The organism is Dechloromonas hankyongensis, from assembly GCF_022012295.1.
GTDB classification, from domain to species: Bacteria; Pseudomonadota; Gammaproteobacteria; order Burkholderiales; family Rhodocyclaceae; genus Azonexus; species Azonexus hankyongensis.
In genome coordinates this window covers 732087-789757 of the sequence record NZ_JAKLTN010000001.1, presented here as the reverse complement: position 1 = coordinate 789757, position 57671 = coordinate 732087, and the positions used below count along the sequence as shown (strand labels likewise).

Sequence of the window (57671 nt, the reverse complement as noted above, 5' to 3'; positions counted from 1 at the left end):
TTTCCGCTACAGCGCATCTTCGACCTGACCGATGTCCGCGAGAAGGAAGGCCAGATTGCCGAGGTTTCCGCATTGGCCGTACATCCGCGCTACCGGCGCACCGGCGGGACCATCCTCTTTCCGCTGATGAAGTTCATGTACGAGTACTGCACGACCTTCTTCGACACCCGCCACCTGGTCATCGCCGTCAATCCGCGCCACATCGAGATGTACGAGTCGCTGCTCTTCTTCAAGCGGCTGACCGCCAACGTGGTGGAAAACTACGATTTCGTGAATGGTGCGCCGGCCGTCGGCGCCACACTCGACCTGAAGCACGCTCCGGAAACCATGCGCAAGGCGTATGCCGGCAAGCCGCCCCACCGCGACCTGTACCGCTACTTTGTCGAAACCAAGCTGCCCAACATCCAGATCCCGCATCGCCGCTTCTTCACGACCAACGACCCGGTGATGACGCCGGAGTTGATCGATCATTTCTTCAATCGGCGCACCACGGTCTTTGCCGACCTCAGCGACCGCAAGAAGACCTTGCTGCACCTGATCTACGACCTGCCGGAATACAAGAAGATGCTGCCGGCCATGCCCGGCAGCGGCGTCGCCCGGCAGATCCGCCAGCACCAGCGTTTCTCGGTCAAATGCCCGGCCCGCCTGGCCGACAGCAATCCGTTGGCCAGCGGGCAGATCCAGGTCGAAGTCAACGAAGTGTCGCGCTACGGCTTCCGCGCCCGCGTCGCCCAGCAGATCCCGGCCAACGTCTGGCTCAATGCCACGGTGCAACTCGGCTTCAACGAAGTCTCCCGGCTCACCGTCCAGGCCGTCCAGGAAACCGACATCAACAACCAGCACTACTGCGGCTTCCGCATCGGCGAGCCGGACCTCGTCTGGCGCAAGTTCGTCACGGCCCTCTACGAAGGGCACACCCACAACGATCTCGACCAGGCGACCCGCTTTTTGACCTGACGGCAGGTTCGGGTTAACCCCGATTTTCCGGAACGTTCGCCTTCAGCCAGACTCAAATCTCCAAGCTCCGTGTCGCCACCATCCCCGGCGATGCGGCGACCAAACCTCGCTCACAAGGCGAATAAAACGGAGACAACAATGAGCAATCTCGCTCTGCCAGCCGCGCTCGCCGCGACGCTGGACGATAAATATACCCGTCATACCGGCCGCGTCTTCCTGACCGGCACCCAGGCCTTGATCCGGCTGCCCATGCTGCAACGGGAACGTGATCTGGCCGCCGGCCTCAATACCGCCGGCTTCGTTTCCGGCTACCGCGGCAGCCCGCTCGGCAACCTCGATCTCGGCCTGTGGAAAGCCAAGCAGCACCTCGCCGAGCATCACGTCACTTTCCAGCCGGGGATCAACGAGGACCTGGCAGCGACTGCCGTGTGGGGCAGTCAGCAGGTCGGTCTGTTCCCCGGCGCCCTCTACGACGGCGTCTTCGGCATGTGGTACGGCAAGGGGCCGGGCGTCGACCGCTGCGGCGACGTCTTCCGCCACGCCAATGCCGCCGGCACCGCGAAGCATGGCGGCGTCCTGGTCATTGCCGGCGACGACCATGCCGCCAAGTCGTCGACCCTGCCGCATCAGACCGAGCACGTATTCAAGGCAGTGCTGATGCCGGTGCTCTACCCGGCCAATGTGCAGGAATACCTCGATTTCGGCCTGCACGGCTGGGCGATGAGCCGCTACTCCGGCTGCTGGGTCGCCTTCAAGGCGCTGGCCGACACCGTCGAGACCTCAGCCTCGGTCAATATCGACCCGAGCGCCGTCAATATCGTCTATCCCACCGACTTCACCCTCCCCCCTGACGGCCTCAACATCCGCTGGCCCGATCCGCCGCTGCAGCAGGAAGCCCGCCTGCTCAACCACAAGCTGTACGCCGCCCTGGCCTACTGCCGGGCCAACAAGCTCAACCGGGTGGTCATCGACTCTCCCGCCCCCCGCCTCGGCATCCTGACCGCCGGCAAGAGCTACCTCGACGTGCGCCAGGCGCTCGACGAACTGGGCATCGACGACAAGCTGGCGGCCGAGATCGGCATCCGCCTGTACAAGGTCGGCATGGTCTGGCCGCTGGAGCCGGAAGGCGTCCGCCACTTCGCCGAGGGACTGGAGGAAATCCTCGTCGTCGAGGAAAAGCGCCAGCTGCTCGAATACCAGTTGAAGGAAGAGCTGTACAACTGGCGCGAGGACGTCCGCCCCCGCGTCATCGGCAAGTTCGACGAAATCGGCGAATGGTCGGAAGGCAACTGGCTGCTGCCGGCCACCGGCGAACTGCCGGTCGCCGTCATCGCCCGCGTCATCGCCCAGCGCATCGAGCGCTTCTTCACGTCGCCGACCATCGAGGCCCGGCTGCAACTGATCTCCGCCAAGCAGAAGGCGGCGCTGACGCCGATGGTACTGGCCGAGCGCAAGCCGCACTTCTGTTCCGGCTGTCCGCACAACACCTCGACCAAGGTGCCCGAAGGTTCGCGCGCCGTGGCCGGCATCGGCTGCCACTACATGGTGACCTGGATGGACCGGCAGACCGCCACCTACACCCACATGGGCGGCGAAGGCGTGCCCTGGGTCGGCCAGGCGCCGTTCACCAGCGAAAAGCACATCTTCGCCAACCTCGGCGACGGCACCTACTTCCACTCCGGGCTGCTCGCCATCCGTCAGGCGCTGGCCGCCAAGGTGCCGATCACCTACAAGATCCTCTACAACGACGCCGTGGCGATGACCGGCGGCCAGCCTTTCGACGGCGTGCTCAGCGTCGCCCGCATCACCCGCCAGCTGGAAGCCGAGGGCGTCGAGAAAATGGTCGTCGTCACCAACGACCCGGCCAAGTATGCCGACATCGTCGACCTGGCGCCCAACGTGCCGGTCCGCCACCGCGACGAACTCGACCACGTGCAGCGCGAATTGCGCGAACACCCCGGCGTCTCGGTGCTCATCTACGACCAGGTGTGCGCCACCGAAGCGCGCCGCCGGCGCAAGCGCGGCAAGATGCCGCCGACCACCCGGCGCGTCGTCATCAACGAGGCGGTATGCGAAGGCTGCGGCGACTGTTCGGTGCAGTCCAACTGCCTGTCGGTCATCCCGGTCGACACCGCCTTCGGCACCAAGCGCCAGATCGACCAGTCGGCCTGCAACCAGGACTTTTCCTGCGTCAACGGCTTCTGTCCGAGCTTCGTCTCCATCGAGGGCGGCAAGCCGCGGCGCGGCAGCGCCATCGATAGCGACAACTGGCCCATCCTGCCCGCCCCGCAACTGCCCGCCACGACCCAGCCCTACAACCTGCTGATCACCGGCGTCGGCGGCATGGGCGTCATCACCCTCGGCGCCCTGGTCGGCATGGCCGCCCACCTCGACGGCAAGGGCATCTCGACCCTGGACATGACCGGACTGGCACAGAAATACGGCGCCGTGTTCTCGCACCTGCGCATTGCCGACCGGCCGGAGGACATCCACGCCGCCCGCATCGCCACCGGCGAAGCCCACGCCGTCCTCGGCGGCGACCTGGTGGTCAGCGCCAGCACCGAAGCCCTGTCGAAAATGATCGAAGGGCGCACCCAGGCCGTCGTCAGCTGCACCGACACACCGACGGCCGACTTCACGCGCAATCGCGACTGGCATTTCCCGCTCGCCGGCCTGCAGCGGCAACTGGTCGATACGCTCGGCGCCGACCATGTCGGCTTCGTCGACGCCCAGCATCTGGCCAGCAAGCTGATGGGCGACGCCCTGTACGCCAACATGCTGCTCCTCGGCTACGCCTGGCAGAAAGGCCTGGTTCCGGTATCGGCCGCGGCGCTAGACAAGGCCATCGAACTGAACGGCATGACCGTAGACACCAATCGCCAGGCCTTCGCCTGGGGCCGCCGCGCGGCCGTCTTCCCGGACCAGGTGGCCGCCCTCGCCGGTCCGCTGGGTGGGCAGCCGGCACCGGAAATGTCGCTGGCCGAACTGATCGCCCATCGCGTCAAGCACCTCACCGCCTATCAGGACGCCCGGCTGGCCGAACGCTATCGGCAGCGGGTCGAGGCCGTTCAGGCCCGCGGCGACGAAGCGCTGACCCGGGCCGTCGCCACCCAGTACGCCCGCCTGCTGGCACCCAAGGACGAATACGAAGTCGCCCGCCTATTTACCGAAAGCGATTTCGTCGCCCGCCTCGGCGAGCAGTTCTCCGGCGACTTGCAGCTCAGCTTCCATCTCGCCCCGCCCGTGCTCGCCAAGCCAGGTCCCGACGGACGGCCGAAGAAAATTCGCTTTGGCGCCTGGATGCTGCCGGCCATGAAGCTGCTGGCCAAGGCTCGCGGCGTACGCGGCAGCTGGCTCGATCCCTTCCGCTCCAGCGCGGACCGCGCCGTCGACCACCGCCTGCTCGCCGACTATGAAGCCGACCTCGACCTGATCCTGGCCCAACCGGGAACGCCGGCAGCAGCCGTGGCCCTGGCCCGTTGGCCGGCCGAGGTCCGCGGTTTCGGGCCGGTGCGCGCAACGGCGGCCAAAAAGGCCGTAGCAGTGCGCCAGGCGGCACGTGCCGCGATGGAAAGCTAGCGCGCCAAGGCATCCCGGCCAATTGCGTTCGTAACTCCTCCCATTCCCGCGCCGGCGGGGATGCTCAGACGCCCGGAAAGCGTGCCCGCTGTAATTCCCGCCGGCGCGGGAATGCCCCATCCCTAGGCTTGACCACCCACTCCCGACACGGCCGTTTTCCGGCACCGTCCGGCACATCTTTCCGGGTATCGGGTTTGCATGCCCCTGTCCGGACGGGCAAGCGACTACAGGGGCTTTCCGTCTTTTCCGGCGGAGAGTGCGATGTCCCATGCCCGCGTTCACGAAATCGACCTGCTGCGCTTTGTTGCGGCGCTGGCCGTTGTCTTCTACCACTACGCCTTCCGCGGCGCGGTTGCCGGCAACCTGTCCGCCATGTCCTACCCTGCCCTCGCGCCGCTGGCGCAATACGGCTTTCTCGGCGTGCACCTGTTCTTCATGATCAGCGGCTTCGTGATCCTGATGACGGCCAGCCGCGGCGGCATCGCCGATTTCGCCATCTCCCGCGCGGTGCGCCTGTACCCGGCCCTGTGGGTGTGCTGCACGCTGACCTTCATGGCCACGCTGGCCATCGGCGCCCCCCGCTTTTCGGCGTCAACCGGGCAATACTTCGCCAACCTGACGCTGCTCGGCGGCTTTTTCAACGTCCGCCCCATGGACGGCGTGTACTGGTCGCTGTTCGTCGAACTGCGCTTCTACGCGCTGACCCTGGCCACCCTCGCCCTCGGCCGCATCCACCGCAGCCAGCGCCTGCTGCTGGTCTGGCTGCTCGCCTCGACCATGCTCCAGGCCATGCCGGGCAGCAAGCTGGCCTACCTGCTGATCGCCGATTACTCGGCCTTCTTCATCGGCGGCGCGGCCTGCTACCTGATCTGGGTTGATGGCGCTTCCCGCGGCCGGCTCACCCTGCTCGCCGGCGCCTGGCTGCTCGCGCTGGCCCAGGCCCATCGCGAAGCGGCCGCACTGGGCGTGCGTTTCGCGATGACCTTCGCGCCCCTTGCGATCGGCACCGCGGTAACCGCCTTTTTCGCGGTCCTGCTCGCCATCGCTTTGCGCCGCACCGGCTGGTTCGGCCGCCAGCGCTGGCTGCTGGCCGGCGCCCTGACCTATCCGCTCTATCTGCTGCACCAGAATGTGGGCTACATGCTGTTCAACCGCTACGCCCCCGTCGTCGAACAGCACCTGCTGTTCTGGGGCGTGATAGTGCTGGCGCTGACGGCGGCGTATGCCGTCCATCGGCTGATCGAAAGGCCGCTCGCCGCCCAACTGCGCCGCCTCCTGACCCGCCTTGCCGACGCTACGAGGCAGAGGGCGACCGTCGCAGCCGACCGCGAGCGCAATTGTCCATGATGGCCACGGGACCGCCTGGCCGGGCGGTACAGGATAATTTTCGCGGCCGACCACCGCCGGTCGGGGCGGCCATTCGCATAAAATGCACGCATGTCCTCCCCCCCCATCCGCCAGTTGGCCCTGCAAGGCGCCGCGGCCATTCTCGTTCTGTCCCTGGCCTGGCCGTATTACGGTCTGCACGGCGAGGCCATGCCGTGGCGGGAAACCAGCCTGGCCATCGGCGGCGCCGCCCTGCTCTTCGCCACCCTGTCACGCCAGCCGTGGTGGTGGCGGGTCATCCACGCCGGTTTCATGCCGCTCGTCTGGTACACCCAGTCGCTGGCCATCGACCCGGGTTGGTTCCTGCTCGCCGCCATCCTGCTGTTGCTCGTCTATCGCGGTGCGCTGACCGGCCAGGTGCCGCTCTACCTGTCCAACAAGCAGACCGTGCAGGCGCTTGCCGAGCTGCTTGCCGAACGCGGCGCCAGCCGCTTCCTCGATCTCGGTGCCGGCCTCGGTAGCACCACCGTGCCGCTTGCCGATGCGTTGCCGGACAGCCATTTCACCGGTGTTGAAAACGCCCCATTGACCTGGCTGGTCGGCCGCCTGCTCAGCGTCGGCCGCCCGAACATCCGCTGGCGCTGGGACGACCTGTGGCAGGAAAATCTGAGCGACTACGACGTGGTCTATGCTTTCCTGTCGCCGGCTCCGATGCCGCGCCTGTGGGAAAAGGTGAGGGCCGAAATGAAGCCCGGCAGCCTGTTTATCAGCAACAGTTTTCCGGTCCCCGGCGTGGTGCCGGCGCAGGTCATCGAAGTCGCCTGCACGCCGCCCCGTCCACTCTACTGCTACCCGTTGTAGCCGGGCATGCCCAACCGCCGCAAACCCGAAACGCTGGCCCTGACCATTTCGCTGGCCGGGACGCTGATCGTGCTGTTGGTCTTTCTCACCGACCTCGTCGTCGCCCGCCATCGCGACCTCGAATCGGGCGAACGCCGCCTGCAGCACTTCGGGCTGATGATGGCCGAACACACGGCGCGCACCTTCGAGGCGGTGGATGTACTGCTGCGCGAAACGGCCACCGACCTGTCGCACAGCCGGCGCGACTGGGTGAGCTGGGATGCCAGCAAGGGCTGGGAATACATCGCCCAGCGCCACTCCCGCGCCATGCCGCAATTGCGCGACCTGATCATCTTCGACGGCCAGGGCAACCAGCGTTTCATTTCCACCTATTTCCCGGCGCCGCAGATCAACGTCCATGACCGGCCCTATTTCGCCGCCCTGGAAAGCGGCGCCGAAGGCGCCACCTTCGGCCCCTATATCGGCCGCAATTCCAACCGCTACACCTACGGCATCGCCCGCCGGGTCACCGGCGACAACGGCCAATTCAGCGGTGCCGTGTTCGGCGCCATCGAGCCGGCCTATCTGCAGGACTTCTGCTGGTCGAACCGGCTGTCCGACGATTTCGAATCGGTCCTCATCAACGCCAAGGGCGAAATCGTCGCCTCCTGCCGGCCGGCCGACCTCAGCCGCCAATCGCCCATCCTCGGCGCCAAGGCGGAGGCCGTGCTGTTCGCCGGCAAGCTGCGCGGCCAGGTCGACGAATCCGGCCTCAACAAGCACGACGGCCTGCTCATTTCCGTCTCGGTCGTCCCCGGTTTTTCCGACTTGCGCATCCTGAGCGCGATCCCGGAAAAAACGCTGCTCGCCAACTGGCGCAACCGGCTGTTCGAACTGGGCACCCTCGCCCTGCTCGTCACCATCGTGCTGCTCGTCAGCTCTATCCTCGTCCGTCGCCAGGTCCGGGACATGGCCAACATGACCGTCGAGCTGGCCGCCAGCCACAATCACCTGGAGGAGCGCGTCCACGAGGCAACCCTCGAACTGGCCGGCCAGAAGGACGAAGCCGAGCGCGCCAATACTGCCAAGAGCCGTTTCCTGGCTGCCGCCAGCCACGACTTGCGGCAGCCGCTGCACGCCCTGTCGCTGTTCGCTGCCGACCTCCAGCGCCAGGTGCGCAGCGGCACGCTGCAGGAACTGCCGCGCCTGGCCGAACAGATCGCCGCGTCGACCACCCTGCTCGGCGAATTGCTCGATTCGCTGCTCGACATCTCGCGCCTCGACGTCGCCGGCATCAAACCGGATTCCCGCGCCGCGCCGCTGCAGCCAATCTTCCAGCGGCTAGCCGACTCCTTCCGGCGCGCCGCCACCGACCGCCACATGACCCTGCGTTTCCATCCGAGCAAACAGTGGGTGTTCACCGACCCCATCATGCTCGAACGCATGATCGCCAACCTGGTATCGAACGCCCTGCGCTACACCCCGCCCGGCGGCCATATTCTGGTCGCCGCCCGGCGGCGCGGCGGCCAGCTCGCCATCGAGGTCCGCGACAACGGCATCGGCATCGCCCAGGAACACCAGGCGGCGATCTTTGCCGAGTTCTACCAGGTCGGCAACGCGGCGCGCGAGCAGAACAAGGGGCTGGGACTGGGTCTGTCCATCGTCGACCGCCTGGCCAAGGCGCTCGACATCGAGGTCACGTTGAAATCGCGCACCGGCGAAGGGACCTGTTTCACCCTGCACGTCAGCCGCTGCCTGCCCGTGGCTAGTCGGCCGGCCGAAACGGCGGCCGCGGCAAGCGCTGGCGCCGTCCATTGCATGGGGGATTCGGCCGACCTGCAGGCGTGCGCCGAGCTGGTCCGCCAGTGGAATTACGAAGTGAGCATTCTGCCGGCCGGCGACGCCGGCCTGCGTTCGCGGAACGCCATCGTGATCGCCGATCCGGCGGCAGTCGATACGCTGTGTGCCGGCGGCCAGGCGCCGGACATGCCGCTCATCGTGCTCGGCGACAGCCGCTCCGACCTGCCGGCCGGCGTGCACCGCCTGCCGATGCCGCTACGCCCGGCCAGGCTGCGGGCGCTGCTCAACCAGCTTCAGAAAACACTTTCGAAATCGATCCCGTAGCGGGCCACGGCGACCAGCGCCTGGGTCCGGCTGCTGACGCCGAGCGTCTTGAACACGGCGGTGGCGTGGATCTTGACGGTCCCTTCGGACAGGCCGAGCTGGTCGGCGATATCGCGATTGGTCATGCCGCGCACCATGAGGGCGAGAACCTGCCCCTGGCGGTCGGTCAGCCCCACCTCATCCGGCCGGATTCCGGTCTTGTTGGGCGGCACCGGCGTTTCGGCATCGAGTGTCGCGCCCGACTGGCCGATCGGCCGGAAGATGTTGCCGGCCAGCACCTCGCGTACCGCCGAGAGCAGCGCCTCGCCAGAAAAGGCCTTGGGAATGAAGCCGGAAGCGCCGAGATTGAGCACCCGCGTGATGGTCGGCGTGTCGTCGAAGGCCGAGACCACCGCCACCGGCATGGCCGGATAGCGCCGGCGCAGGATGTCCAGGCCGGCAAAGCCGTCTATGCCGGGCAAGGCCAGGTCCAGGAGCACCAGATCGAACTCGCCCTCGTTGTCGAGGACATTCAGCGCCGACTCGAAATCGGCACTCTCCTGCACCTCCACCCCGCGTTCCATTTGCGCGAGCAGGCGAACCAGGCCTTCGCGAACCAGTGCGTGATCTTCAACCACCAACAGCTTCAGCATACCCACCCCTCTTTCGACAGGCCGCTAATTTATCATTTTGCATAGTTTATGGGTTGATTCAGATCATCCGCCCCCCGTTGCCCGCCATACCCAGCGTCGGAAAAACACCGCCCGGCGGCGCCACGGGGCGCCCCCAAACCCGGCATCCGGGTTTAAGATGGTGACATCCAACAGGAGGGGACCAGGATGAATGACAATCAAATACACGACCCGCTAAATTTCATGCGCAACATGTGGGGCAACATGGGCTTCTCGCTCCCCGGCATGGTGGCGCCCACCTTCGACCTCGACGAACTGGACAAGCGGATCAAGGACATGAAGGCCGTCGAAGGCTGGCTACGCATGAACCTCTCGATGCTGCAGATGACCATCCAGGGCCTGGAGATGCAGCGCACGACGGTCGGCGCCGTGCAGGCCATGGGCAAGATGGCGGCCGATGCAGCCAAATCGATGACATCGGAACCCGCCGAAGAACCGACGGCCAAGCCCCACTTTTTCCAGGGCGTCGCCGATCCGGCTCATGGCGGCGCCTTGTCCGAAGCCGCCATGTGGCCGTGGCAGATGATGCAGCAGATGCGCGAACAGATGCAGCACCACGCCGAAGCGGCGGCCCAGGCGGTCACCACCGAAGCTCCGGCCGCCAAGCCGAAGGCGGCGCGGCCCCGGAAGTAAGCGGCCCCCCTCAGGCGCCCGCTGTTCCGTCCGGCGTCCTCCCCAACCCGGTTTCGCTCCCTTAGCGGGCCAGCCACGCCGCCCAGCCGGGCAGCGTGAGCATGGAGGCGAGCGTCGTCGCCGAAATCAGCCAGGCGACGCTGCGGCCGTCACCCCCCATGCGCATGGCCAGGATGTAGGCCGATGAGGCCGTCGGCAGGGCGGCGAACAGCACGACGATCTGGTAATTGAGACCGGACAGCCCGAGCAGCGAGCCGACGCCGATGGCGATCAGCGGCAAGGCAAGCAGCTTGACGGCAACCAGCCAGCCGGCGAACAGTTTGCTCCCCCCGACCCCGTCCAGCCGCAAGGCGGCGCCGACGGCGATCAGGCCGAGGGCGATCGAGGCGTCGGCCAGGCGGCCGAGAAAGGCCTGCAGCGGGGCCGGCGGCACGAACCCGGCCAGATTGAGGAGGAAGCCGGTCGCCGTCCCCCAGATCAGCGGATTGCGCGCCACCTCGCGCCACAGCCCCGATTCACCATGGCGGGCCAGCATCCACACCGAGACCAGATTGGCCAGCGGCACCGCGGCGCCGACAATCAGGCCCATGGTCGCGATGCCCGGCGCACCGAACAGCATGCCGGCAACGGCCAGCGCGATGTAGGAATTGAAGCGGTAGGCGCACTGGAACATCGACGCATAAGTCAGCGCCGGCATGCGGGTGAACAGCTTGGGGACGATGCCGAGCAGCATGCCGCCGGCCATGGCGGCAAAGGCGGCGGCGAGCAGCGGCAGGGCGGCGCCCAGGTCGAGACGGGTCTTGACGATGGCGTTGACGAGCAGCGCCGGGAACAGGATGAAATAGACCAGTTTCTCGACCCCGTTCCAGAAGTGGTCGCCCAGGTGCATCCAGCGCCGGATCGCGGCGCCGAGCAGAATCAGGGAGAAGTCGGGCAAGAGCAGCAGGGCGGTATTCATCGCCGCATTCTAAATCCAGCCGGAATCATCCGACATCCGTACCTTCCGCAAGCCGGCTTGACCCACTGCCGCAAACCCGAAATACTGATTGTGACAAGGAGAATGACATGCAACTTGAGTGGTGGGCGTGGATCGTCATTGGCATAGTGCTCATCGTGGCCGAGCTGGCCATCCCATCGTTTTTCACCATCTGGTTCGGCCTAGGCGCCCTGCTCGTCGGCCTGCTCATGCTGGCCTTGCCCGACCTGTCGGTGACCGCCCAGCTGGCCATCTGGACGGCGGCCTCGCTGGCCATGGTGGCGCTCTGGTTCCGTGTCTTCAAACCGGGTTTCCACAAGACGCGGGTCGGCACGGCGGCCGGTGAGGCCATCGGCGAAATCGGCCTGCTGGTCAGCGCCGTCGCCCCCTTCCAGCGCGGCAAGGTGCGTTTCCAGCGCCCAGTGCTCGGTTCCGATGAGTGGGTTTGCGTCGCCGATGGCGCTATCGCCGCCGGCGAGCGGGTCAAGGTGGTCAGCGTCGAAGGCAGTTTCCTGACCGTCAGCAAAATTTGAGGAGCACGCCATGGAAGTCAGCCCCGGATTCGTCGTCGTTGTCGCCATCCTGGCCTTTGCCGCAGTCACCATCGCCAAGGGCGTGCGCATCGTGCCGCAGGGCATGGAATGGATCGTCGAGCGCCTCGGCAAGTATCACGGCACCTTGAAGCCCGGCCTCAACATCGTCATTCCCTACCTCGACAAGATCGCCTACCAACTGGTGACCAAGGACATCATCCTCGACGTCCAGGAACAGGAAGTCATCACCCGCGACAACGCGGTGATCCTGACCAATGCCATCGCCTTCATCAAGGTCACCGACCCGGTCAAGGCGGTGTATGGGGTGACCGATTTTTCGGAAGCGATCCGCAACCTGATCATGACCACGCTGCGCTCCATCGTCGGCGAAATGGAACTCGACGAAGCGCTGTCGTCGCGTGACAAGATCAAGGCCCGGCTGCGCGAGAGCATCGCCGACGAAGCGGTGGACTGGGGCCTGACCGTCAAGTCGGTCGAAATCCAGGACATCAAGCCGTCGCAATCGATGCAGAAGGCGATGGAAATGCAGGCGGCGGCCGAGCGCGAGCGCAAGGCCGTGGTCACCCGGGCGGAGGGCGCCAAGCAGTCGGCCATCCTGGAAGCCGAGGCCCGCCTCGAATCGTCCAAGCGCGATGCCAACGCCCAAGTCATGCTGGCCGAAGCCTCGGCCGAGGCCATCCGCCGCATCGCCGCCGCCATCGGCGACCAGAGCGGTCCGATGTCCTACATGCTGGGCGAGAAATACATCAAGGCCCTGGAGCGCATGGGTGAAGCGAGCAACGCCAAGCTCGTCGTGCTGCCCGCCGACCTGCAGGACGCCGTACGCGGCCTGTTCGGCCGCAAGAGCTGAGCCCGCCCCCCGGCGCCGCACCGGGCGCAGGGGGGATCGTCGGGTGGACCGGAAATACTGCACATTCGGGGCGAAATTCCGCACGGCGGCCGCCGGCAATCCTGCTACAGTCAATGCCGATGTCCTTGCTTTTTCAGGATCAACCGCTAGCGCAGACCTAACCCCACCATGCCGGAACCTTCGACCCCGACCATCGCCGTTGAACAGCCCCTGTCCGGTGCCGACAGTTCCTATCTGGTACACGGCGCCGTACATGAAATTTCCGGTCAGGCAGCGCGCATCGACGGCGAGCTGCTCGACAAGCTGATCCAGCGCCGGCTTAAGCGCCTGGAGCGGGTCCTGGAGGCGCATGGCGGCACGCTGCTCAAACCTTTCCCGCAGGGCCTGCTGGCCGCTTTCCATTCGGCGGAAGCAGCGCTCATCGGTGCCTGCGAAATGCAGCGGCGGTGCGCCGTCATTCCCCAGCTGGCCGATACCCAACTGGCCCTGAAGATCGGAATTCACGTGACACTGGGCCGCCGCCTGAGCGAGCAGGCTCCCGACCCGGCGGAAGCGACCGCCGCCAAGCTATCGGAATTGCTCGGCGAATCGGGCATCGTTATCTCGGAAACGGTCGGTGCGGGGCTGCCGTCAGCCCTGAAGGACCAATGCGCGCCCATTGCCAACGACGGTTCGGCGATTGCTGCCTTTTCCGTCGACTGGAACGCCGTTCCGATGCAGCGGCCACCCCTGCCGGCCGCCAACGAACCCTTGGCCACCGAGAAGCCTGCGCCGCCCCGGAACGCGCGCATCGTGCTGCACCAAGGCACGCACAGCTACAGTTTCGACAGCCGGCAACACGTCATCACCTTCGGCCGCGACCCGGCCAGTGACGTCGTCGTCAGCAGCCCGCAGGCCTCGCGCCAGCATTGCCGGATCATCTATCGCCTCGGGCAGTACGTGCTGGTCGACCTGAGCACCAACGGGACCTACGTCTATCTCGGCGACGGACAGGAAACACGGGTCCAGAAGAGCATGCTGCAACTGTCCGGCAAGGGCCGGGTCAGCTTCGGCCAGAGCTGGCAGAGCGCTGCCGCGCAATCTTTTGCCTTCGAGGTCGTCACCACCGGCTGAACTGCCATCGGCGACCTGCCGCTGGCGACCGCTACGGCCTATTTGTCGGCATCTTCATACTGCCGGCGCAGGCGGGCGAGCCCCTGGCGGAAGGCTTCGGCATCGCCGTAGTCGAAGAAATCGTGATAGCGCTCGTGCGCCGCCTTGAGCCGGCGGGCATGTTTGATCGGGCACCAGTACTGCTCGGTGCGCGCCGCCACTTCGCGGAAATAGGCGGCGACGCCGTTGCCGTAGGAGCAATAGAAGCAGTTGAATTTCTCGATGATGTTCAGGTAGGGCAAGTCCTCTCGGTCGAAGACCAGATAATCGGCGCGCCGTACCTTGGGAATCCGGTAGATCGGAAAGCAGATCGCCTGATAGACCGTCACGAACAGATCGAGCAACAGGAAGGGAATCCAGCCGGCGTGGATCACCGGGGCGGTCAGTGCCACCAGCAGGCGGCTGCGCAGCAGGAAGCGGAACAGCCCTATCTTGTAGCGCCGCTGCTGGCGCAGGAATTCCTCGGCCAGCCCTTGCCTTTTCTGGGCCCAGGCCTCCCGGGCCTTGCGGTACTCGTCCTCGACCTGATCTTCCAGTTCGTGAATACGCGCCAGCAGTTCGTCGATATGCGTGGTCATGTTCCATGCTCCGATGGCCGAATGAGCCGGCAATGCAGGGAGTTTGCCTGATCGCGGAACGAGCGTCACGCCGCGGAACCCGCGAAACGGTCGGCTCGCGCCTTAGATTAATTAGCCTGCTCTCAGCCGAGGGCGCCGCTCTGCTGCAAGCGGACCACGTCGGCCTCGGAATAACCGGCGGCGCGCAGAATCGCCGCGTTGTGCTCGCCGGCCCGCGGCGCCGGCTGGCGGATGGCGAATTCGTGTTCGGACAGTTTCAGGGGCGGGGCGAACTGGGTCAGGCCGTCGCGGCGCATGATCATGCCGCGGGCAGCCAGTTGTTCGTTGTGCAGGGCCTCTTCCGGCGCGAGGACGGGCGTCACGCAGCAGTCGCTGGCGGCAAAGCGCGCCGCCCAGTCGTCGCGGTCGCGGGTGGCGAACAATGCGGACATTTCTGCGCGCAGGCCGGCATCCCATTGGCGTGCGATCCACTTGGGACGCTCCAGCACGCTGCAGCAGATCTGCCAGAACTTCCCTTCCAGCGCCCCGACCGCCATGTACTTGCCGTCGGCACAACGGTAGGTCGCATAGCAGGGCAGGCCGCCGGTCAGCAGATCGGTGCCGCGCGGCGCCGAAGCGCCGGCGTCGTTCAGGCGCAGCATGGCGAAATAGGTGTGGGCCAGCACGCTGTCGGTCATCGAAACGTCGACATAACGCCCCTGCCCGCTGCGCTGCGCCTCGACGACGCTGGCCAGGATGCCCATGGCGGCGGTCAGCGCTCCGCCGAGCAGGTCGGCGATCTGGAAATTGGGAATCGCCGGCTGGCTGCCCTCGATCCCGATCTGGTCGAGCACGCCGGCGTAGCCGAGGTAGTTGATGTCGTGGCCGGCCAGATGCTTGTAGGGGCCGTCCTGGCCGTAGCCGCTGATCGAGCAGTAGGTGATTTTTGGATTGAGGGCACGCACCGTTTCGTAGCCGATGCCCAGCTTGTCGACGACGCCCGGCCGGAAACTCTCGACCACGACATCGGCGCTGGCGGCCAGGCGCAGGAAGACCTCGACCCCTTCCGGCTTCTTCAGGTCGAGAACCAGGCCCTGCTTGTTGCGGTTGATCATCCGGAAATAAGCGCTGTCTTCGCCCTGCCCGGTGCCCAGCGTGCGGGCGTAATCACCGAGCTGCGGGTCCTCGATCTTGATCACATCGGCCCCCAGGTCGGCCAGGTGCAAAGTCGCGACCGGCCCGGGCAGCAGCCGGGTCAGGTCGAGGATACGGATGCCGGCCAGGGGCGCTGGACGGCTCATGACGGACAGACGCCGAGCAGGTCGGCTTCGAGTTCGAGTTCCATGCCTTTTTGCAGCTTGCGGTCGATGAACATGCCGCGATACAGGCGCCCGGCATTTTCGGCCTTGCGGGCATACGGCGTTTCCCAGTCGCTGACGCGGATGCGGACGATACCGATCTGCTCGTCACGCTCGGCAACGTTCTGGCTGACGCACGGGTAAGCCAGGGCATGGCGATTGAATTCGGCGCGGCTGTATTGTTCGAGACTCTTGCCCGGCACGCGCGGGCACTTGCCCAGGTGGCGGGTCCGTACCTCGCTGGCCACGACCTCGCCCTTCAGATAGAACACCGGCTCGGTCACTACCCAGCCGGTACCGCCCTCCTCATAGCGCACGCATTGCCCGGCGTGCAGCATTTCCGGCTGCTTGAACAACAGGCGGGCCGACGGACGCAGTTGCGCTTCGTCGGCCTGCGCAGAGGCCGCCAGACAAAGCAATGCCGCAAGAAAAATACGCATGACAGATACCCGGGTCAGTAGACCCGGCTATCTTCGATCACCTTCCCGTCGTTGGGCAAGCCCCCGGGCGCGGCAAATGCCACTTCGCCGCGCAATTTGGTGACTTCGCGCAGGCTGTTGACCAGCGCTTGGTCGAGTGCCTCATGGCCGGCCTCGATTTCGCAATGCAGCACCATGCGGTCCATACCGCCCGGATTGTCGACTACCAGGCGCATGCGATGGATTTCCGGATGGCGGCCGGCAATCTCGGCGACCTGCTCGGGATGCACGAACATGCCCTTGACCTTGGTGGTCTGGTCGGCGCGTCCCATCCAGCCCTTGAGGCGGGCATTGCTGCGGCCGCAGGACGAGCGGCCGGGCAGCATGGCCGACAGATCGCCGGTGGCGAAACGGATCAAGGGGTAATCCGGGTTGAAGGTGGTCACCACCACCTCGCCGACCTCGCCGGCCGCGACCGGGTCGCCGGTCCCTGGACGGACGATTTCGACCAGCAGTTCCTCTTCGAGGATCAGGCCTTCCTCGGCATCGGTCTCGTAGGCGATGGCGCCAATGTCGGCCGTGGCATAGCACTGGCGGACCGTGATGCCGCGCTCGTTCAGCCAGTCGCGGGTGACGCCTGGCAAGGCTTCGCCGGAAACCAGCGCCTTCTTCAGCGACGAGATGTCGGCGCCCAGTTCCTCCGCCTTCTCGACGATGATGCGCAGGAAGGACGGGGTGCCGACATAGCCGTCCGGACGCAGGTCGACCATGGCCTGCACCTGCTGCTCGGTCTGCCCAACGCCGCCGGGGAAAACGGCGCAGCCCAATTTGCGCGCGCCGCCTTCGAAGATGAAGGCGCCGGGCGTGAAGTGATAGGAAAAGCAGTTGTGGATCAGGTCGCCGTCGCGGAAACCGGCGGCGTACAGCACCCGCGCCATGCGCCAGTGATCCATCTCCAAACCCTGCAATTCGTAAATCGGTCCAGGCGACGCGAAAACCCGCTTGGCCTTGCTACGGGCCAGCGCATTCAGCCCGCCGAAGGGCGGATGCCGCTTCTGCAATTCGATCAGGTCGCGCTTGCGGGTCAGCGGCAGCTTGGCCAGCGCGGCACGCGTCGTGCAGTCGAAGGGATTGACCCCAGCCAGCGCCTGGAAATAGTAATGCGTCGTTTCCTTGGCATGCGCCACCTGGCGGGCCAGCTTGTCCATCAGATCGGCCTCGCGCTCATCCGGATCGCGGGTTTCGAGCGGATCGTAATAGCTCATTTCAATGTTCTCCGTTTGTTCCGATAGGCCAGGCATTCAGTTTTCAGCGAAATGTCCGCACAACAGCCCAAGGGTTGCAAAGTAGCCGCGCAGGGCAAGGCGGAGGCAGGCGCCGTTGGCTCCTGCCAACAAGCCGGCCGACAACGCCGCCATGTGCGGCGCACTGCAACCCGCTACGACAGCCAGCGTTTGCGGCGTCTGTAGTGCTTGACGTCTTTGAAGGACTTTCTGCCGGCCGAACTGAGACCAAGGTAAAACTCCTTCACATCCTCATTGGTCCGCAGATCTTCCGCATCGCCTTCCATCACCACCCGACCATTTTCCAGGATGTAGCCGAAGTCGGCGTACTTCAGCGCCACCATGGTGTTCTGCTCGGCGAGCAGGAAGCTGATGTTTTCGCGGCTGTTCAGGTCCTTGACGATCTCGAACACCTCTTCGACGATCTGCGGCGCCAGGCCCATCGACGGTTCATCGAGCAGGATCATCTCGGGGCGGGCCATCAGGGCGCGGCCAATGGCGCACATCTGCTGCTCGCCGCCGGAGGTGTAGCCGGCCTGCGAGGTGCGCCGCGTCTTCAGGCGCGGGAAGTAGTGATAGACCTTCTCGAGGTTTTCCTTCAGGGCGGCCCGCGACAGCGACTGGGTGTAGGCGCCAGTCAGCAGGTTTTCCTCTATGGTCAGGTGGCCGAAGCAGTGCCGCCCTTCCATGACCTGGATGACGCCGCGCTTGACCAGTTCGTTCGGGGTCAGCTGATCGACGCGGGCGCCCTTGTATTCGACCGAACCCTTGGTCACATCGCCGCGCTCGGCGTGCAGCAGGTTGGAAATGGCCTTCAGGGTCGTCGACTTGCCGGCCCCGTTGGCACCGAGCAGGGCGACGATCTTGCCCTTGGGAACATTCAGCGAAACCCCCTTGAGCACCAGGATCACGTGGTCGTAGATGACCTCGATGTTGTTGATGCTCAGGTAGTTTTCGGCGTTGATGGGAGTGATTTGTGCAGTCATGGAAATCCTTTTAGTCACTAGTTGCTAGTCACTAGTCGCTAGCAAGTGCCCCGGCTAGCGACCAACAACTAACGACTAATTACTTTTCTTTGCTGCAATCGCGCGGCGTGATGCCCTTTTCCTTGGCGTACTGCTTGGCGGAGGCCTGGAACAGCGGGTGGATCAGCGCCTTGTTGCCTTCGATCCAGCCGGACACCGGCACCCACTTGGCGCCGTCCCACTGCTGGATCTTCACCTTGCCGGAACCTTCGTGGTTGTCGCAGGAAGTCTTGATTTCCGGCAGCAGGTCGGTGGCGCCGATGGCCTTCAGGCGGGCGTCGGTGATGTTCAGGTTTTCCAGCGCCCAGCGGGTCTGTTCGCCGGTCAGCGCCTTGCCCTTGCCGAACTTTTCCTGGCCCTTGCGGATGGCCTCGACCGACAGCACGGCGGCCGATACGCCGCGGTTGTACAGGATGGTGCCGATCTTGGACTTGTCCTGCAGGTTGCCCTTGCCGGCGCCGTAGACCACCTTGTCGATGTCGGCAATCAGCGGCACGGCGGTGCCGGCGACGTTCCAGGTGGCGGCCATGTAGCCCTTGGCGGCTTCGCCGGCCGGGATGACGTCTTCCTCGGAGCCGGTCCACCACGAGCCGATCATCTTGTCGCGCGGGTAGCCGACCTTCTGGGCGGCCTTCAGCGCGGTCTGGTTCATCACGCCCCAGCCCCAGAACACGACGTAATCCGGCTTTTCCTGGCGAATCTTCAGCCACTGGGCACCCTGTTCGTTGCCCGGGTGGGCGACCGGAATCTGCACCAGCTGGAACTTGTTCAGCGAGGCCTCGGCTTCCATCGCGATGATGGCTTCCTTGCCGTAGGCCGAGTCGTGGTACAGATAAACGATCTTCTTGCCGGCCAGATTGCCACCGTTCTTGTCCTTGATGAACTTGACGATCGCCGAGGCCTGCATCTGGTAGGTGGTGACCAGCGGGAAGGCGTACGGGAAGACCGAACCGTCGACCGCGTCGGTGCGGCCGTAGCCCATCATGGCCAGCGGCAGCTTGTCCTGTGCCGACTTGTCGATCAGGGCGTAGGAAATGCCGGTGGACATGGTGTGGATCGGGCCGGCCGACTTGGCGGCCTTGCCCTTCAGGCGCTCGTAGCACTCGACGCCCTTGGCGTTGTTGTATTCGGTCTCGCACTCTTCGTGCGTCAGCGCGACGCCGTTGACACCCTTCTCCTTGAGATTGACGTAGGTCAGGTAATCGATGAAGCCGCCGTAGAAGGACTGGCCGTTGGCGCCGTAGGGGCCGACGCGGTAGCCGGGAATCGGGAAGAACTGCTCTTCGGCAGCGACTGCGCCTTGAGACAGGATTGCCAGGGAAAGCGCAACGGCACTCAGGGTGGGTTTGAAGCTTTTAATCATGGTTAGTCTCCTTGGTTTTATAAAGATGGCAATACCCGGTTTAATGCGGGAACGGCCACAGGCGCAGCTTTTCCTTGGCGATCTGCCACAGACGGGCCAACCCGTGCGGCTCGACGATCAGGAAGAACATGATCAGCGCACCGAACACCAGAATCTGGATGTGCGACACGGTGGCGCTGGAAAACGGCAGGCCGAACAGGCCGGCCGCAGCCGGCAGGGCCACGTCGAGGAAGATCGGCAGCAGCAAGATGAAGGCGGCACCGAGGAAGGCGCCCATGATCGAGCCGACGCCGCCGATGATGATCATGAACAGGATCTTGAACGACATTTCGAGCGAGAAGCCGTCCGGCTCGACCGAACCGAGGTAGCAGAAGGCGTACAGCGCGCCGGCCACGCCGCAGTAGAAGGAACTGACGGCGAAGGCGAGCAGCTTGGTCGGCATCAGCTTGATGCCGATCACCGAAGCCGCCACGTCCATGTCGCGCACCGCCATCCAGGCCCGGCCGGTAGATGAACGCACCATGTTCTTGGCGGCCAGCGCCAGGAAAACGACGATGGACAGCACCAGCAGGTATTTCTCGACCGGGGTGTTCAGTTCGTGGCCGAAGATGATCAGCTTCTGGGTCGAGATCACCCCCGACGACGAATTGTTCGACAGCCAGGGAAACTTGGTCAGGCACCAGACGATGAAGAATTGCGCCGCCAGCGTCGCCACCGCCAAGTAGAAACCCTTGATGCGCAGCGACGGCAGGCCGAACAGTACGCCGACGCCGGCCGCGGTCAGGCCGCCGCAGATGAAGGAAACGAGGATGGGGATGCCCTCGACCCGCAGCTGGAAGTTGTAGGCGGCGTAGGCGCCGACCGCCATGAAGGCTGCCGAGCCGAGCGACAGCTGGCCGGCGTAACCGGTCAGGATGTTCAGGCCGAGCGCCGCCAGGGCGAAGATCAGGAAGGGAATCAGGATGGCCGAGAACCAGTATTCGCTGGCCAACAGCGGCACACCGAGGAAGGCGACGGCGAGCAGGACGAGCACGCCGATGCGGTCCTGGCGGATCGGAAACAGCTGCTGGTCGGCGGCGTAGGTGGTCTTGAATTGACCGGCTTCACGATAGAGCATTATTTTTCTCCTTAGACTCGATCGATGTGCTTTTCGCCGAACAGACCTTCGGGCCTGACGAGGAGGAAGAGCAGCGCCAGCACATAGGGGAACCAACCTTCGATGCCGCCGAAGTTGCCGCCGAACAGATCCTGCATGACCGGCGGGATGTAGATCTCGGCCAGCTTTTCCGAGGCGCCGATGATCAGGCCGCCGACGATGGCGCCCGGCACCGAGGTGAAGCCGCCGAGGATCAATACCGGCAGCGCCTTGAGCGCAGTGAAAGTAAGCGCAAACTGCACGCCGTTGCGGGCACCCCACATCATGCCGGCGACCAGGGCGACGAAACCGGCAACGCCCCAGACGATGGCCCAGATGTTCTGCAGCGGAATGCCGATCGACAAGGCCGCCTGGTGGTCGTCGGCCACCGCCCGCAGGGCGCGGCCGACCCGGGTATATTGGAAGAACAGGGCCAGCGTGGCGACCAGTACCGAGGCGACGCCGGCGGCGACCAGGTCGAACTTGGAAATGACCATGTTGAAGTTGTCGAGGATCGACTCGATCGGCTCGTCGACGATGCCCAGATCCAGGGCGCGCGGCTCGGAACCGAAAATCATCGGCGCCAGGCCCTCGATGAAGAAGGCGAGGCCGATGGTGGCCATGAACAGCGCGATGGGAGGCTGATTGACCAGCTTGCGCAGCACGAACTTCTCGGTGGCGATGCCGAACAGGGTCATGATGACGAAGGCGAGGATGATGGCCAGCCACAGCGGCGCGCCCTTCTCCATGCAGCCGACCACCGACAGCGCGGCGAGGTAAACCATGGCGCCCTGGGCGAAGTTGAACACCCCGGAGGCCTTGTAGATCATCACGAAACCGAGGGCCACCAGCGCATACATGACGCCGGACAACAGGCCGCCGATCAGGACTTCAAAAAAGAAATTCATGTCCCCGTCTCCTAGTGTCCGGCGCCGAGATAGGCGCGGATCACGTCTTCGTTGTTCTTGACCTCGTCCGGCACACCGTCGCCGATCTTCTTGCCGTAGTCGAGCACCACGACGCGGTCGGAGATGTCCATCACGACGCCCATGTCGTGCTCGATGAGCACGATGGTGGTGCCGAACTGATCATTCACATCGAGGATGAAGCGGCACATGTCCTGCTTTTCCTCGACGTTCATGCCGGCCATCGGCTCGTCGAGGAGCAGCATGGACGGCTCGGCGGCCAAGGCGCGGCCTAGTTCGACGCGCTTCTGCAAGCCATAGGGCAGGCGGCCGACAGGGGTCTTGCGGATGTGCTGGATTTCGAGGAAGTCGATCACCTCCTCGACCTTTTGGCGATGCTCCAGCTCTTCCTTCTTGGCCCTGCCGAACCACAGCGCATGCTCGATGAAATTGGATTTCATCTTGGTGATGCGCCCGGTCATGATGTTGTCGAGCACGCTCATGCCCTTGAACAGCGCGATGTTCTGGAAGGTGCGGGCGATGTTCTGCTGGGCCGCCATGTGCGGCTCCATGCGCTTGCGCTCGTTGCCGTGCCAGAAAATCTTGCCTTCCTGCGGGTGATAGACGCCGTTGATGACGTTGAGCATCGAACTCTTGCCGGCGCCGTTGGGGCCGATGATGGCGCGGATTTCGTGCTCCCGGACGTTGAAGGAGATGTCGGTCAGCGCCTTGACGCCGCCGAAGCGCAGGGAAATGTTCTGCAGGTCGAGAATGACTTCGCCGATTTTCTTGCTGCTCATCGTGGATTGCTCGTTCAATCCGCTCACGGCGGAGATGGATGAAAGGGGGGCGTTCATCTCAAGCCGCCTTGCGCGCGATCGGGAAGGTCTTGCAGTCGACGATCTTCAGGTCGGCCGCCACCTTGCCCCGCCGGCCGTCCTCGAACTTGACCTCGGTTTCGATGAACTGGTTGGCCTTGCCGGCGTACAGCGCATCGATCAGCACCTTGTACTTCTCGGCGACGAAATTGCGGCGCACCTTGCGGGTCCGGGTCAGCTCGTCGTCGTCGGGGTCGAGTTCCTTGTGCAGGATCAGGAAGCGATGGATCTGCGAGTCGGCGACCATGCTGTCGCCGGCCAGTCCGGCATTCACTTCCTCGACGCACTTCTGGATCAATTCATACACCTGCGGCTTGCCGGCCAGGTCGGTGTAGCCCGAGTAGGCGATGCCGCGGCGCTCGGCCCAGTTGCCGACGGCGCCCATGTCGATATTGATGAAGGCGGTAACCATGTCGCGGTCGTGGCCGAAGCAGACCACTTCCTTGATGTGCTGGAAGAACTTGAGCTTGTTCTCGATGTAGTTGGGCGCGAACATCGCGCCGTTCGACAGCTTGCCGACGTCCTTGGCGCGGTCGATGATCTTCAGGTGGCCGTCCTCGTCGAGGAAGCCGGCGTCGCCGGTCATGAACCAGCCCTCGGCATTGATCGTCTCGGCCGTGGCGTCCGGGCGCTTGTAGTACTCCTTGAGCAGCATCGGCCCCTTGACCAGCACCTCGCCGTTGTCAGCGATCTTGATCTCGACGCCCGGGGCCGGCTGGCCGACCGAGTCGAACTTGATCTGGCCGTCCGGCTGCAGGCAGACGTAGGCGCAGGTTTCGGTCTGGCCGTAGAACTGCTTCAGGTTGATGCCGATCGAGCGGTAGAACTTGAACAGGTCGGGGCCGATGGCAGCGCCGGCGGTGTAGGCCACCTTGATGCGGCTCATGCCCAGCACGTTGCGCAGCGGCCCATAGACCAGCAGGTTGCCCAGCCAGTATTGCAGCCGGTCGCCGAAGCCGACCGCCTTGCCGTCGAGGATGTCGGCACCGCAGCGCTTGGCCACCGCCATGTAGTGATGGAACATCTTCTGTTTGAGCGGGCCGGCGTCTTCCATACGGATCATCACCGAGGTGAGCAGGCTCTCGAAAACGCGCGGCGGGGCGAAATAGCAGGTCGGGCCGATTTCGCGCAGGTCGGACATCACCGTATCGCCGGATTCCGGACAGTTGATGGTGAAGCCGGCGACCAGCGCCTGGGCGTAGGAAAACAGGTGGTCGCCGACCCAGGCCATGGGCAGGTAGGACAGGATGTCGCCGTCGGCGCCCAGGTTGTCCACCTGCACCCCGCCCTGCGCGGCGGCGATGAAGGCGGCGTGCGTCTGGCAGACGCCCTTCGGCTTGCCGGTGGTGCCCGAAGTGTAGAGCATGACGCCGGTGTCGTCGAAATGGCCTTTTTCCACTTCCGCGTTCAGGAAAGCGGTGTGGTTGCGGTCGTGAATCCGGCCCATCTCCATGAGTTCATGGATGTCATGCAGGAAAGACTGGTTGTAATGGCGCATGCCGCGCGGATCGTCGTAAATGATGTGCTCGAGCGTCGCCACCTGATCCTTGACCTCGAGCATCTTGTCGACCTGCTCCTGGTCCTCGACGACGACGAAGCGGATGCCGGCATCCTGCAGCACGAACAGCATCTCGTTGGCCACCGCATCCTGGTAGAGCGGCACCGGCACGCCGCCCAGGCATTGGGCGGCGGTCATCATCATGTACAGGTGCGGCCGGTTGTCGCCGATGATGGCCAGGTTGTCGCCGCGCTTGAAGCCGAGGGCGGCCAGGCCGCAGGCCAGCGCCCGGACGCGCTCGGCGACGTCGGACCAGGTCCACGTCTGCCAGATACCGAGGTATTTCTCGCGCATGGCGGGCGCGTTGGGGCGCACCGTCGCATGATGGAACAGCAAGCGGGGAAAGGTGTGCAACCCGTCCACCGCGGCGTATTTCGCCTGCGTGGCCATTTCTTTGTCTCCTCCGCCGCGACTCATGGTTCGCGGTCTAACGTTCGTTTGATTCATTGTGGATTCTGCTGGCTTACACAGACCTTGCAGCATGCCACGACAATCGCTGAGTCTGCTGCGCAGTGTATGCACTTCAGCGCCTTATAATTGTCGTTCGGCAGACAATCCGGAAAATATTTTGAAAAACGCTGAGGAACTGCTGCGAACCTCCTTGTGGGGACAATCGCTGACCGCCGAGGAAATGGAGAAAGCCCTCGCCGGAACCACCGAACGCAGCTATGCGGCGGGCGCCTTCATCTGCATGAAGGGTGAGCCGGTCGAATACTGGATGGGCCTCATCGACGGCCTGGGCAAGATGGCCAGCCACTGGACCACCGGCAAGACCACCTCGCTGACCGGCATCAGCCCCGGCGCCTGGATAGGCGAAGGCTCCCTGCTCAAGAACGAGCCCCGCCGCTACGACGTGATGGCCCTGCGCGAAAGCCGCGTCGCCTTCATGAACCGGCAGACCTTTAACTGGCTGCTCGACCACAGCATCGCCTTCAACCGCTACATGATCACCCAGTTGAACGAACGCCTCGGCCAGTTCATCGGCATGATCGAAAACGAGCGCATGCTCGACACCGACGCCCGCATCGCCCGCGGCCTGGCCGCCTTGTTCAACCCGGTGCTCTACCCCGGCACCAACCGGTTGCTGCAGATTTCGCAGGAAGAACTCGGCTACCTGGCCGGGGTTTCCCGCCAGCGTGCCAATCAGGCGCTGAAAGTGCTGGAGGACGCCGGGCTGGTACGCAGCGAATACGGCGGCATCCTGATTGTCGATCTCGAAGGGTTGCGCCGCTTCGGCGCCTGAACGGCGAACCGGCGGATCGGTGCCTCAGGCCTGATCCAGCCAGTGCAGCAGGTTGGCGTACAACACCTCGGGATCGACCGGCTTGCCGATATGGCCGTTCATGCCGGCGTCGATGCAGGCCTGCCGGTCCTCGGCAAAGGCATTGGCGGTCATGGCCAGGATGGGCAGGCGGGCCCTGCCGGGAATCTGGCGTATCAAGCGGGTCGCCTCCAGGCCGCCCATCACCGGCATTTGCATATCCATCAGAATCAGATCGAATGGCTCCTGGCGCACCCGCGCCACCGCCTCTTCGCCGTTGCCGGCCAGCTCGACCTGGAGTCCGGCCAGGCGCAGCAGTTCGCCGCCGACTTCCTGGTTGATCGGCTCGTCCTCGACCAGCAGCACGCGGCGGCCGCCATGGCGGGCGGCGATGGCGCTCTCCAGCGCCTGCGGCAGCGGCTCCGCCGCGGGAGCGACATCGACCGGCTGCGCCTGACATTTGTCGAGCAGCACGGTCATCCAGAAACGGCTGCCCACGCCCTCCTGGCTGTCGACGCCGACATCGCCGCCCATCAGGCGGGCGAGATGGCGGTTGATGGCCAGGCCGAGGCCGGTACCGCCGTAGCGGCGGGTAATCGAATCATCGGCCTGCGAAAAGGCCTGGAACAGCTGGCTCTGCTGCTCCGCGCTCATCCCTATGCCCTGATCCTGCACCTCGAAACGTAGCACCACCTGCTCGCCGTCGTCGCGATCGATGCCGGCGCTCAACGTAACTTCGCCATGCTCGGAGAACTTGATGGCATTGCCGACGAAATTGAGCAGAGCCTGGCCGATGCGCACCGCATCGCCGCGCAGCCAGTCCGGCACCGCCGGATCGATCCGGCTGCTCAGGCGTAGCCCCTTGCTCGCCGCTCGCTCGTCGAGCATGGCGATGGTCTGGCCGACCACCTGGGTCGGCGAGAACTCCTGGATTTCGATGGTCAGGCGGCCGGCCTCGATTTTCGACAGGTCGAGGATGTTATTGATGACGTTGAGCAGATGGGTGGCCGAGTCGCCGATCTTGCCCAGGCGCTCGAGCGCCTTGGGGTCGGCGATGTCCTTCTGCAGCAGGTGGGCCAGGCCGATGATGGCGTTCATCGGGGTACGGATTTCGTGGCTCATGTTGGCCAGGAAAGCGCTCTTCGCGCGGCTGGCCGATTCGGCCGCATCCTTGGCCTCGGCCAGTTCGGCGGTGCGCGAGTGGACCAGGGTTTCGAGGTGGTGGCGGTAGTGCTCGAGTTCGGCCTCGATCTGCCGGCGCACGGTGATGTCGGTGGAAATGCCGCACAGCGCGCTGATGCTGCCGTCCGGCTCGCGCAGCGGCACCTTGACCGACAGGTAGGCGGTGGTGATCCGGCCGTCGGCGCTGGTATTGACCTCCTCCTCGACGACGCGCTCGCCTTTTTCCAGCACGCGCCGATCATTGCGCCGCAGGTTTTCCGCCGTCGCCCGGTCGAAGAAACATTCATCCGGCTCGCCGACGATTTGCTCCAGCGGCCGACCGAACAGTTCGCACACCGCACGATTGGCGTACTGGTAGCGATAATCCGGCCCCTTGATATAGATGTAGGCCTGAACGCTATCGAGGATCACCCCTAGCCGGTATTCGTTTTCACGCAGCGCATCCTCGGCCTGCTTGCGTTCGGTGATGTCTTCCTTGACCGCCAGGTATTCGAGCAGCTTTCCATCCTCGTCGAGAATAGGCGAAATCGAAGCCTGTTCCCAGAACAGCCGGCCATCCTTGCGCCGGTTATGGAACACGCCATGCCAGGTCTGGCCGCTTTCTATCGTCGCCCACAGTTCGCGGTACTCGTCGGCCGTCGTTTCGCCGGAACTGAGGATGTTCGGATTCTGGCCGATCACTTCCGCGCTGCTGTAGCCGGTCAGTTGCTCGAATTTCGGATTGACGTACTTGATCATGCCCGCCGTATCCGCAATGACGATGGAAGCCGGACTCTGCTCGATGGCCCGCGACAGGACCAGCAGTTCGTCGGCCTGGCGGCGCAGGGCGGCTTCCTGTTGCCGATTCCGCTGGTGATAGCTGCGGAACAGCTGATTCGACCAGCGCGAAAAGAGCAGCGAGCCGACGACGCCGATGACCGTGGCGCCGAGCGTGACGAGCAGCACCCAGAGCAGGCGCTCGCCGCCCCAGTTGCCGTGGCGCTGGCTTTCCTGAGCGACGATGGCCTGCAGTTCGTCGTCGAACATGGTGACGACCATGACCCAGCCCCACGGCTCGACGGTACGGACCAGCGCCGTCTTGCGCGCCGGCTGTCCGGTTTCCGGATGGGGCCACTCGTAACTGACGAAGCCGCCGCCCTGGCCGGCCTGGCGGACCACCAGCTCAAGCGCCGCGCGCTCGAAGCGCGGCATTTCGCTGTAGTGCCTGCCCTCCAGCGCCTGGTTGCCGGGCAATAACAGGCTGCGCCCGTCACGGTCGAGCAGGCCGATGTAGCCGCTGTCGCCAAAGCGCAGCGAGCGCAGGCGGGCGACCGCTTCGCGCTGCTGCCGCAGATCCCACTGGTAGGTGTAGTCGCCGGTGCCGATCAGCCAGTCGAACGGTTCGAAATAGCGCACGTAGGCCAGTTTCTCGGCCATCTGCTTCGGATTGTCGGGGCGGTACCAGCGGTAGCGCGAGAAACCCTCGCCGCGCGGCTTGCGCGCCGCTTCGATCAGGCCGCGCATGATGTAGTGCCCGGTGTCGTCCTTGTTGTCGAGGACGGTCTTGCCTTCCAGCTGCGGCGCCGTCGGCAGCAGGACGAACTGCCCGTTCATGTCGTCGATGAAGTAATAGCCGCGCCCGTTGTAGAAGCGCACCGGACGCAGGGCCTCGACGATCAGGCGCTTGACCTCGGCGGGCGGATGGAGCTTCGATTCCCGGGCATAGATCGCCTCGACAATCTGCATCGCGGTATCGACCTGTTCGGTGATGCTCCGGCGCAGCACGTCCTCGGTGCGCGAACGGGTGAATTCGATGAACCCGAGGGCATTGGCCATCTCGGCGCTCAGCCGGGCGCGGACCTGGTCGCGGGCGATCTGCTCGATGCGGCCGAACGACGCCTGGCGTTCCTTGAGATGCTGCCACGAGAAGAAGGCGCCGAGGCCCAGCGTCAGGATCAGGACGATGGCCAGGGTTCCGAGCAGATGGATGCGCGGAATGGTTTTCTCGTCGGCAATCAACGGCAAGACAGGCAACCCTTACTTTAGCAATAGGCCGCCATTGTAAGCCGATTCGGCAGTCACCACGCCGCCTGTAGGGGCAAACCCTAACCCCCTGCCGCCATTCCTTACTTGCTGTAACCCCAAGCCTGCAAGCGGCTGTAGGCGTATTCCGCCGCCTGGCCTTTCTGCGTCCGCTTCAGGTAGGTCGCATAGTGGCTGGCAGCCTCCTGCTGGCGGCCCATGCCCTCCAGCGACACGCCCTTGAGGAAGGTGACGCCGGCTTCGCCCGGCATCAGGCGATCGTAGCGCTCGAGATGCTCGTAGGCGGTGGCCGGCTCCTTGCGGGCCAGCGCCAGGACGCCGACCATTTTCTGGGCCTGCGCCTCCTGCGGGTAGATTCCGGCGGCGGTCCGGGCATAGTCCAGCGCCGCGGCATCCTTGTCCTGCGCCGACAGGCACTTGGCCAGCAGCAGGTTGGCAGCGTAGTCGCGTGGCGTCGCCTTGACTGCCGCGCGGAAGCTGTCCTCGGCCTTGGCGTAGTCCTTGCGCGCCATCGCCACTTCGCCTTTCTGGCAGGCTTCGATGGTCGGTTTCAGCTTGCGCAGCGAGGTCGTACTATCCATGAAGCGCTCGCGCCCCTTGTCGCGGCCATTGCTCGCCGTGTATTTGCTCTCGGCCATCTGGCGCGCCGTGTCGCGTCGTTCGCTGCTCATCGGATGGGTCGCGAACATGGTTTTCAACATGCCCGGCGATTCCTTTTCCTGATCGACCAGCAACTGCTGCAGGCCGACCATGCCGCTCGCCGGATAGCCGGCGCGCACCATGTATTCCTGCCCCAGGGCATCGGCCTCGCGCTCGTTGTCGCGGGAATAGCTGGAGAGCAGGACGCTGGCGCCCAATTGGGTGCCGATATCGGTCAGGCCGCCGACGCCGGCCACGCTGCCGATGATATTGACCCCGGTCATCGCCACCTGGGTGACCATCGCCTGCCCCTGGCGGCGCGCCGCATGGCGGGCATTGACGTGGCCCAGTTCGTGGCCGAGGAGGGCCGCCAGCTCGGCCTCGTTGTCGAGATCGACCAGGATGCCGCGCGTCACGCCGACCGCCCCGCCGGGGAAGGTGTAGGCATTGACGTAATTGGCGTTCAGCACGCGGTACGAATAAGGCATCTGCGGCCGATGCGACTTCGCATCGAGCCGGCGCCCGACCTCGCTCAGGTACTGGTTGATCCGCTCGTCCTGCACGGCGCCGAGGTCCTGCGAAAACTGCTGGGGAGCGACCTTCTGATCGACCGCTTTTTCCTCGTCCTCGCTCATCCCGACCAGGATGGGACTGCCGCCGACCGGCGAGGTCGCGCACCCGGCGGCGGCGGAAACGGCGCCCGCGCCGAGCAGCCAGAGCACCTGGCGGCGACTGAGGCGTTGGTGGAGAAGATTGCTGGCGAAGGCCTGATGGTCCATGCGACACCCCGGAAGGCAAGACGAAGCGATGCAAACATTGTCTGCCAAGGCTCCGCCAAACAAAAGGGCAGTAACGCTTACAAATGGATACAAAAGGACACAATTGCGTGTCGCCCGGCCGCGATAGGCCTGCGTTATTTGCTTATGTGCAACCGTTTTGGAGCATGCCATGAAAAAACTGATCACCGCCCTGCTGCTGGCCGCGACCGTTGCCAGCCTGAGCGGCTGCTTCCCGGTTTTCGTGCCGGTCCATGACCATCATTACGGCCACCACGGCTATTACCGCCGCTAAGCCGGTCGGCCAACGGCAAGGTCGCTGATCTTGCCGGGCCCTCGCCCGGTCATCGCATAACGGAGCATCGGGAGCCCCGGCAGGAAAAAATGCCCGGCCACCGGTAATTTGTACCGAAGGATGCCCCCCGGCGCCGGCCTGCCCGGCACGGCAAGCCACATCGGCGCCGGGTACGCCGCTTGCTGTCTGCGTAGCTCACCAACCCTTGTTTGGAAGGAGCACCGCCATGGCTGCGAGTATGTTGTTGAATCAGGTATCCGACGAATTTGGCGGCGATGCGCTTAACCGTATCGCCTCGACCATCGGGGAAAGTCCCGGGAAGATCAAGACGGCGCTGACCGACATGCTGCCGGCCCTGCTCGGCGGGCTGGCCAGCAAGGCGCAAACCCGCGAAGGGGCGCACGAACTGCTCGACGTGATCCATCGCGACCACCTCGACACCGCGCAGTACGAGCACGTCGCCGACGCCCTCCAGGCGCCCAACGCCCTCGGCAACCTGATGAGCACCGGCGGGCCGCTGCTCGACACCGTGCTGCCCGGCAAGAGCGGCGCCGTCAGCAACTGGGTCGCGTCGCACGCCGGGATCGCTCCCGCCGCCTCGAAGTCGCTGATGAGCATGGTCCTGCCGCTGGTCCTCGGCCTGATCGGGCGGCGCGTCGGCGGCAGCGGCGAATCGGGCCTGATGAACCTGCTCGGCAAGCCGCAGACCTTCCTGCAGGATGCGCCGGGCGGCCTGAGCGGCGTACTGGGCCTGGGCGGAGCCGCCGCCAGCGCCGCCGGCGCTGCCCGGACGGCAGCGAGCGGCATCGGGCAGCAAGGTCAGCGCTACGCCGCGTCGTGGCGCCGCTGGCTGCTGCCGCTGGTGATCGCGCTCGCCGTAATCGCCGCGCTGCTCGGCTATTTTTCGAAGCGCCAGGCCACGGCGCCCTCCGCCCCCGGCTCCGTGGCCACCGTGCCGGCGCCGGGCGCCGCCGGCAATCCCGGCGACTTCATCGAACGCGAATTGCCCAACGGCGTGAAGTTGCGCCTGCCGGTCAACGGTGTCGAGGACCAGTTGTTAGCCTTTATCGAGGACGCCAACCGGCCAATCAGCCCGACGATATGGTTCAGCTTCGATCGGATCGAGTTCGACACCGGCGCCGCCACGCTGAAGCCCTCGTCGCAGGAACAGCTGCGCAATATTGCCGAAATCCTGAAGGCCTACCCGCAGGTGACGCTCAAGCTGGGCGGCTACACGGACAATACCGGCAACCCGCAGCAGAACCAGCAGCTGTCGGGTGAACGCGCCACCAGCGCGATGAATCAGATCGTGGCTTTCGGCATCGATCCGGCGCGGCTAAGCGCCGAAGGCTACGGCGACCAGCACCCTGTCGCCGACAATGCCACCGCCGAAGGGCGCCAGCGCAATCGGCGGATCGACATCAATGTCACCGCGAAATAAGGCGTAGGCTGCGGCCAATGGATAACGGCGAGGTACATAGCCTCGCCGTCGTTTTGTTGACTCCTCCGCCCTTACGGGTCGCTGTTCTCCTGCGGAAGTCCTTACATCGAGCGCCGGTACTGGCCGCCGACTTCGTACAGCGCGCTGCTGATCTGGCCCAGCGAGCAGACCTTGACCGCATCGACCAGCACGGCGAAGACGTTGCCGTCGGCGATGACCGTCTGCTTCAGCTTGTCCAGCATGGCCGGGGCGGTGGCCGCATTGCGGGCATGGAAGGCGCGCAGGCGGCTGATCTGCGACTGCTTTTCATCGTCGGTAGAGCGGGCCAGTTCGATTTCCTGTTGCGCCATGCCCTTCGGATTGAGGAAGGTGTTCACGCCGATGATCGGGTAGGAGCCGTCGTGCTTCTTGTGCTCGTAGTACATCGACTCTTCCTGGATCTTGCCGCGCTGGTAGCCGGTTTCCATGGCGCCGAGCACGCCGCCGCGCGAGGCGATGGCTTCGAATTCCTTCAACACCGCTTCCTCGACCAGATCGGTCAGTTCGTCGATGACGAAAGCACCCTGGTTCGGGTTCTCGTTCTTGGCGACGCCCCACTCGCGGTTGATGATGAGCTGGATGGCCATCGCCCGGCGCACGGATTCCTCGGTCGGCGTGGTGATCGCTTCGTCGTAGGCGTTGGTGTGCAGCGAGTTGCAGTTGTCGTAGATGGCGATCAGCGCCTGCAGCGTGGTGCGGATGTCGTTGAAATCCATTTCCTGGGCGTGCAGCGAACGGCCGGAAGTCTGGATGTGGTACTTCAGCTTCTGACTGCGCTCGTTGGCGCCGTACTTGTTCTTCATCGCGACGGCCCAGATGCGGCGGGCGACGCGGCCGATCACCGAGTATTCCGGGTCCATGCCGTTGGAGAAGAAGAAGCTCAGGTTGGGCGCGAAATCGTCGATGTGCATGCCGCGCGCCAGGTAGGACTCGACGTAGGTGAAGCCGTTGGACAGCGTGAAGGCGAGCTGGCTGATCGGGTTGGCGCCGGCTTCGGCGATGTGGTAGCCGGAAATCGACACCGAGTAGAAGTTCTGCACCTGGTTATGGACGAAGAATTCCTGGATGTCGCCCATCATCTTCAGTGCGAACTCGGTCGAGAAGATGCAGGTGTTCTGGCCCTGGTCTTCCTTCAGGATGTCGGCCTGCACCGTGCCGCGCACGGTCTTCAGCGTCCATTCGCGAATCTTTTCGGCTTCGTCCTCGGTCGGCTGGCGACCGTTGTCGGCTGCGAACTTGGCCATCTGCTGATCGATGGCGGTATTGAAGAAGCAGGCCAGGATGATCGGTGCCGGGCCGTTGATGGTCATCGACACCGAGGTGGTCGGATTGACCAGGTCGAAGCCGTCGTACAACACCTTCATGTCGTCGAGCGTGGCGATCGACACGCCGGAATTACCGATCTTGCCGTAGATGTCCGGGCGCTCGTCGGGGTCGCAGCCGTACAGCGTCACCGAGTCGAAGGCGGTGGACAGCCGGTGCGCCGGCATGCCTTCGGAGACGCGCTTGAAGCGGCGGTTGGTGCGGAAGGCGTCACCTTCGCCGGCGAACATGCGGGTCGGGTCCTCGCCTTCGCGCTTGAAGGCGAAAACGCCGGCGGTGTAGGGGAAGGAGCCGGGAACGTTCTCGCGCATCAGAAAGCGCAGGGTTTCGCCGTCATCGGTGAACTTGGGCAGGATGACCTTGCGGATCTTGGTGCCGGACAGCGACTGGCTGGTCAGCTGGGTGCGGATTTCCTTGTCGCGGATCTTCACCACGTATTCGTCGCCGCTGTAGGCCTCGACCGTCTGCGGCCACATGTCGAGCAGCTTCCTGGCCTTCGGGTCCTGCTGGCTATCCTTGAACGTCTGCATTTCATCGAAGTCGGCCACGTTCTTGTCGCAGCCGGCAAAAATCTGCTTGGCGATGCGCAGCGATTGGCGTTCGCGGGCAATTTTCACCTGCTCGTCGGTATGCGCATGGTAGCCGCGCACGCTGTCGGCGATCTCGGCCAGGTAACGGACCCGCTGGGCCGGCACGATGGCGCGCTGGCTGGACGACTGCTTGACGGTGACCAGCGGCAGCTTGCCCTGGCCGAGTTTGAGGCCCTTCTCAGTGAGGGCCGGGATCAGCGCCTGGTACAGCGCGGTAACGCCATCGTCGTTGAAACGGGCTGCCTGGGTGCCGAATACCGGCATGTCTTCGGTCGGCGTCATGAAGGCTTCGCGGTTGCGCTGGTACTGCTTGCGCACGTCGCGCAATGCATCCTCGGCGCCCTTGCGGTCGAACTTGTTGATGGCGACGAAATCGGCGAAGTCGAGCATGTCGATCTTCTCCAGCTGCGACGCGGCGCCGAACTCCGGCGTCATGACGTACAGCGACAGATCGACGTAGGGCACGATGGCGGCGTTGCCCTGGCCGATGCCGGAAGTTTCGACGACGACCAGGTCGAAGCCGGCCAGCTTGCAGGCGGCGATGACTTCCGGCAGCGCAGTCGAGATTTCGCTGCCGGTATCACGGGTGGCCAGCGAGCGCATGAAGATGTTCGGGTGCTCGATGGCGTTCATGCGGATGCGGTCGCCGAGCAGCGCGCCGCCAGTCCGCTTGCGCGACGGATCGATGGACACGATGCCGATCTTGACGCTGTCGCCCTGGTCGAGGCGGAAGCGGCGGACCAGTTCGTCGGTCAGCGACGACTTGCCGGCGCCGCCGGTGCCGGTGATGCCGAGGACCGGCGTTTCGAGCGCCGCGGCGGCGCGCAGCAGCGGCTCCTTGAGAGCCGGGGCCTCGCCGTTTTCGAGCAAGGTGATGAGGCGCGACAGCAGGCGCTTGTCGCCGGCCTGCAGACCGGCCAGCGCCTGCTCGGCACTCGGCACGCCCTGGTCAGCCACGTCGTAGTCGGCGTGCTGGACGACCTCGTTGATCATGCCCTGCAGCCCCATGTGCACGCCGTCTTCCGGCGCGTAGATGCGGGTCACGCCGTAGGCGTGGAGCTCCTTGATTTCCGACGGCACGATGACGCCGCCACCGCCGCCGAACACCTTGATGTGCTCGCCGCCATTGGCCTTGAGCAGATCGATCATGTACTTGAAGAATTCGACGTGGCCGCCCTGGTAGGAGGTGATGCAGATGCCCTGCACGTCTTCCTGCAGCGCGGCATTGACGATTTCCTGCACCGAGCGGTTGTGGCCGAGGTGGATGACTTCGGAGCCGGTCGACTGCAGGATGCGGCGCATGATGTTGATCGAGGCGTCGTGGCCGTCGAACAGCGAAGCGGCAGTGACGAAACGCACCTTGTTCTTGGGCTTGTACGGGGACAACTTCTTGGCAACGGACAAATCGGTCATGGCGCCGGCCTTATCGGAATAGATGGAAAGGCATTCATGGTAGGCCGCTTTGCGCACCGTGCCATTGCCGCGAATGACGACAATCGTGCAAATTCCGCCAAGGTGCTACAGTGGAGATGTTGGCGATACGCCGAACCGAAAAATGGTGCACCGCAGGATGGAAAATTCACCAAGCAGAACGCAAGCTACTGTCGCAATGGGATTTGTTACCGGCATGCTGGCCGGCATGGCCCGCCGCCAGATCGATCCGGCGCCCGTACTGGCAGCGCTGGGCATCGATATTGCAGACACGGCCAGCCGCATCCCGATCGACCGCTACGCTGCGCTGTACAACCGCCTGAACCGGCAATTGGACGACGAAGGCTTCGCCCTCTTCGCCCAGCCGATGCGCGTCGGCAGTTTCGAATTCCTGTGTCGCGGCTGCCTGTCCGCCCCGACGCTGGCCGAAGCCCTGGCCCGCGCCAGCCGCTTCCTGCATGTCGTGCTGCCCGACCTGGCGGTCAGCGTGCGCCGCTCGCACGGCCACGCCGAACTGGTCATCGCCGAAACCCGGCGGCTGAGCGACGACCCGGACGACCCCGGCCGCATCTTCGCCTTCGAATGGCTGCTCCGCCTGCTGCACGGCCTGTCGTGCTGGCTGGCCGGGCGCGGCATCGGCCTCGACAACGTGGTCTTCCCCTACCGCAAGCCGGCCCACTTCGCCGACTATGCGCTGATCTTCACCGAGGATTCGCGCTTCGCGCCAACCCTGCCCGGCGGCATGGGCACGCTGGTCGCCAGCTTCAACGCCAACCTGCTCGACCTGCCCATCCGTCGTGACGAGGCGGCGCTGAGCACCTTCCTCGACGGCGCACCGGGCAAGATCACCATGCTCTACCGGCGCGACCGGGAAATGGTCACCCGCGTCCGCGACCTGCTGCGCGCCACCCTGCCCGACACGCTGAGCCTGGACGATATCGCCGACCGCCTGCACCTGTCGCCGCGCACCGTGCACCGCCGGCTGGAGGAAGAAGGCTCCAGCTTCCGCGGCATCAAGGACGCCCTGCGCCGCGACATGGCGCTGGCCCGCCTGACCAAGAGCAAGGACTCCATCGCCAAGGTCGCCGCCGATCTCGGCTACGCCGACACCTCTGCCTTCTACCGCGCCTTCGTCGAATGGACCGGCATGGCCCCGGTGCACTACCGGCGCCAATGGGTGGGAAAATACGCCGAAACGAATCGAGGTCACTGATGAAACTCAAATCCCTACTCGCCGCCTTCGCCCTGCTCGTCAGCGCCACCGCCGGCAGCGCCGGCCTGCTCGACAAGGAAATCTATTTTTCCGAAGCCGACCTCCAGGCTCAGGTCGACAAGAACGGTACCCTGCAGAAAAGCTACGGCAACGGCATGCTGGTCGTGTCGCTGATCGAACCGCCCAAGATCCACCTCGGCGAACCCGAAGGCAAAGCCGCCGTCGCCGCCCGACTGAAGATTTCGGTACTCGGCCAGCCGCCGGTGCCGGTCGACGTGCTGGGCACCTCGGGCCTGCGCTACGACGACAACGCCAAGGCCTTCTTCCTGGAAAACCCGGTCGCCGAATCGGTCCAAACCGTCGGCCTGCGCCCCGAAGCCGAACCGATGGCCCGCCAGGCGATCACCCAGATGATGACCGCCTACTTCCGCAGCAAGCCGGTCTATGTCCTGCGCGAAGACGGTTCGCTGCAGGAAAGGGCCGCCCGCTGGCTGTTGCGCTCGATCCGCATCGAACCGGGGCGGGTCACCGCCGTGCTGTCGCCAGCTTAAGTACGCTCCGTGTCATTCCCGCACAGCGGGAATGACGGATCACCGCCTCAATCCGCCTCGAACTCGCGGGCATACGGCTCGCGCAGGTCGACCGGCTTCTCGGCCCGCTTGCGCATGCGGATGTTGAGCATCTCGACGCACACCGAGAAAGCCATGGCGAAGTAGATGTAACCCTTCGGCACGTGGGTGCCAAAACCGTCGGCGATCAGCACCACGCCGACGACGACCAGGAAGGACAGGGCGAGCATCTTGATGGTCGGGTGATCGGACACGAACTCGCCGATCGGCCGGGCGAACAGCATCATCAGGCCGACCGAGGCGACGACGGCGGCGATCATCACGCCGACCTGGCTGACCATGCCGACCGCGGTGATGATCGAGTCGAGCGAAAAGACCAGGTCGATGACCATGATCTGGGCGATCACCCCGGCGAAGCTCGACGCCACGCGGGCCGACTCGCTGCCCTCCTCGCCTTCCAGCAACTGGTGCACCTCGCCGGTGCTTTTCCAGATCAGGAACAGGCCGCCGGCGATCAGGATGATGTCGCGTCCGGAAATGCCGTAGCCGAACAGGGTCAGTACCGGCTCGGTCAGGCCGACGATCCACGACAGCACGAGCAGCAGCGCGATGCGCATGAACATGGCCAGGAACAGGCCGATGCGGCGGGCCAGTTCCTGCTTCTCCTTGGGCAGCTTGTCGACCAGGATGCTGATGAAAATGATGTTGTCGATACCGAGCACCAGTTCCAGCGCGGTCAGCGTGAAAAAAGCGATCCAGATTTCGGGGGAAAGCAGAAATTCGAGCATGGCGGTCAGCCCCGGTGAATAAGCAAAGCCTCATTTTAGGAATCGTGCCCAACGCCAACCACCACCGCCAGCATCACTGACCCTTCGAAAAACCCGAACAGTCCTTCAAATACATTGTCATTTAGAATGCGGCTTTCTGCTTTGGTCGCTGCATTCCATGAACGAAACCCTCCCGGCCCAAGACTTCCACGCCTCCAGTACCAGCTATCACGCTAAATCCAGGCGCTGGCTGTGGTGGAGCGCCCCACTGTCGATCCCCTACCTCGCCTACACCAGCAAAGGCAGCCCTGCTTCGCAGCTGGTCACTGCAGCAATCGTCCTCGGCGTGTTTGCCTTGATAGACTTCTTCCTGCGCCGCAGCCTGGGCAACGGCAAGGCGCTGGTCATTTTGGACGACCAGGGAATTCGCTCGCCGCTGCTGCCCGGCCGGGAAAAACAAATCGCCTGGCCGGATATCGTTGGGATGTCGTTAACGAAAGACCCAAGCGCCAAGCAGATCCAGTTCGAATTGGCTGAAACTCCGGAGCGGAAAGACCGGCGCAAGTTCTGGAATGGCGTCAACGAGGCCCGCCCGGCCCTGCCCTTGGCATCGTTCGATGCAGCCACCCAGGCTGCGCTGCTCCAGGCCATCCAGCGCCGGCTGGCCGAACGGGCCTCGCCGCTGGCCGGGCAGGCCAGCGAAATCAGCCGCGAACTGAGCCAGGAAAACGAATTCCAGGAAACGCTCAAGGCCCTCGCCCCGACGCCATGGCTGACCTGGCTGCTGGTCGCCGGCAATGTCGCCATCTGGCTCGTCACCCTCGGCCTCGGCGGCGGCCTGGCCCACAGTGCGCCGGACAAGCTGCTGACCTGGGGCGGCAATGCCGCATCGGCCGTCCAGCAGGGCGAGTGGTGGCGCCTGCTGTCGGCCACTTTCCTGCACAGCGGCCTGATGCACGTCGCGATGAACATGATCGGCCTTGTCGCCGCCGGTGTCAGCGTCGAACGCATCTACGGCCAGCGTCTGTACGCCATCATCTATCTTGGCGCCGGCTTGATGGGCAGCGCGCTCAGTCTGCACTTCTCGGCCCAGAAGGCTGTTTCGGTCGGCGCTTCGGGCGCCGTTTTCGGGGTAACCGGGGCCTTATTGGTGGCCGTGCTGCAACACCGAGACAAATTACCCAAGGCTTTCAGCAAGCAGACTTCCAGCAGTCTCGGTATTTTCATTATCTATGCGCTGCTTCAGGGTTTCTCCAAGCCGGGCATCGACAATGCGGCCCATATCGGCGGCCTGCTCGGCGGCTGCCTGCTCGCCTGGGTGCTGCCGGAAAAATTCGACCTCGCCCATTTCACCCTCACCTACCGCCGGCGCGCCATGCTCGCCATCGTGCTGGCCCTGGGCGGCACGGCCACCGTCGCGGCCTTTGCCCCGCACGCCCCGATCGACCTGAAGAAAGCCATGGCCAGCCGGGAGAATTTCGCGCAGGCCATGGACAGCTTCAACCGTATCGTCCAGACCATCCAGCATGAGCAGAAAAAGTTCAGCGAAAAGGAACTGGACGAACGCGCCAAGACCATTTACGTCCCCGCCTTCCGGCAGACCATGGTGCAATTCGACCAGGTCGTCCTCTTCGCCGACGACCCGCGCCAGCCGCTGCTCAAGGACATGCGCCGGACCAGCGAACTGATGCTCGAATTGCTGGAAATGCCGGAGATCGCCCAGCCGGGTTCGGACAAGCTGCAGCCCGCCGATCCAGCCCGCGTGGCAGCCATCGAAGCGGAACTGCAGGAAATTTCCGCGCGGGTCGTCAAATTGACGGCAACCCTGAAAAAATCGGCGGCACCCCGTTAAACGGGCGGCCTGGATCAGCCGTTCGTACGCGGGGCGCGCAGCAGGCGCTCGAACTCGCTGGCACTGACCGGCCGCGAGTAGAAATAGCCCTGGTATTCGTGGCAGCCGTGCTCGGCCAGAAAGCCGAGTTCGCCGCTCGTTTCGACACCTTCGGCAATGATGCCGAGATTGAAGGCCAGGGCGAGATGGATGATCTCCTTGATCATCGTCTTCTTCTGCGGATCGGACTCCATGTCATGCACGAAGGACTGGTCGATTTTCAGCCGGTCGACCGGCAGGCGGCGCAGATACGCCAGCGATGAATAACCGGTGCCGAAATCGTCGAGCGAGATGCTGGCGCCCAACGCGCGCAAGTCGTTGAGGATGCCGATCGACTCCTCCATGTCGTCCATCATGCTGCTTTCGGTGACTTCCAACTCCAGCGAGCCGGGGTCCAATTCACCGGCGGCGAGCAGCGCCTGCAGCGAGTGCAGGATGCCGCCGTCGCGGAATTGGCGGGTCGACACATTGATGGCCATGCGTAGTTCGGGAAAGCCCTGGCTCCGCCACACCCGGTTCTGCGCATTGGCGGTGACCAGCGCCCATTCGCCGATCGGGCGGATGAGGCCGGTCTCCTCGGCCAGGCCGATGAAGCGGGCCGGATAGACCATGCCGAATTCGGGATGCTGCCAGCGGATCAGCGCTTCGGCGCCGACGATGGCATTGTCCCTGACGCGCACCTGCGGCTGGTAGAAAAGACTGAACTCGCTGCGCTCCAGGCCGCTCCACAGCGCGCTCTCCAGCTTGACGCGCTCGGCGGCGAAGACGCTCAGGTCGCGCGTGTAGAAGCGCACCGTGCCGCCGCCGGCCGCCTTGGCGCGATGCATGGCGGCGTCGGCATTGGCCAGCAGGTTTTCGGCATCCTTGCCGTCGTTCGGATAGAGGCTGACCCCGATGCTGCAGAACTGGTGTATCGCATGCCCTTCCGTCGTGAACGGTTGCATGAAGGCCGCCAGCACCTTGCTCGCGCCTTGCAGCGCCTCTTCGGCCCCGTTCTTCAGGCGGTCCATCACGATGACGAACTGGTCGCTGCCATGGCGGGCCAGCGTGTCTCCGTCGTGGACCACCTGCCGCAGACGAATGGCGATTTCCCGGATCAGCGCATCGCCGAAGGAATGGCCCATGCTGTCGTTGATGAACTTGAAGCGCTCGACGCCGACGAACAGCACCGCCAGCGCATTGTCCTGATCGCGCGCCAGATGGGCGATGGCATTTTCCAGGCGATCCTTGAGCAGGTTGCGGTTGACCAGGTCGGTCAAGGCATCGTGCGTCGCCAGATATTCGATTTTTGCCTCGTAGGCCTTGCGTTCGCTGAGGTCGCGGACGAAGGCCGCAAAGAAGGGGAAGGGATTGACGTCTACCAGGGTGACGGCCATTTCGACCGGGAACTCGCTGCTGTCGGCGCGCAGCGCCGTCATTTCCTCGCGCTGCCCGGCCGCCGCTCCGTCGCACTTGCCGCGGCAGAAGGCAAGCATCAGGCGGAAGGCTTCGCGCCGTGCCGGCGGCACGATCAGGTCGACCAGGTCGCGGCCGACGGCGTCAGCCCGGCTGTGTCCGAACATCTGCTCGGCCGCCGGGTTGAACTCGATGATACGGCCGGCGATATCGAAAGTGACGATGCTGTCGAAGGCGCTGCCCAGTATGGCCGCCTTGCGCCGCTCGCTGTCGTGCAGCGACCGGTTCAGATCCAGTGTCTGCCGATGCGTCATTTCGAACAAGGCCAGGACCTGGGTCAAGAAAGCTTCGCTGCGCGGCAGCGTCCGGCTGGCGGAAGGCTCCGCCTCGACGGTTTGCAGCAGGCGGTGATGAATGTCGATAAGGCCGAGGATGCTCTGCTCGCCGGCAATCGCCCGGCGGCCCAGTTCATAGGCGCGCTGCAAGGCAGTCTCTTCGTCCCCCCCTTCCAGGTATTCGACGAAGGCCATTTCGTAATCCACCGCGAAGTTCCGGGCTGCGAGATTCATGGTGTGCCTCCGCACGCCGTGCCCAGCCAGCGCAGAACCAGCACCAGGGCATCGTCGCTCTCCTTGCCATGGCGTTCAAGAATGGCCCGCGCCATCTGCTCGGGTGCGCCGGCCGGCATGTCGTTCTCGGCAAAACGCTCGTCAACACCGTCGCTGGCCAAAATCAGCACGTCGCCCGGCTGCATCGACACCGTGCGGGCGCGCACCGCCGGCATGCGATAGCCGACCACCCCGCCCTGGTTGATCAGGTACTCCTTGCGGCGCGGCGGACCGTAGCGGGCCGGGATCAGCACGCCCTCGACATTGCCGACCCCGCTCCAGGTCAGTGTGGCGCCGGAGGCCTGCAGCGTGGCCAGCGCGACGGCGGCGCCGCGCGTCGGGCGCAAGGCTTCGTGGCAGTGCTGGAGCAGGCTGGACACCGAGCGGCCGGCCGGGGTGCGCAAAGCCTTGATCGCCACATCTGCCGCGTGGGCCGCCTCCTCGCCATGGCCCAGGCCGTCGACCACGGCAACCAGGATATTGTCGGCATCGGCATCGACCAGCGCCGCATCGCCCGACTGGCGTTCGCCGGGGAAAGGCCGGCTGGCAACCGCGTATTCGCAGGCGGCAGAGTGGGTATTAGCAATCCCTACATTTTCCATTTGGTCATCGTCACCGTCGTTCCCTTGCCCACCTCGGAGGCCACGTCGAACTCGTCCATCAGCCGTTTCGAACCGGGCAGCCCCAGGCCCAGACCGCCCGAGGTGCTGAAGCCGTCCTGCATAGCGGCGAACAGATCGGCGATGCCCGGCCCCCGGTCGCGGGCGATGATCGCCACGCCTTCCAGCTGGCCGCGCCGGACGTGGCGCAAATCCAGTTCGCCGCTGCCGGCATAGCTCAGGATGTTGCGGGTCACCTCGGAAATGGCGGTGGCGATCAGGGTCAGTTCGCTCGAGGAAAAATGCAGTGCCGCCGCCAACTCGCGGCCGCGCAGCCGGGCGGTCACCAGATCGGCTTCGGAACGGATCGGTACATTCAGTTCTTCGGGCACGACGCTCTCACCCCACCTTGACATTGAGCAGGGACAAGGCGTCTTCCAGATCGAGCGCGGTATCCGTGCCCTCAAGGGTCAGACCCAGTTGCACCATGGCGAAGGCCACATCCGGCTGAATGCCGACGATGACGGTGCGCGCCCCGAGCAGTTGCGTCATCTGGGCGATATGGCGCAGGGTGCGGGCGGCGAAGGAATCGAGCACGTCGAGCACCGTCACGTCGATGACGACGCAGGCCGCCCGGTACTTCTTGACGTCGGCGACCAATTCGTCGCGCAGCCCGGTCAGGTCGGCGTCCATCAGGGCTTCCTGGACCGACACGATCAGCGTTTGCCCCAGCTTCAGGATAGACGCGCGGCTGTGGTTCATGCCGCCCCCTTGTTGGCCTCACCGGCGGCCTTGCCATCTATCCCGACCACCGTATAGCCGAGCAGGCGTTCGGCCTCCTCGATGCCGCTCTGCAGATCGCCCACCGTCCTGATGCGGCGCAGATCGATGGCGAGCCGGACCATGGTCTGGGCGATTTCGGGGGCGATCCCGCTGACGATGGACGTCGTCCCCATCAGGCGGGCCGCCTCGACGGTCTGGACCAGATGGTTGGCGACCTTGGTATCGACCGACGGCACGCCGGTGACGTCGATGACCACCACCCGCGCCCGGTTGTCGCGGATCGAGCGCAGCAACTGCTCGGTCAGTTGGCGGGCGCGCAGCGAATCGATCACGCCGATGATCGGCAGCAGCAGCAAACCGGGGCGCAACAGCAGCACCGGTGTAGACAGCTCGCGAATCGCCTCCTGTTGATCCTGGATGGTTTGCTCGCGCGACGCGATGTAGGTATCGATGGCCAGACCCATGTCGAAAAAGGTCAGCTTCATCAGGGAATTGAAAACGCTGAACGCCTGCTCCGGTGATTCCGCGAACTCCGTGCGCAGGCGCTCGAGTACGGCACGCAAATAGAAGCAGTACATACCGAAATAGGATTTGACCGGCAAACCCACACGCTCATGGACGCGCCCAATGCGAATCCGATTGGCGACGTACTCCTGGTCGTAATGTCCCTGCGTCAAACGCATGAAATACAGCTTTTGCATGTTCTTCACATGCTTGAGCAATTCGGGATCGGTAAAAAAGGCGCGCGTTTCGTCGAAACTCAGCAGATGACGGTAGAAATCCTCGATCATCGAATCGGCGTAGTGCGTGGCGATGTCGTTGACCCCCTCGAGCACCCTCACGTCGTCATCGGTAAAGCCCAGAAAGGCCTTGCGCCGTTCAACTTCGTCCGCGGACATGGACGATTCCGACTGCAACGCTTCACGATCTGCCATGATGCCTCCTACAAGCGGAGTAGGTTAGTCGGCAATTACTGCGCTAGGTTCCAAAACTTAGAACCGTTGCGGCAGCATAGGTTGCAGCGATTCCGGCGCGGTGACACCCGGGGCGCCGCAGTTCTGACAGGCAAGGGGAAACGGGGGGCTGCCGCACGGCTGCGCCCTCGTTCCAGCCAGCGTGGCGATTAGGCGTGCAGTTTTTTCAGCTGTTCGTACTCGGCGATCACCTGCGCGCCGAGCAGCAGCAATGTCGCGGCCAGTTCCATCGAAAACAGCGCCACCACCGCCGTCGTCAGCGAACCATAGACGACGCTGACCTTCGACAGGTGGGCGAGGTACCAGACCAGCAGGTGGCGCAGGATTTCCCACAGCACGGCGGCGCTGAAGCCGCCGATCAGGGCGTGGTTCAGGCGCGTGCGGCCGACCGGAACGACCAGGTAGAGGCCGGCCAGGACTACCGTTTCGATCAGTACGCCCAAGCCGTAGAACAGGCCGCCGGACAGGCGACCCAAGCTCCATTGGTGGCCGAAAACGACCAGGCTCTCCTGCGCCATGGCCTGTAGCAGCGCCGAGGCGAAGGTCACGGCGAGCAGCGTGACGCCGAGCAGCAGCACGAAACAGTAGGGCAGGATGGCCGAGACCAGCGCATGTCGCGGCCGTTCGCGGCCGCGATGGGCGAAGATGATGCACATCGCCTTTTGCAGCCCGGAAAAAGCCAGCGAACTGAAGAAAATCATCGTGCCTATCAACAGTACGCCGACCCCCACGCCGTTGTTCAGGAAGGCCGACACATCGGCCAGCACCGCCTGCGACTGGCTGGGCACCAGCCATTCCAGATAGCGCCCGAGAACCTGGAACAGATCGGCTTCGCTGACCAGGTGCGACAAGGCGAAGACGGTCAGGATGAGCAGCGGAACAATGGAGAGCAGGGCGTAATACGCCACCGCTCCGGCCAGCAACAGGCCCTGGTTGGCCATGAAGGCCTTAAGCACCCGCAGCCCGAAGGCCACGGGATGCAGCGCCACTTGCACCGCCTTGTCGTGCTCGGAAGCCTCGTTCATCGCCTCTCCTGCCAGCGGGTCTGCGCTGGCGTGGGGGCGCCTCGGCGAGACGCCCCTGCCTTGGGGGTTTGCTTACTTGATGACCAGCACGCTGTCGTCCCACTGGCCGTGCTTCTCGTAGCCGAGCAGGTTGGCGATGGTCGCCGCGATATTCGACAAGCCGCAGGTTTCAGTCTGCTGCAGGCCCAGCTTGCCGCCCGACACGTTGTCGTAGAGGACCAGCGGCACGGGATTCAGCGTGTGCGCCGTCTTGGCCTTGAACGAACCGTCCTTGTTCATGGCCGGCTGCTTGGTTTTCTTGTCCAGTTCGAACATTTCGTCGGCGTTGCCGTGGTCGGCGGTGATCAGCGCCACGCCGCCGGCCGCATCGATGGCCTTGAGCACGCGGGCCAGCGACAGGTCGACCGCCTCGACGGCGATACGTGCCGCCTCGAAATTGCCGGTGTGGCCGACCATGTCACCATTGGCGAAATTGCAGCGCAGGGTCTTGTATTTACCGGACTGGATGGCGGCGATCATCGCGTCGGCGATTTCGGCGGCCTTCATCCATGGCCGCTGCTCGAAGGGCACCACGTCGCTCGGTACTTCCTGCCAGGTTTCACCGTCGAACTTGCCGGAACGGTTGCCGTTCCAGAAATACGTCACGTGGCCGAACTTCTGCGTTTCCGAGCAGGCGAACTGGGCGATGCCCAGTTTGCTGAACCATTCGCCCGAGGTGTCCTTGATCGCCGGCGGGGCGACCAGGAAGCGCTTCGGCAATTGCAGGTCGCCGTCGTATTGCAGCATGCCGGCAAAGGTCACTTGCGGGTAGCGCACGCGGTCGAACTTGTCGAAACTGGCCTCGACGAAGGCACGAGTGATTTCGATGGCACGGTCGCCGCGGAAGTTGAAGAAGACGACCGAGTCGCCGTCCTCGACGGTGCCGATCGGCTGGCCGTTTTCAGCAATGACGAATTCCGGCAGGTCCTGGTCGATGGTGCCCGGATGGCGTTCGCGCAGGCCGTTCACCGCGTCGGTGGCATTGGCGAACTGCGGACCTTGACCCAGCACGTGGGTTTTCCAGCCCTTGTCGACCATGGCCCAGTTGGCGTCGTAGCGATCCATGGTGATGTACTGGCGACCACCGCCGGAAGCGATGCGGGCATCGAAGCCGCCGCCGCTGATCTCGCCCAGGAAGGCTTCGAAGGGCACCACATAGTCCAGCGCGCTGGTTTCCGGCACGTCGCGGCCGTCGAGCAGGGCGTGGATGCGCACGGTCTTGACGCCTTCCGCCTTGGCCCGCTCGACCATGGCCTTCAGGTGGTCGATATGGCTATGCACGTTGCCGTCGGAGAACAGGCCGATGAAGTGGATCACGCCACGGCCGGCCTTGGCGCCGGCGACGATTTCCTGCCAGGCCGAACCCTGCCAGATATCGCCGCTGCCGATAGCGTTCGACACCAGCGCCGCGCCTTGCGCATAGACCTGGCCGGCACCGATGGCGTTGTGGCCGACTTCCGAATTGCCCATGTCGTCGTCGGACGGCATGCCGACGGCGGTGCCGTGGGCGCGCAGGCGGATGTTCGGATATTCCGCGAACAGGCGGTCGAGGGTCGGTTTCCTGGCAGCGGCGATGGCGCTGCCGACATCGGTCTTGGGCAGGCCGTATCCGTCCATCACGATGGTGACGACCGGGCCCGGGATGCCGGCGAAGGTGGAAAGCTTCTGCAACATGGCGTGTTTCCTGCAAAAAAGCCGGCCGGACATGACGGCGGCGTGTTGGGAAAACGACTATTTTACCTCGACGCACCGCAGCGCACCGTGAATCAGGCGGCGCCGGCCGATTCCGACAACAGGGTTCCGAACTTGTAACAACGCTGGAAACAACTCGGTCACGCAGCGATACACAGTCTTACATTCGCACTGACATCCGGACGGCAACGGGACGCGTTATTCGGCACATGGCGCTGCAATATCGCAGCACCTGAAAACGAAACAACCAACCTGTTTAGGAGATTCAAAATGATCAAGACCGTTATCGCTCTGGCTGTTGCTGCTGGCTTCGCTTCCGCTTCCTTCGCTCAGGGCGCTGCCGCTCCCGCCCCTGCCGCCACCCCGGCCGCCAAGGTCACCGCCCCGGCGCCGGCTGCTGCCGAAAAGAAGGTCGAAGCGCCGAAGGCCGCCGAGCCGGTGAAGGCCGAGGCCGCCAAGACCGAAAAGCCTGCTGCCGCCGAAAAGCACGAGAAGCACGAAAAGCATGCCAAGAAGGGGGCCAAGACCGAAACGGCTCCTGCTGCTACCCCGGCTGCTGCCGCTCCGGCCCCGGCCACCAAGTAACACGGCTCACCCTATAAAGCCCCGGACTTCGGTCCGGGGCTTTTGTCTTTGTGGGGCAGCGAAAAGTGGCTCGCCGCGAACTGCTAAACTGCGCCCTGCCTCCAGCGCCACGCGGGCCGGGCGTGCTTCGGGAGCGGCCTGGCCGACCGGGCGCCACCTCCAGGTCCGACCGCATTTTCGCCAAACCCGACCCGAGCCCCGCCATGACCGATGTTCTCTTCCCCTACCCCGCCGACGACCGCAAACCCGTCCTAGCGGCGACCCGGTTGTGGCTGGAACGCGCCGTCATCGGCCTCAACCTGTGCCCCTTCGCCAAGAGCGTTTTCGTCAAGAAGCAGGTGCGCTATGCGCTGACCGCTGCCACCACGGCCGACGAACTGCTGGCCGAGCTGGACAAGGAACTGGCCTTGCTCGCCGCCACCGAACCGGCGCAACTCGACACCACGCTGCTCATTCATCCGCAGGTGATGACCGATTTCCTCGACTATCACTTCTTCCTGGCCGAGGCCGAGGCGCTGTTGCGCAATAACGGCTACGACGGCGTGTTCCAGATCGCCAGCCTGCACCCGCAGTACGAATTCGCCGGCAGCGAGCCTGACGACGTTGCCAATTACACCAATCGCGCCCCCTACCCGATGCTGCACCTGCTCCGCGAAAGCAGCATCGACCGCGCCGTGGCGGCCTTTCCCGACGCCGCCGATATTTTTGAGCGCAATATCGAAACGATGGAGAAGCTCGGCCACGGCGGCTGGCGCAAGCTCTGGCTGGGGTAAATTCCCCATGGCCGGCGGCGTGGGCAGGGACTATGGTGAAGTATGCCGATCACCGCGAGGAGTCCCGCCATGCGCCACTACCCAACCGCCAGCGACACTGCTCACCCCGGGGCAACCCGCTCTGAGCGCGACAGTTTCGGCACCATAGAAGTCCCCGCTGACCACCTGTGGGGAGCGCAGACCCAGCGCTCGCTCGAACACTTCGCCATTTCCACCGAGCGCATGCCGCGCGACCTGATCCATGCCCTGGCCCTGGTCAAGCGCGCCTGCGCCCGGGTCAATAGCAAACTGGGCCTGCTGCCGGCGGACAAGGCGGCGGCACTCGCCACGGCGGCCGACGAAATCCTCGCCGGCCGGCACGACGGGGAATTTCCGCTCGCCGTCTGGCAGACCGGTTCCGGCACCCAGACCAACATGAATCTCAACGAGGTGCTGGCCAACCGCGCCTCCGAGCTGCTCGGCGGCGAACGCGGCCTGCAGCGCCGGCTCGAGCCCAACGACGAAGTTAACAAAGGGCAATCGTCGAACGACGTCTTCCCCACCGCCATGCACGTCGCCGCCGCCCTCGACATCAATCGCCAGTTGCTGCCGGCGCTGGCCGACCTGCGCACGACGCTGGCCGGCAAGGCGGCGGCTTTCGCCGGCATCGTCAAGCTCGGCCGCACCCATTTGCAGGACGCCACCCCGCTCACCCTCGGCGACGAGTTTTCCGGCTACGCCGCCCAGCTCGAGCAGGCCCATGCCCTGATCACCAGCACCCTGCCCGCCCTTTATCCGCTGGCCATCGGCGGCACGGCGGTCGGCACCGGGCTCAATACGCCGGCCGATTTCGGCGACCAGGTGGCGGCCGTCCTCGCCGGCGACTGCGCCCTACCCTTCACCAGCGCCGCCAACAAATTCGCCGCGCTGGCCGCCAACGATGCGCTGGTCGCCGTGCATGGCACGCTGAAAACCCTGGCCGTCGCCCTGATGAAGATCGCCAACGACGTGCGCTGGCTGGCTTCCGGCCCGCGTTCCGGGCTGGGCGAACTGAGCATCCCGGAAAACGAGCCGGGCAGCTCGATCATGCCGGGCAAGGTCAATCCGACCCAGTGCGAGGCGCTGACCATGCTCTGCTGCCAGGTCATCGGCAACGACGTGCCCATCGGCCTGGGCGGCGCCTCCGGCAATTTCGAGCTGAATGTCTTCAAGCCGCTGATCGCCCACAACGTGCTGCAAAGCATCCGCCTGCTCGCTGACGGCATGCGCAGCTTCGACCGCCATTGCGCCCGCGGCATCGAGGCGCAGCCGGGGCGCATCGCCGAAAATCTCGAACGCTCGCTGATGCTGGTCACCGCGCTGGTGCCGCATATCGGCTACCAGCGGGCGGCCGAGGTGGCCAAACGGGCGCACAGCGAAAACGGCACACTGCGCGAGGCCGCCCTCGCCCTCGGCTACGCGACGGAAGAAGAACTGGGCCGCTGGCTGGACCCGACGGCCATGCTCGGCGAGCGCCGGCCCGGTGCGTGAAGATCTGCGCAGATGCACTGAACCACTCGACACGACCGGACTCTGATTGCATGGATACCGACGCCTGACGCCAAGGAGACCGCCATGAACCGCTCGCCCCTCGACATGCCCAGCCTGTTTGCCCAACTCGGCCAGGCCGACGATGCGCAGGCCATCGACCGCTTCATCGCCACCCACAGCCCGCTGCCGGGCGCCACCCAGCTGCACGAAGCCGCTTTCTGGAGCGCCGCGCAGGCCACTTTCCTACGCGATGCGATCCTCGACGACGCGGAATGGGCGGAGGTCGTCGATGCCCTGAATGTCGAGCTGCACCTGCACCATTAGCCGCCGCGCCAGGCCTGGCGCCGAAAGAACATCTGCCCCCACGCCTGTGGGATAATCGGAGTCCTTTCGCAGCACAAGCGCAGCAGGCATGGCCAAAGATTCACCGATTCAATTCAAGGGCACCGCGCTCAAGATCATCCAGGCGCAGGTGCGCTCCACCGAAGTCGCCGTTTTGCATGCCGCGCTGGCCGAACTGACCGGCAATAGCCCGGACTTTTTCGAAAACGACCTCGCCGTACTGGACTTCAGCGGCGCCGAAAACCTGCCGGCAACTGCCGACTGGGCCGCCATCCGGCAACTATTACGCGCTTCCGGCCTGCACGCCGCCGCCACGCTGGGCCTGCCGCCCGAACTGGCTGCCGCCGCCGAACAGGCCGGGCTGCCGGAGATCAGCGCCGACGCCCTGAGCCGCCCGACGCGCGCCAAGGCGGCCGAACCCGCCCCCGAACCAGCTCCGGCCCCGCAGCCCGTCGCCGCCCCGGTGCAGCAGGTCGCGCCCCCGCCCGCGCCGCAGCCCGCCCCGCGCACCGTCACCCTCGACAAGCCGCTGCGTTCCGGGCAGCGCTTCTACGCCAAGGACAGCGACCTGATCGTCACCGCCATGGTCAGCGCCGGCGCCGAAGTGATCGCCGACGGCCACATCCACGTTTATGCCCCGCTGCGCGGCCGTGCTCTGGCCGGGGCCAGCGGCGACCGTAACGCCCGCATCTTCACGACCAGCCTGGAGGCCGAACTGGTTTCCGTGGCCGGCCTGTACCGTACTTTCGAGGCCGGCGTGCCGGCCGAGCTGGCCCGCCAGCCGGCCACCATCAGTCTGGTCGATGACGGCGGCGAAGGGCGCCTGACCGTCGCGCCCCTGGCACTCAGGTAAAATTATCCCAATCCAATAACCTCCGAGCGAGAACCCAACGTGACCCGAATCATCGTCGTGACTTCCGGCAAGGGCGGGGTCGGCAAGACCACCACCAGCGCCAGCTTTTCCACCGGCCTCGCGCAGCGCGGCTTCAAGACCGCCGTCATCGACTTCGACGTCGGCCTGCGCAACCTCGACCTGATCATGGGCTGCGAACGCCGCGTGGTCTATGACCTGATCAACGTCATCAACGGCGAAGCGACGCTGACCCAGGCCCTGATCAAGGACAAGCACTGCGACAACCTGTTCGTGCTGCCCGCCTCGCAGACGCGCGACAAGGATGCGCTGACCGAGGAAGGCGTCGAGAACGTGATCAAGGAGCTGACCCACCAGGGCTTCGAATACATCGTCTGCGACTCGCCGGCCGGTATCGAATCGGGCGCCGTGATGGCGCTGACCTTCGCCGACGAGGCGCTGGTCGTGACCAATCCGGAAGTCTCCTCGGTGCGCGACTCCGACCGCATCCTCGGCATCCTGCAGGCCAAGTCGCGGCGCGCCATCGAAGGCCGCGAACCGGTCAAGGAGCACCTGCTCATCACCCGCTACAACCCGACCCGCGTCGAGGCCGGCGAAATGCTGTCGTACAAGGACATCCAGGAAATCCTGCGGGTGCCCATCATCGGCGTCATCCCGGAATCCGAGGAAGTGCTGCAGGCCTCGAACCAGGGCTCGCCGGTCATCCACCAGAAGGAAACCGACGCCGCCGAGGCCTACCACGACGTGATCAGCCGCTTCCTCGGCGAGGACAAGCCGCTGCGCTTCGTCGATTACGTCAAGCCGGGCCTGCTCAAGCGCCTGTTCGGAGGCAAGTGACATGTCCTGGCTCCAGAAACTGTTCGGCAACCAGCCGAAAACGGCCCAAGTGGCCAAGGAGCGCCTGCAGCTGATCATCGCCCACGAACGCGACGGCGGCGGCAGCGCCCCCAACTTCCTGCCCGACCTGCAGCGCGAGCTGATCGCCGTGATCTCCAAGTACGTCAAGGTCAATCCGGACGACATCCGCGTCTCGCTGGAAAAGCAGGATCGCTACGAAGTGCTCGAAGTGAAGATCGAGCTGCCGGAAAAGGCGTGATGTAAAAACGCGGCAAGCGTCTTTACCCGCCGGCCTGAACCGGCATAGCATCGGGGCATTACCGTCAAGGAATGCCCCGATGTCCATTGCGCTCAAACCCAGCGAAATCGTCGCCCGCCTCAACGAGCACGTGGTCGGCCAGGATACCGCCAAGAAAACGCTCGCCGTCGCCATCTACGGGCATTTCCGGCGCATGGCCAGCCGCGCGGCGGACAGCGTCGAGCTGACCAAGAGCAACATCCTGCTCATCGGGCCGACCGGCACCGGCAAGACCCTGCTCTGCGAAACGCTGGCCCGCATCCTCGAGCTGCCCTTCGTCACCGCCGACGCCACGTCGCTGGCCCAGACGCAGTTCGTCGGCGACGAGATCGAGGCCATCCTGCACCGCCTGCTCGACCGGGCCGGTGGTGACATCGGGAAGGCCCAGCGCGGCATCGTTTTCATCGACGAAGTGGACAAGCTGAAGGCGCCCGACGGCCAGAGCCGCGCCACGTCCGGCGAAAGCGTCCAGCACGCCCTGCTCAAGATCATGGAAGGCGCCCCGGTCAAGCTCAAGGACGGCCGGCACATCGACACCACGCACATCCTCTTCATCTGCGGCGGCGCCTTCGTCGGGCTCGACCACATCCTGACCCAGACGCACACCTTCGGCTTCATCGCCACGCAGAGCAACGACGACCAGAAGATCCTCGAACGCCTGAACGCCCGCATCAAGCCGACCGACCTGCTCGAATTTGGCCTGATCCCCGAATTCGCCGGCCGCCTGCCCATCGTCACCCGCCTGCACGAGCTAACCCAGGACATGCTGGTGCGCATCCTGACCGAGCCGAAGAACGCCATCTACCGGCAGTTCCAGGCCATGCTGGCGGCCGATGGCGTGACGCTCGACGTCGCCGCCCCGGTCTTCACGCAGATCGCCGAACTGGCCATTGAATACAAGGCCGGGGCGCGCAGCCTGCGTGGCATTTTCGAGGAAATGATGGTCGATGTGATGTACGCGGTGCCGGATCACCCAGCGATCAAGCGGGTCACCATCAACTCGCTGTTCGAGCCGCCCAAACTGTCCGGCTAAAGCTTCAGTCGAACGGGCCAAAAAAAGGAGCCGAAGGCTCCCGAAAGGATCGCGGCGACGGCGCTGCTCTCCGAAGCCTCACCCGCAAAGTCGCTTAGTGCGCGTGCGCACCGGCATCGCTCGCATCGCGGTCAGCTGACGCCGACGTTGTAGGTCATGTCTTCCAGGTAAGCCTGCAGCGTTTCCATATCGATCGGCTTGTGCAGCACGACGATTCCCCGGTCCGCCATGCTGCGCATGAGCCTTGGGTCGGTATCGCCGGTAATGATGATGGCCGGCATATCCGCACCAAATCGTGCCCGGAGGAAAGCGACCGACTCGTATCCCGTCTCCCCGTCACTCAGACGGTAGTCCGAGACGATGACATCCGGCGCGAACCCTGCCAGCCTCGGGTGGGAACGCAGTTCACTGCCGGAGGCGACAGGCAGGACCTGATGTCCGGAAGCGCGCAGCGCCTGCGACAGGGCCAGGCGGACCATTTCGTTGTCTTCCAGCAGGACGATGCGCAGGGTTCGGTACTCGACGCTCTTCGGCGCCCCGACCGGAAGCAGCACTTCTTGGCTGATCGGCAGTTCGATGGCAAAAACGGATCCGCGCCCCGGGCGGGAGCGGACTTCGACACGCAGGCCCAGCAGACTGGCCGCCCGGGCGACGATCGCCAGCCCCAGGCCACTGCCGCGATTTCGCGCGCCATCGCCCAGTTGCCGGAATTCCTCGAAAATCACCGATGTCTGATCCATCGGAATGCCGATGCCGGTATCCCAGACCTCGACCCAGTGCCGCCCCTGCCGGTGACGACAGGCGACCAGGACACCACCACGGTTGCTATAGCGGATGGCGTTGCTGATCAGGTTGCCGACAATCCGCCGGAACAGGACCAGATCGGTCCTCGCCACCAGTGATGTCCGCCGATGCCGATAGCGCAGCCCCTTGAGGCTGGCTTCGGGAGCATGCGTCGTTTCCAGGCTGGCAAACAGTTCGGCCACCGAAAAACTGGAGACATTCACCACCACGACGCCGGCATCGAGCTTGCTGAGATCGAGCAGATCGGTGAGCAATTCGCTCAGGCTGCCGAGGCAATCGACCATGCTCGACAGCATGCTGGCACCGCCCGGCGAAACTTCACTCTTCAGCATGTTGACGTAAATGCCCAGCGCCGACAGCGGTTGCCGAAGGTCATGGCTGGCCGCCGCCAGAAAGCGGGATTTGGCATTGTTGGAATGTTCGGCCTCGGCCTTGGCCATCTGCAACTCCAGTTCGAACTGGCGCCGCGCTGTGATGTCAAGGAAAGCGGCAACCGCACCGCACGGCTTGCCATGCTTGTCGAACAGGGGAATGGCATTGCCCAGGATGTGGCGCACCGAACCGTCGGCATAGCGCAGTTCCAACTGCTGATCCCCGACCCGCTCGCCTTGGGCGGCACGCTGCAGGGGCAACTGCTCGGCAGGCAATTCCATCCCGTCCCGGAATACCTTGCAATTCCAGCTCTCTCCGGTAGCTAAGTCAACCGGCGAAACATTTCCCTTTTCCGAAACGCCGAGCCACTCGTACGCCAGGCGGTTGCCCGTGATGGTGCTCGACTCTGCATCATGGGCGATCCACACAGCTACCGGGGCAAGGTCGAGGGCACTGTCCCTGGCTTGGATCTGCTGAAGCATCTGGTTGAAGCTGGCGCCGAGCAGACCCAGTTCATCCCGATGCACCTGCGTCACCCGTGACGACAGATCTCCGTAGCGGGAAACCTGTTTCATCAGTGCAGTCAGCTCGGTGAGCGGATCCGTGATGACCCGGCGCAGGCGGCGTACGACCAGCGCGCCGAGTAGTCCAGACAGCAGCGCCCCGGCAACTGCACCGCCGGTATAGAGCAGCATCTTCCGCTTGACGTGCTGTGTCCCTCGCTGCACAACCACGGTGGCAACGGGCACCCTACCGTCGCGCACGACGGCTCTGACCTCGACAATCTCGCCACCGTGATCCGCCGCGACCGCCAGGGAATGCGGGGCAAACACCGCAGCAACGCGGCCTTGGGTATCCAGCAATTGGGCCTTGAGCACGTCGCTGTCGCGCCCCAGGCCCACCAGGATTTCGTTGGCCTCCGCCCAATCCTGGAACAGCACGGCCGGCTTGATGTTTTCCGCGATAATTTCGGCTTGCGCCGTTGCAGTCCGCAAATTTTCACTGTTCTCGAGGTGCCACAGGACGACGATCATCATGCCGGCGCCGGCGACGACCGAAGTCACCACGCTGGCCAGGTTCAGAAACCAGAGTTTGCGGCCGATCGAGAGATCCCTCAGCCAATCATGGAACATTGTGCTTTCTCACCAAACGTGACGGGCAAACCTGAGCAGGCGTGAGCTTAAACTCAGCCCGTGCTCCAAGGCTTTTGAATTATTGACCGAGAAGCGCAGGCGGCCATCTTCCACGTCCATGCCAATCAGGATGCCGCTGGCGTTATCAATTGGAAAATCGGCCACCGTCAGCACGTGCTGACGGCCGACCAGGGCAGCGATCCGCGCGGCACGTGCCTGCTCGGAAGCCGCGATAAACACCAGATGACATCCCCCGAGATGGTCGGAAAAACCGATGCTTCGCACCTGTAGCGGGTGTCCTGCCACCTCTCGGGAGACCAGGCTCTCCAGTTCGTTGTCCAGGCCGTGGTTGCCCAGCAGGCAGACATTGAATGCCGGTGGAAATACCGGCCAGTTGGTATAGCTGATGAAGTTGTACAGGAAAGCGACCTTCAACACGTTCAGCGGTGAACTCTGGCCGTAGGCGAGGCCTGCCTGCAGGACGCCGCCCATCAGGCAGGTCACCCATGCCAGCCGCCGTATGGCGAGTGCCTTGGCAAACCGGCAGGTCTGGTCGCCATCAGAAGGCATAGCTGAACCCGAGTTCGCCGACACGACCGAATCCAGGGACCGACGGACTCGCCACTTCGTCCGACGCCGGATAGGCAAAACGGCGATCGAACAGGTTGCGGATACGCAGCTGGATATCCAGGCCTGCCCACACACGCTCGCCGGTCAGCGTGAGATTGACCAATCCGCCGGCTGGCTGACGCAATTGCTGGCCATTCCAGACATAATCGGTGCGCGTGCTGGCGCAGGATTCGAGTGCAAGCCACCAGTTGTTCCGCCACACGGGCAGCATGCCCCGCAGCTTGCCCAGCCAGCGCGGCGCGTTGTTCAAGGCATCGCCATGTACGTCGGCAGTACGGGTATAGGCGAGGCTGGCATCGATCCTGGCCCCCGAAGGCCATTTCGTATGCCATGAGGTTTCCACACCGTGCGCTTTTACCTGCTCCCCGTTCTGGTACTGGAACAGGTTCCCCGGCAGTTGTTGCAGGCTGATCAGTCGCTTGAGGATGTAGTCGAATACCGCCAGTCGCAGACTGTGCGCATAGCCGAAGCGCTGTTCCCAGACCGCTTCCAGGGTGCTGATTTCCTCCGGTTTGAGGCTGGTGTTGGACAGGTAATCCATCCCGTTGGCGTAATCCCTTTCATAGGGGACGGGCAAGCGATAGGCCTGGCCGTAGAGCAGCTTCAGGCTGGTCGCCGGGTTCGGCAGCCAGACCAGCCCCACGCGCGGACTGGTCATCGCCTCCGCCTCGCTGGGCCGATCGTGGCGCACGCCGAGGCTCAAACGCCAGTCCGGGGCGAAACGCCATTCATCCTGGACATAGAAGCCGAGTCGCTCGGCATTGGAAACGATGTTGATCGCCGGATTGGCCAGGCCGTTGAGGTTATCGTTGCGCTGGCGCGCATTCAGCGTCTGCCCTTCGACGCCAAAGAGCCACTGGTGAGCTTCCAGGCCGCTGTAGAAATAGCGGAAATCCCCTTGCCAGGACGTTCCGACTGTCCTGTCCTCGTTCAGGTAGCGCACTCCTGCGCCCGACTCGTACGGGTAGGTCCCCTTGTAGGTGACGCGGGAATAATCGAGACGCAGCTCGAAACGGCTGTCGTCGGAAATCCGCCGCTGATAGCGCCCGGTCAGCCCCGCAATTCCATCCTTCAGTTGCAGTGCCGGATCGTTGAACAGCGTACCGTAGAGGGCCGAAGATGGCTGCACATTGCGCTCGGCATAGCGGCCGCTGATCGTCAAGCCACCGTACTCGTAACGGCCTAACAGGCGCCGGACCCGCTCATGATCCAAGTCGCGGGCGATGCCGTCGGGTGAAGGCTGCCCTCCGGCGATCAACAGTTGATTGCCGGGGTCGTCGTAGCGGGTGTCGCTTCCGGCTCGATTTGCCGCGCTGTACGACAGCGTGACGACAGCGCCGGATTCGTAGCGTTGCGAACCGGCGATTCTGCCTTCGCGCCAGCCGTCACTGCTGGCCAGCGACGAAACGGCAAGCGGCGAAATGTCGTTGCCGCGGCGGGTAATGACGTTGATCACCCCGAAGATCGCATTGCCGCCGTAGATGGCTGAGCCCGGACCGGGAACGAACTCGATGCGTTCGATGAGAGCCATGTCCAGGCTGAAATCCCTGCCTATGCTGGCCTGGCCGTAGACGTAATCATTGACGCGACTGCCGTCGATCAGCAGCAGATAGCGGGTGTTGTAGTCCCCCGGAACAGCGAACCCCCTCCCACCCAGATAGTCATAGGCGCGGTCGTTGGTGTTGTACAAGCCGGGCAAGCTGTTCAGCGCTTCGCTCAAGGTACGCCAGCCGTATCGGCTGATCTCCGCCCGGGAAATCACTTCGACGGCCGCCGGTGCCTCGCGT

General features: G+C 64.5%; 49 protein-coding genes (2 of these 49 cut by a window edge). 23 read left to right on the top strand and 26 right to left on the bottom strand.

What is annotated here, in order from left to right:
* From LZ012_RS03735 to LZ012_RS03715, 5 genes are all read left to right on the top strand, one after another.
* Positions 1–957, top strand: the 3' portion of a protein-coding gene (locus LZ012_RS03735) for a GNAT family N-acetyltransferase (RefSeq protein ID WP_275707690.1). The gene continues 342 nt to the left of window position 1, outside the view; only the last 957 of its 1299 coding nucleotides appear in the window; the start codon falls outside the window, past its left edge; the stop codon is at positions 955–957.
* 138 nt (positions 958–1095) lie between these two features.
* Positions 1096–4536 (top strand): indolepyruvate ferredoxin oxidoreductase family protein, encoded by a 3441-nt coding sequence (locus LZ012_RS03730; protein ID WP_275707688.1) that lies wholly within the window; start codon positions 1096–1098, stop codon positions 4534–4536.
* Between the two features lie 261 nt (positions 4537–4797).
* The gene (locus LZ012_RS03725; RefSeq protein WP_275707686.1) at positions 4798–5883 is read left to right on the top strand and encodes an acyltransferase family protein; all 1086 of its coding nucleotides are present in this window, start codon (positions 4798–4800) and stop codon (positions 5881–5883) included.
* Between the two features lie 90 nt (positions 5884–5973).
* Complete coding sequence (locus LZ012_RS03720; RefSeq protein ID WP_275707684.1) at positions 5974–6723, top strand: class I SAM-dependent methyltransferase; 750 nt, start codon at positions 5974–5976, stop codon at positions 6721–6723.
* A 6-nt stretch (positions 6724–6729) separates the two neighbouring features.
* Positions 6730–8826: a sensor histidine kinase gene (locus LZ012_RS03715; protein ID WP_275707682.1), complete on the top strand. Its 2097-nt coding sequence runs from the start codon at positions 6730–6732 to the stop codon at positions 8824–8826.
* Here the strand turns inward: LZ012_RS03715 and LZ012_RS03710 are convergent.
* Entirely contained in the window at positions 8796–9458 is a 663-nt protein-coding gene (locus LZ012_RS03710; protein ID WP_275707680.1) for a response regulator transcription factor, read from the bottom strand. The genes LZ012_RS03715 and LZ012_RS03710 overlap by 31 nt on opposite strands.
* 186 nt (positions 9459–9644) lie before the next feature.
* On the opposite strand from LZ012_RS03710, the gene LZ012_RS03705 reads away from it, so the two are divergent.
* Positions 9645–10130, top strand: a complete 486-nt coding sequence (locus tag LZ012_RS03705) for a PhaM family polyhydroxyalkanoate granule multifunctional regulatory protein (RefSeq protein WP_275707678.1) — start codon at positions 9645–9647, stop codon at positions 10128–10130.
* A gap of 61 nt (positions 10131–10191) precedes the next feature.
* On the opposite strand, the gene LZ012_RS03700 is transcribed toward LZ012_RS03705, so the two are convergent.
* The gene (locus LZ012_RS03700) at positions 10192–11088 is read right to left on the bottom strand and encodes an AEC family transporter (protein WP_275707676.1); all 897 of its coding nucleotides are present in this window, start codon (positions 11086–11088) and stop codon (positions 10192–10194) included.
* Positions 11089–11195: 107 nt separating this feature from the next.
* Between LZ012_RS03700 and LZ012_RS03695 the strand changes: the two genes are divergently transcribed.
* The 3 genes from LZ012_RS03695 to LZ012_RS03685 all read left to right on the top strand — a co-directional run bounded on the left by LZ012_RS03695 (position 11196) and on the right by LZ012_RS03685 (position 13623).
* Positions 11196–11639 carry an NfeD family protein gene (locus tag LZ012_RS03695; RefSeq protein WP_275707674.1) on the top strand — a complete coding sequence of 148 codons (444 nt, stop codon included), beginning with the start codon at positions 11196–11198 and terminating at the stop codon, positions 11637–11639.
* A gap of 10 nt (positions 11640–11649) precedes the next feature.
* On the top strand, positions 11650–12510 hold the full coding sequence (locus LZ012_RS03690) for an SPFH domain-containing protein (RefSeq protein ID WP_275707672.1): 861 nt from the start codon (positions 11650–11652) through the stop codon (positions 12508–12510).
* Between the two features lie 168 nt (positions 12511–12678).
* Complete coding sequence (locus LZ012_RS03685) at positions 12679–13623, top strand: FHA domain-containing protein (RefSeq protein ID WP_275707670.1); 945 nt, start codon at positions 12679–12681, stop codon at positions 13621–13623.
* A gap of 38 nt (positions 13624–13661) precedes the next feature.
* Here LZ012_RS03685 and LZ012_RS03680 read toward each other — a convergent pair whose 3' ends face one another.
* The 10 genes from LZ012_RS03680 to LZ012_RS03635 all read right to left on the bottom strand — a co-directional run bounded on the left by LZ012_RS03680 (position 13662) and on the right by LZ012_RS03635 (position 24533).
* Positions 13662–14240 (bottom strand): hypothetical protein, encoded by a 579-nt coding sequence (locus tag LZ012_RS03680; RefSeq protein WP_275707668.1) that lies wholly within the window; start codon positions 14238–14240, stop codon positions 13662–13664.
* Between the two features lie 122 nt (positions 14241–14362).
* Complete coding sequence (locus tag LZ012_RS03675) at positions 14363–15520, bottom strand: CaiB/BaiF CoA transferase family protein (protein WP_275707666.1); 1158 nt, start codon at positions 15518–15520, stop codon at positions 14363–14365.
* Positions 15517–16017: a hypothetical protein gene (locus tag LZ012_RS03670; protein ID WP_275707664.1), complete on the bottom strand. Its 501-nt coding sequence runs from the start codon at positions 16015–16017 to the stop codon at positions 15517–15519. Before LZ012_RS03670 ends, LZ012_RS03675 begins: the two co-directional genes overlap by 4 nt.
* 14 nt (positions 16018–16031) lie before the next feature.
* Positions 16032–17261, bottom strand: a complete 1230-nt coding sequence (locus LZ012_RS03665; RefSeq protein ID WP_275707662.1) for a phenylacetate--CoA ligase family protein — start codon at positions 17259–17261, stop codon at positions 16032–16034.
* A gap of 173 nt (positions 17262–17434) precedes the next feature.
* Complete coding sequence (locus tag LZ012_RS03660) at positions 17435–18265, bottom strand: ABC transporter ATP-binding protein (RefSeq protein WP_275707660.1); 831 nt, start codon at positions 18263–18265, stop codon at positions 17435–17437.
* A gap of 79 nt (positions 18266–18344) precedes the next feature.
* On the bottom strand, positions 18345–19667 hold the full coding sequence (locus LZ012_RS03655) for an ABC transporter substrate-binding protein (protein ID WP_275707658.1): 1323 nt from the start codon (positions 19665–19667) through the stop codon (positions 18345–18347).
* Positions 19668–19707: 40 nt separating this feature from the next.
* Positions 19708–20784: a branched-chain amino acid ABC transporter permease gene (locus tag LZ012_RS03650; RefSeq protein WP_275707656.1), complete on the bottom strand. Its 1077-nt coding sequence runs from the start codon at positions 20782–20784 to the stop codon at positions 19708–19710.
* A gap of 11 nt (positions 20785–20795) precedes the next feature.
* The gene (locus LZ012_RS03645; RefSeq protein WP_275707654.1) at positions 20796–21710 is read right to left on the bottom strand and encodes a branched-chain amino acid ABC transporter permease; all 915 of its coding nucleotides are present in this window, start codon (positions 21708–21710) and stop codon (positions 20796–20798) included.
* Between the two features lie 11 nt (positions 21711–21721).
* Positions 21722–22507, bottom strand: a complete 786-nt coding sequence (locus LZ012_RS03640) for an ABC transporter ATP-binding protein (RefSeq protein ID WP_275707652.1) — start codon at positions 22505–22507, stop codon at positions 21722–21724.
* A gap of 58 nt (positions 22508–22565) precedes the next feature.
* On the bottom strand, positions 22566–24533 hold the full coding sequence (locus LZ012_RS03635) for an AMP-dependent synthetase/ligase (RefSeq protein ID WP_275707650.1): 1968 nt from the start codon (positions 24531–24533) through the stop codon (positions 22566–22568).
* Positions 24534–24711: 178 nt separating this feature from the next.
* Between LZ012_RS03635 and LZ012_RS03630 the strand changes: the two genes are divergently transcribed.
* On the top strand, positions 24712–25386 hold the full coding sequence (locus LZ012_RS03630; RefSeq protein ID WP_275707648.1) for a Crp/Fnr family transcriptional regulator: 675 nt from the start codon (positions 24712–24714) through the stop codon (positions 25384–25386).
* Positions 25387–25410: 24 nt separating this feature from the next.
* Here LZ012_RS03630 and LZ012_RS03625 read toward each other — a convergent pair whose 3' ends face one another.
* The gene (locus tag LZ012_RS03625; RefSeq protein WP_275707646.1) at positions 25411–28590 is read right to left on the bottom strand and encodes a cache domain-containing protein; all 3180 of its coding nucleotides are present in this window, start codon (positions 28588–28590) and stop codon (positions 25411–25413) included.
* Between the two features lie 101 nt (positions 28591–28691).
* The gene (locus LZ012_RS03620; protein ID WP_275707644.1) at positions 28692–30026 is read right to left on the bottom strand and encodes a M48 family metalloprotease; all 1335 of its coding nucleotides are present in this window, start codon (positions 30024–30026) and stop codon (positions 28692–28694) included.
* 169 nt (positions 30027–30195) lie between these two features.
* Between LZ012_RS03620 and LZ012_RS03615 the strand changes: the two genes are divergently transcribed.
* The gene (locus tag LZ012_RS03615) at positions 30196–30318 is read left to right on the top strand and encodes a hypothetical protein (protein ID WP_275707642.1); all 123 of its coding nucleotides are present in this window, start codon (positions 30196–30198) and stop codon (positions 30316–30318) included.
* Positions 30319–30544: 226 nt separating this feature from the next.
* Entirely contained in the window at positions 30545–31759 is a 1215-nt protein-coding gene (locus LZ012_RS03610; RefSeq protein ID WP_275707640.1) for an OmpA family protein, read from the top strand.
* A 101-nt stretch (positions 31760–31860) separates the two neighbouring features.
* On the opposite strand, the gene icmF is transcribed toward LZ012_RS03610, so the two are convergent.
* Entirely contained in the window at positions 31861–35124 is a 3264-nt protein-coding gene (icmF, locus tag LZ012_RS03605; RefSeq protein WP_275707638.1) for a fused isobutyryl-CoA mutase/GTPase IcmF, read from the bottom strand.
* Between the two features lie 196 nt (positions 35125–35320).
* Here icmF and LZ012_RS03600 point away from each other — a divergent pair, with 196 nt between their 5' ends.
* Together LZ012_RS03600 and LZ012_RS03595 are read left to right on the top strand one after the other, a co-directional pair.
* Positions 35321–36355 carry an AraC family transcriptional regulator gene (locus LZ012_RS03600; RefSeq protein WP_275707636.1) on the top strand — a complete coding sequence of 345 codons (1035 nt, stop codon included), beginning with the start codon at positions 35321–35323 and terminating at the stop codon, positions 36353–36355.
* The gene (locus LZ012_RS03595; protein ID WP_275707634.1) at positions 36355–36906 is read left to right on the top strand and encodes a DUF1439 domain-containing protein; all 552 of its coding nucleotides are present in this window, start codon (positions 36355–36357) and stop codon (positions 36904–36906) included. Before LZ012_RS03600 ends, LZ012_RS03595 begins: the two co-directional genes overlap by 1 nt.
* A gap of 47 nt (positions 36907–36953) precedes the next feature.
* On the opposite strand, the gene LZ012_RS03590 is transcribed toward LZ012_RS03595, so the two are convergent.
* Positions 36954–37712 (bottom strand): TerC family protein, encoded by a 759-nt coding sequence (locus LZ012_RS03590; protein ID WP_275707632.1) that lies wholly within the window; start codon positions 37710–37712, stop codon positions 36954–36956.
* 157 nt (positions 37713–37869) lie between these two features.
* On the opposite strand from LZ012_RS03590, the gene LZ012_RS03585 reads away from it, so the two are divergent.
* Positions 37870–39543 (top strand): rhomboid family protein, encoded by a 1674-nt coding sequence (locus tag LZ012_RS03585; RefSeq protein ID WP_275707629.1) that lies wholly within the window; start codon positions 37870–37872, stop codon positions 39541–39543.
* 14 nt (positions 39544–39557) lie between these two features.
* Here LZ012_RS03585 and LZ012_RS03580 read toward each other — a convergent pair whose 3' ends face one another.
* The 7 genes from LZ012_RS03580 to gpmI all read right to left on the bottom strand — a co-directional run bounded on the left by LZ012_RS03580 (position 39558) and on the right by gpmI (position 46679).
* Positions 39558–41546: a putative bifunctional diguanylate cyclase/phosphodiesterase gene (locus tag LZ012_RS03580; RefSeq protein WP_275707627.1), complete on the bottom strand. Its 1989-nt coding sequence runs from the start codon at positions 41544–41546 to the stop codon at positions 39558–39560.
* The gene (locus LZ012_RS03575) at positions 41543–42187 is read right to left on the bottom strand and encodes a SpoIIE family protein phosphatase (protein WP_275707625.1); all 645 of its coding nucleotides are present in this window, start codon (positions 42185–42187) and stop codon (positions 41543–41545) included. The genes LZ012_RS03580 and LZ012_RS03575 overlap by 4 nt, the downstream gene beginning before the upstream one ends.
* Complete coding sequence (locus LZ012_RS03570) at positions 42175–42576, bottom strand: anti-sigma regulatory factor (protein ID WP_275707623.1); 402 nt, start codon at positions 42574–42576, stop codon at positions 42175–42177. The genes LZ012_RS03575 and LZ012_RS03570 overlap by 13 nt, the downstream gene beginning before the upstream one ends.
* Positions 42577–42583: 7 nt before the next feature.
* On the bottom strand, positions 42584–42946 hold the full coding sequence (locus tag LZ012_RS03565; protein ID WP_275707621.1) for an STAS domain-containing protein: 363 nt from the start codon (positions 42944–42946) through the stop codon (positions 42584–42586).
* Positions 42943–43902 carry a protoglobin domain-containing protein gene (locus LZ012_RS03560; protein WP_275707619.1) on the bottom strand — a complete coding sequence of 320 codons (960 nt, stop codon included), beginning with the start codon at positions 43900–43902 and terminating at the stop codon, positions 42943–42945. The genes LZ012_RS03565 and LZ012_RS03560 overlap by 4 nt, the downstream gene beginning before the upstream one ends.
* Before the next feature lie 188 nt (positions 43903–44090).
* A complete protein-coding gene (locus LZ012_RS03555; protein WP_275707617.1) occupies positions 44091–44966 on the bottom strand; it encodes a YihY/virulence factor BrkB family protein in 876 nt (291 codons plus the stop codon).
* Between the two features lie 72 nt (positions 44967–45038).
* Complete coding sequence (gene gpmI / locus LZ012_RS03550) at positions 45039–46679, bottom strand: 2,3-bisphosphoglycerate-independent phosphoglycerate mutase (protein ID WP_275707615.1); 1641 nt, start codon at positions 46677–46679, stop codon at positions 45039–45041.
* A gap of 288 nt (positions 46680–46967) precedes the next feature.
* On the opposite strand from gpmI, the gene LZ012_RS03545 reads away from it, so the two are divergent.
* From LZ012_RS03545 to clpX, 8 genes are all read left to right on the top strand, one after another.
* Positions 46968–47282, top strand: coding sequence for an amine oxidase (locus tag LZ012_RS03545; protein ID WP_275707613.1), 315 nt, complete (start codon positions 46968–46970; stop codon positions 47280–47282).
* A 203-nt stretch (positions 47283–47485) separates the two neighbouring features.
* Entirely contained in the window at positions 47486–48055 is a 570-nt protein-coding gene (locus LZ012_RS03540; protein ID WP_275707611.1) for a DUF1415 domain-containing protein, read from the top strand.
* A gap of 69 nt (positions 48056–48124) precedes the next feature.
* Positions 48125–49564 carry a class II fumarate hydratase gene (gene fumC / locus LZ012_RS03535; RefSeq protein ID WP_275707609.1) on the top strand — a complete coding sequence of 480 codons (1440 nt, stop codon included), beginning with the start codon at positions 48125–48127 and terminating at the stop codon, positions 49562–49564.
* 84 nt (positions 49565–49648) lie between these two features.
* Entirely contained in the window at positions 49649–49888 is a 240-nt protein-coding gene (locus LZ012_RS03530; RefSeq protein ID WP_275707607.1) for a DUF2789 family protein, read from the top strand.
* A gap of 88 nt (positions 49889–49976) precedes the next feature.
* Entirely contained in the window at positions 49977–50759 is a 783-nt protein-coding gene (gene minC, locus LZ012_RS03525; RefSeq protein ID WP_275707605.1) for a septum site-determining protein MinC, read from the top strand.
* Between the two features lie 39 nt (positions 50760–50798).
* Positions 50799–51614, top strand: coding sequence for a septum site-determining protein MinD (gene minD / locus LZ012_RS03520; RefSeq protein WP_275707603.1), 816 nt, complete (start codon positions 50799–50801; stop codon positions 51612–51614).
* Position 51615: 1 nt separating this feature from the next.
* Positions 51616–51873: a cell division topological specificity factor MinE gene (gene minE, locus LZ012_RS03515; protein ID WP_275707600.1), complete on the top strand. Its 258-nt coding sequence runs from the start codon at positions 51616–51618 to the stop codon at positions 51871–51873.
* A 79-nt stretch (positions 51874–51952) separates the two neighbouring features.
* The gene (clpX, locus tag LZ012_RS03510) at positions 51953–52945 is read left to right on the top strand and encodes an ATP-dependent Clp protease ATP-binding subunit ClpX (protein WP_275707598.1); all 993 of its coding nucleotides are present in this window, start codon (positions 51953–51955) and stop codon (positions 52943–52945) included.
* A 131-nt stretch (positions 52946–53076) separates the two neighbouring features.
* Here clpX and LZ012_RS03505 read toward each other — a convergent pair whose 3' ends face one another.
* The 3 genes in view from LZ012_RS03505 to LZ012_RS03495 are tightly spaced (at most 9 nt apart) and all read right to left on the bottom strand, a layout consistent with a single transcriptional unit that may run on beyond the window.
* Positions 53077–55254 carry an ATP-binding protein gene (locus tag LZ012_RS03505; RefSeq protein WP_275707595.1) on the bottom strand — a complete coding sequence of 726 codons (2178 nt, stop codon included), beginning with the start codon at positions 55252–55254 and terminating at the stop codon, positions 53077–53079.
* Between the two features lie 9 nt (positions 55255–55263).
* Positions 55264–55824: a YfiR family protein gene (locus tag LZ012_RS03500; RefSeq protein WP_275707593.1), complete on the bottom strand. Its 561-nt coding sequence runs from the start codon at positions 55822–55824 to the stop codon at positions 55264–55266.
* On the bottom strand, positions 55814–57671 hold the 3' portion of the coding sequence (locus tag LZ012_RS03495) for a TonB-dependent receptor plug domain-containing protein (protein WP_275707591.1). 155 nt of this gene lie beyond the right edge of the window; only the last 1858 of its 2013 coding nucleotides appear in the window; the start codon falls outside the window, past its right edge; its stop codon occupies positions 55814–55816. Before LZ012_RS03495 ends, LZ012_RS03500 begins: the two co-directional genes overlap by 11 nt.

What these genes read in the sequence shown, in the direction of transcription:
- LZ012_RS03730 (WP_275707688.1), top strand. Translation starts at nt 1,096, where the DNA reads ATGAGCAATCTCGCTCTGCCAGCCGCGCTCGCCGCGACGCTGGACGAT.
- LZ012_RS03725 (WP_275707686.1), top strand. Translation starts at nt 4,798, where the DNA reads ATGTCCCATGCCCGCGTTCACGAAATCGACCTGCTGCGCTTTGTTGCG.
- LZ012_RS03720 (WP_275707684.1), top strand. Translation starts at nt 5,974, where the DNA reads ATGTCCTCCCCCCCCATCCGCCAGTTGGCCCTGCAAGGCGCCGCGGCC.
- LZ012_RS03715 (WP_275707682.1), top strand. Translation starts at nt 6,730, where the DNA reads ATGCCCAACCGCCGCAAACCCGAAACGCTGGCCCTGACCATTTCGCTG.
- LZ012_RS03710 (WP_275707680.1), bottom strand. Translation starts at nt 9,458, where the DNA reads ATGCTGAAGCTGTTGGTGGTTGAAGATCACGCACTGGTTCGCGAAGGC.
- LZ012_RS03705 (WP_275707678.1), top strand. Translation starts at nt 9,645, where the DNA reads ATGAATGACAATCAAATACACGACCCGCTAAATTTCATGCGCAACATG.
- LZ012_RS03700 (WP_275707676.1), bottom strand. Translation starts at nt 11,088, where the DNA reads ATGAATACCGCCCTGCTGCTCTTGCCCGACTTCTCCCTGATTCTGCTC.
- LZ012_RS03695 (WP_275707674.1), top strand. Translation starts at nt 11,196, where the DNA reads ATGCAACTTGAGTGGTGGGCGTGGATCGTCATTGGCATAGTGCTCATC.
- LZ012_RS03690 (WP_275707672.1), top strand. Translation starts at nt 11,650, where the DNA reads ATGGAAGTCAGCCCCGGATTCGTCGTCGTTGTCGCCATCCTGGCCTTT.
- LZ012_RS03685 (WP_275707670.1), top strand. Translation starts at nt 12,679, where the DNA reads ATGCCGGAACCTTCGACCCCGACCATCGCCGTTGAACAGCCCCTGTCC.
- LZ012_RS03680 (WP_275707668.1), bottom strand. Translation starts at nt 14,240, where the DNA reads ATGACCACGCATATCGACGAACTGCTGGCGCGTATTCACGAACTGGAA.
- LZ012_RS03675 (WP_275707666.1), bottom strand. Translation starts at nt 15,520, where the DNA reads ATGAGCCGTCCAGCGCCCCTGGCCGGCATCCGTATCCTCGACCTGACC.
- LZ012_RS03670 (WP_275707664.1), bottom strand. Translation starts at nt 16,017, where the DNA reads ATGCGTATTTTTCTTGCGGCATTGCTTTGTCTGGCGGCCTCTGCGCAG.
- LZ012_RS03665 (WP_275707662.1), bottom strand. Translation starts at nt 17,261, where the DNA reads ATGAGCTATTACGATCCGCTCGAAACCCGCGATCCGGATGAGCGCGAG.
- LZ012_RS03660 (WP_275707660.1), bottom strand. Translation starts at nt 18,265, where the DNA reads ATGACTGCACAAATCACTCCCATCAACGCCGAAAACTACCTGAGCATC.
- LZ012_RS03655 (WP_275707658.1), bottom strand. Translation starts at nt 19,667, where the DNA reads ATGATTAAAAGCTTCAAACCCACCCTGAGTGCCGTTGCGCTTTCCCTG.
- LZ012_RS03650 (WP_275707656.1), bottom strand. Translation starts at nt 20,784, where the DNA reads ATGCTCTATCGTGAAGCCGGTCAATTCAAGACCACCTACGCCGCCGAC.
- LZ012_RS03645 (WP_275707654.1), bottom strand. Translation starts at nt 21,710, where the DNA reads ATGAATTTCTTTTTTGAAGTCCTGATCGGCGGCCTGTTGTCCGGCGTC.
- LZ012_RS03640 (WP_275707652.1), bottom strand. Translation starts at nt 22,507, where the DNA reads ATGAGCAGCAAGAAAATCGGCGAAGTCATTCTCGACCTGCAGAACATT.
- LZ012_RS03635 (WP_275707650.1), bottom strand. Translation starts at nt 24,533, where the DNA reads ATGGCCACGCAGGCGAAATACGCCGCGGTGGACGGGTTGCACACCTTT.
- LZ012_RS03620 (WP_275707644.1), bottom strand. Translation starts at nt 30,026, where the DNA reads ATGGACCATCAGGCCTTCGCCAGCAATCTTCTCCACCAACGCCTCAGT.
- LZ012_RS03615 (WP_275707642.1), top strand. Translation starts at nt 30,196, where the DNA reads ATGAAAAAACTGATCACCGCCCTGCTGCTGGCCGCGACCGTTGCCAGC.
- LZ012_RS03610 (WP_275707640.1), top strand. Translation starts at nt 30,545, where the DNA reads ATGGCTGCGAGTATGTTGTTGAATCAGGTATCCGACGAATTTGGCGGC.
- icmF (WP_275707638.1), bottom strand. Translation starts at nt 35,124, where the DNA reads ATGACCGATTTGTCCGTTGCCAAGAAGTTGTCCCCGTACAAGCCCAAG.
- LZ012_RS03600 (WP_275707636.1), top strand. Translation starts at nt 35,321, where the DNA reads ATGGGATTTGTTACCGGCATGCTGGCCGGCATGGCCCGCCGCCAGATC.
- LZ012_RS03595 (WP_275707634.1), top strand. Translation starts at nt 36,355, where the DNA reads ATGAAACTCAAATCCCTACTCGCCGCCTTCGCCCTGCTCGTCAGCGCC.
- LZ012_RS03590 (WP_275707632.1), bottom strand. Translation starts at nt 37,712, where the DNA reads ATGCTCGAATTTCTGCTTTCCCCCGAAATCTGGATCGCTTTTTTCACG.
- LZ012_RS03585 (WP_275707629.1), top strand. Translation starts at nt 37,870, where the DNA reads ATGAACGAAACCCTCCCGGCCCAAGACTTCCACGCCTCCAGTACCAGC.
- LZ012_RS03580 (WP_275707627.1), bottom strand. Translation starts at nt 41,546, where the DNA reads ATGAATCTCGCAGCCCGGAACTTCGCGGTGGATTACGAAATGGCCTTC.
- LZ012_RS03575 (WP_275707625.1), bottom strand. Translation starts at nt 42,187, where the DNA reads ATGGAAAATGTAGGGATTGCTAATACCCACTCTGCCGCCTGCGAATAC.
- LZ012_RS03565 (WP_275707621.1), bottom strand. Translation starts at nt 42,946, where the DNA reads ATGAACCACAGCCGCGCGTCTATCCTGAAGCTGGGGCAAACGCTGATC.
- LZ012_RS03560 (WP_275707619.1), bottom strand. Translation starts at nt 43,902, where the DNA reads ATGGCAGATCGTGAAGCGTTGCAGTCGGAATCGTCCATGTCCGCGGAC.
- LZ012_RS03555 (WP_275707617.1), bottom strand. Translation starts at nt 44,966, where the DNA reads ATGAACGAGGCTTCCGAGCACGACAAGGCGGTGCAAGTGGCGCTGCAT.
- gpmI (WP_275707615.1), bottom strand. Translation starts at nt 46,679, where the DNA reads ATGTTGCAGAAGCTTTCCACCTTCGCCGGCATCCCGGGCCCGGTCGTC.
- LZ012_RS03545 (WP_275707613.1), top strand. Translation starts at nt 46,968, where the DNA reads ATGATCAAGACCGTTATCGCTCTGGCTGTTGCTGCTGGCTTCGCTTCC.
- LZ012_RS03540 (WP_275707611.1), top strand. Translation starts at nt 47,486, where the DNA reads ATGACCGATGTTCTCTTCCCCTACCCCGCCGACGACCGCAAACCCGTC.
- fumC (WP_275707609.1), top strand. Translation starts at nt 48,125, where the DNA reads ATGCGCCACTACCCAACCGCCAGCGACACTGCTCACCCCGGGGCAACC.
- LZ012_RS03530 (WP_275707607.1), top strand. Translation starts at nt 49,649, where the DNA reads ATGAACCGCTCGCCCCTCGACATGCCCAGCCTGTTTGCCCAACTCGGC.
- minC (WP_275707605.1), top strand. Translation starts at nt 49,977, where the DNA reads ATGGCCAAAGATTCACCGATTCAATTCAAGGGCACCGCGCTCAAGATC.
- minE (WP_275707600.1), top strand. Translation starts at nt 51,616, where the DNA reads ATGTCCTGGCTCCAGAAACTGTTCGGCAACCAGCCGAAAACGGCCCAA.
- clpX (WP_275707598.1), top strand. Translation starts at nt 51,953, where the DNA reads ATGTCCATTGCGCTCAAACCCAGCGAAATCGTCGCCCGCCTCAACGAG.
- LZ012_RS03505 (WP_275707595.1), bottom strand. Translation starts at nt 55,254, where the DNA reads ATGTTCCATGATTGGCTGAGGGATCTCTCGATCGGCCGCAAACTCTGG.
- LZ012_RS03500 (WP_275707593.1), bottom strand. Translation starts at nt 55,824, where the DNA reads ATGCCTTCTGATGGCGACCAGACCTGCCGGTTTGCCAAGGCACTCGCC.